The sequence below is a fragment of the Hoskinsella mucinilytica genome (assembly GCF_045223415.1).
Taxonomy (GTDB): Bacteria; Bacillota_I; Bacilli_A; order Erysipelotrichales; family Erysipelotrichaceae; genus Hoskinsella; species Hoskinsella mucinilytica.
This window is the reverse complement of the sequence record NZ_JBEQZJ010000028.1, coordinates 1-52,884: the sequence shown is the minus strand read 5'-3', so window position 1 is coordinate 52,884 and position 52,884 is coordinate 1. Positions and strand designations below refer to the sequence as shown.

General features: G+C 36.0%; 44 protein-coding genes, 1 tRNA gene and 1 riboswitch. Of the genes, 11 read left to right on the top strand and 34 right to left on the bottom strand.

The features are described from left to right. The first annotated feature begins 185 nt into the window (after positions 1 to 185). Positions 186 to 581 carry a hypothetical protein gene (locus UGRO018_RS11390; RefSeq protein WP_416326610.1) on the top strand — a complete coding sequence of 132 codons (396 nt, stop codon included), beginning with the start codon at positions 186 to 188 and terminating at the stop codon, positions 579 to 581. A gap of 36 nt (positions 582 to 617) precedes the next feature. On the opposite strand, the gene UGRO018_RS11385 is transcribed toward UGRO018_RS11390, so the two are convergent. The 3 genes from UGRO018_RS11385 to UGRO018_RS11375 are packed head-to-tail and all read right to left on the bottom strand — an operon-like array spanning position 618 to position 4,141. After that, positions 618 to 1,628, bottom strand: a complete 1,011-nt coding sequence (locus UGRO018_RS11385; RefSeq protein WP_416326609.1) for an aspartate-semialdehyde dehydrogenase — start codon at positions 1,626 to 1,628, stop codon at positions 618 to 620. A 24-nt stretch (positions 1,629 to 1,652) separates the two neighbouring features. Beyond that, on the bottom strand, positions 1,653 to 2,969 hold the full coding sequence (locus UGRO018_RS11380; RefSeq protein WP_416326608.1) for an aspartate kinase: 1,317 nt from the start codon (positions 2,967 to 2,969) through the stop codon (positions 1,653 to 1,655). Then, positions 2,966 to 4,141: a homoserine dehydrogenase gene (locus tag UGRO018_RS11375; RefSeq protein WP_416326607.1), complete on the bottom strand. Its 1,176-nt coding sequence runs from the start codon at positions 4,139 to 4,141 to the stop codon at positions 2,966 to 2,968. Before UGRO018_RS11375 ends, UGRO018_RS11380 begins: the two co-directional genes overlap by 4 nt. 117 nt (positions 4,142 to 4,258) lie before the next feature. On the opposite strand from UGRO018_RS11375, the gene thrC reads away from it, so the two are divergent. From thrC to UGRO018_RS11345, 6 genes are all read left to right on the top strand, one after another. Further along, a complete protein-coding gene (thrC, locus tag UGRO018_RS11370) occupies positions 4,259 to 5,752 on the top strand; it encodes a threonine synthase (RefSeq protein WP_416326606.1) in 1,494 nt (497 codons plus the stop codon). Next, positions 5,745 to 6,626, top strand: a complete 882-nt coding sequence (gene thrB, locus UGRO018_RS11365) for a homoserine kinase (RefSeq protein WP_416326605.1) — start codon at positions 5,745 to 5,747, stop codon at positions 6,624 to 6,626. The genes thrC and thrB overlap by 8 nt, the downstream gene beginning before the upstream one ends. After that, on the top strand, positions 6,626 to 7,060 hold the full coding sequence (locus tag UGRO018_RS11360; protein ID WP_416326604.1) for an ACT domain-containing protein: 435 nt from the start codon (positions 6,626 to 6,628) through the stop codon (positions 7,058 to 7,060). The genes thrB and UGRO018_RS11360 overlap by 1 nt, the downstream gene beginning before the upstream one ends. Before the next feature lie 95 nt (positions 7,061 to 7,155). Continuing rightward, on the top strand, positions 7,156 to 7,887 hold the full coding sequence (locus UGRO018_RS11355; RefSeq protein WP_416326603.1) for a TIGR01906 family membrane protein: 732 nt from the start codon (positions 7,156 to 7,158) through the stop codon (positions 7,885 to 7,887). Beyond that, positions 7,874 to 8,434, top strand: coding sequence for a Maf family protein (locus tag UGRO018_RS11350; protein WP_416326602.1), 561 nt, complete (start codon positions 7,874 to 7,876; stop codon positions 8,432 to 8,434). Before UGRO018_RS11355 ends, UGRO018_RS11350 begins: the two co-directional genes overlap by 14 nt. A gap of 79 nt (positions 8,435 to 8,513) precedes the next feature. Further along, a tRNA-Thr gene (locus UGRO018_RS11345) sits at positions 8,514 to 8,587 on the top strand. 138 nt (positions 8,588 to 8,725) lie between these two features. Here the strand turns inward: UGRO018_RS11345 and amrS are convergent. From amrS to UGRO018_RS11295, 10 genes are all read right to left on the bottom strand, one after another. Next, positions 8,726 to 9,538, bottom strand: coding sequence for an AmmeMemoRadiSam system radical SAM enzyme (gene amrS, locus UGRO018_RS11340; RefSeq protein WP_416326601.1), 813 nt, complete (start codon positions 9,536 to 9,538; stop codon positions 8,726 to 8,728). Beyond that, positions 9,528 to 10,832, bottom strand: coding sequence for an AmmeMemoRadiSam system protein A (gene amrA / locus UGRO018_RS11335; RefSeq protein ID WP_416326600.1), 1,305 nt, complete (start codon positions 10,830 to 10,832; stop codon positions 9,528 to 9,530). The genes amrS and amrA overlap by 11 nt, the downstream gene beginning before the upstream one ends. 329 nt (positions 10,833 to 11,161) lie before the next feature. Next, positions 11,162 to 12,133 (bottom strand): rod shape-determining protein, encoded by a 972-nt coding sequence (gene mreB, locus UGRO018_RS11330; protein ID WP_416326599.1) that lies wholly within the window; start codon positions 12,131 to 12,133, stop codon positions 11,162 to 11,164. 113 nt (positions 12,134 to 12,246) lie between these two features. Continuing rightward, positions 12,247 to 12,558: a YbjQ family protein gene (locus tag UGRO018_RS11325; protein ID WP_416326598.1), complete on the bottom strand. Its 312-nt coding sequence runs from the start codon at positions 12,556 to 12,558 to the stop codon at positions 12,247 to 12,249. After that, entirely contained in the window at positions 12,539 to 12,757 is a 219-nt protein-coding gene (locus UGRO018_RS11320) for a hypothetical protein (RefSeq protein WP_416326597.1), read from the bottom strand. The genes UGRO018_RS11325 and UGRO018_RS11320 overlap by 20 nt, the downstream gene beginning before the upstream one ends. Before the next feature lie 141 nt (positions 12,758 to 12,898). Beyond that, complete coding sequence (locus UGRO018_RS11315; RefSeq protein ID WP_416326596.1) at positions 12,899 to 13,900, bottom strand: GGGtGRT protein; 1,002 nt, start codon at positions 13,898 to 13,900, stop codon at positions 12,899 to 12,901. Positions 13,901 to 13,911: 11 nt separating this feature from the next. Continuing rightward, positions 13,912 to 14,604 (bottom strand): iron-sulfur cluster assembly scaffold protein, encoded by a 693-nt coding sequence (locus UGRO018_RS11310; RefSeq protein ID WP_416326595.1) that lies wholly within the window; start codon positions 14,602 to 14,604, stop codon positions 13,912 to 13,914. Positions 14,605 to 14,847: 243 nt separating this feature from the next. Further along, positions 14,848 to 15,405 carry a histidine phosphatase family protein gene (locus tag UGRO018_RS11305; RefSeq protein ID WP_416326594.1) on the bottom strand — a complete coding sequence of 186 codons (558 nt, stop codon included), beginning with the start codon at positions 15,403 to 15,405 and terminating at the stop codon, positions 14,848 to 14,850. Continuing rightward, positions 15,402 to 16,175, bottom strand: a complete 774-nt coding sequence (locus UGRO018_RS11300; protein ID WP_416326593.1) for a histidinol-phosphatase HisJ family protein — start codon at positions 16,173 to 16,175, stop codon at positions 15,402 to 15,404. The genes UGRO018_RS11305 and UGRO018_RS11300 overlap by 4 nt, the downstream gene beginning before the upstream one ends. A gap of 95 nt (positions 16,176 to 16,270) precedes the next feature. Continuing rightward, on the bottom strand, positions 16,271 to 16,639 hold the full coding sequence (locus UGRO018_RS11295; protein WP_416326592.1) for a hypothetical protein: 369 nt from the start codon (positions 16,637 to 16,639) through the stop codon (positions 16,271 to 16,273). A gap of 336 nt (positions 16,640 to 16,975) precedes the next feature. Between UGRO018_RS11295 and UGRO018_RS11290 the strand changes: the two genes are divergently transcribed. Genes UGRO018_RS11290 through UGRO018_RS11275 form a run of 4 tightly spaced genes read left to right on the top strand, consistent with a single transcriptional unit; the run spans position 16,976 to position 21,687 of the window. After that, on the top strand, positions 16,976 to 18,139 hold the full coding sequence (locus tag UGRO018_RS11290) for a galactokinase (protein ID WP_416326591.1): 1,164 nt from the start codon (positions 16,976 to 16,978) through the stop codon (positions 18,137 to 18,139). Positions 18,140 to 18,168: 29 nt separating this feature from the next. Further along, entirely contained in the window at positions 18,169 to 19,662 is a 1,494-nt protein-coding gene (gene galT, locus UGRO018_RS11285; protein ID WP_416326590.1) for a UDP-glucose--hexose-1-phosphate uridylyltransferase, read from the top strand. Then, positions 19,652 to 20,674, top strand: coding sequence for an aldose epimerase family protein (locus UGRO018_RS11280; protein WP_416326589.1), 1,023 nt, complete (start codon positions 19,652 to 19,654; stop codon positions 20,672 to 20,674). Before galT ends, UGRO018_RS11280 begins: the two co-directional genes overlap by 11 nt. A gap of 11 nt (positions 20,675 to 20,685) precedes the next feature. Further along, the gene (locus tag UGRO018_RS11275; RefSeq protein WP_416326588.1) at positions 20,686 to 21,687 is read left to right on the top strand and encodes a LacI family DNA-binding transcriptional regulator; all 1,002 of its coding nucleotides are present in this window, start codon (positions 20,686 to 20,688) and stop codon (positions 21,685 to 21,687) included. A gap of 28 nt (positions 21,688 to 21,715) precedes the next feature. On the opposite strand, the gene UGRO018_RS11270 is transcribed toward UGRO018_RS11275, so the two are convergent. The 21 genes from UGRO018_RS11270 to UGRO018_RS11170 all read right to left on the bottom strand — a co-directional run bounded on the left by UGRO018_RS11270 (position 21,716) and on the right by UGRO018_RS11170 (position 52,822). Beyond that, positions 21,716 to 22,177, bottom strand: a complete 462-nt coding sequence (locus UGRO018_RS11270; protein ID WP_416326587.1) for a thioredoxin domain-containing protein — start codon at positions 22,175 to 22,177, stop codon at positions 21,716 to 21,718. Between the two features lie 74 nt (positions 22,178 to 22,251). After that, positions 22,252 to 22,662 (bottom strand): C-GCAxxG-C-C family protein, encoded by a 411-nt coding sequence (locus tag UGRO018_RS11265; protein ID WP_416326586.1) that lies wholly within the window; start codon positions 22,660 to 22,662, stop codon positions 22,252 to 22,254. Further along, the gene (locus tag UGRO018_RS11260) at positions 22,659 to 23,309 is read right to left on the bottom strand and encodes an SGNH/GDSL hydrolase family protein (RefSeq protein ID WP_416326585.1); all 651 of its coding nucleotides are present in this window, start codon (positions 23,307 to 23,309) and stop codon (positions 22,659 to 22,661) included. Before UGRO018_RS11260 ends, UGRO018_RS11265 begins: the two co-directional genes overlap by 4 nt. 68 nt (positions 23,310 to 23,377) lie before the next feature. Beyond that, complete coding sequence (locus UGRO018_RS11255) at positions 23,378 to 24,808, bottom strand: aspartate ammonia-lyase (RefSeq protein WP_416326584.1); 1,431 nt, start codon at positions 24,806 to 24,808, stop codon at positions 23,378 to 23,380. Positions 24,809 to 25,675: 867 nt separating this feature from the next. Continuing rightward, positions 25,676 to 27,070, bottom strand: coding sequence for an ATP-binding protein (locus tag UGRO018_RS11250; RefSeq protein WP_416326583.1), 1,395 nt, complete (start codon positions 27,068 to 27,070; stop codon positions 25,676 to 25,678). 426 nt (positions 27,071 to 27,496) lie between these two features. Next, positions 27,497 to 29,167 (bottom strand): hypothetical protein, encoded by a 1,671-nt coding sequence (locus UGRO018_RS11245; protein ID WP_416326582.1) that lies wholly within the window; start codon positions 29,165 to 29,167, stop codon positions 27,497 to 27,499. A gap of 90 nt (positions 29,168 to 29,257) precedes the next feature. After that, entirely contained in the window at positions 29,258 to 29,695 is a 438-nt protein-coding gene (locus UGRO018_RS11240) for a hypothetical protein (protein WP_416326581.1), read from the bottom strand. Positions 29,696 to 29,699: 4 nt separating this feature from the next. Next, positions 29,700 to 30,905: a BTAD domain-containing putative transcriptional regulator gene (locus UGRO018_RS11235; protein ID WP_416326580.1), complete on the bottom strand. Its 1,206-nt coding sequence runs from the start codon at positions 30,903 to 30,905 to the stop codon at positions 29,700 to 29,702. A 231-nt stretch (positions 30,906 to 31,136) separates the two neighbouring features. Beyond that, positions 31,137 to 31,634 carry a signal peptidase I gene (locus UGRO018_RS11230; RefSeq protein WP_416326579.1) on the bottom strand — a complete coding sequence of 166 codons (498 nt, stop codon included), beginning with the start codon at positions 31,632 to 31,634 and terminating at the stop codon, positions 31,137 to 31,139. Beyond that, positions 31,621 to 31,800 (bottom strand): hypothetical protein, encoded by a 180-nt coding sequence (locus UGRO018_RS11225; RefSeq protein WP_416326578.1) that lies wholly within the window; start codon positions 31,798 to 31,800, stop codon positions 31,621 to 31,623. Before UGRO018_RS11225 ends, UGRO018_RS11230 begins: the two co-directional genes overlap by 14 nt. 117 nt (positions 31,801 to 31,917) lie before the next feature. Continuing rightward, entirely contained in the window at positions 31,918 to 32,553 is a 636-nt protein-coding gene (locus tag UGRO018_RS11220; protein WP_416326577.1) for a SipW-dependent-type signal peptide-containing protein, read from the bottom strand. Positions 32,554 to 32,889: 336 nt separating this feature from the next. Continuing rightward, positions 32,890 to 33,486 carry a signal peptide protein gene (locus UGRO018_RS11215; protein WP_416326576.1) on the bottom strand — a complete coding sequence of 199 codons (597 nt, stop codon included), beginning with the start codon at positions 33,484 to 33,486 and terminating at the stop codon, positions 32,890 to 32,892. A 1-nt stretch (position 33,487) separates the two neighbouring features. After that, a complete protein-coding gene (locus UGRO018_RS11210; RefSeq protein ID WP_416326575.1) occupies positions 33,488 to 36,742 on the bottom strand; it encodes a DUF7601 domain-containing protein in 3,255 nt (1,084 codons plus the stop codon). Positions 36,743 to 36,937: 195 nt separating this feature from the next. Beyond that, on the bottom strand, positions 36,938 to 37,573 hold the full coding sequence (locus UGRO018_RS11205; RefSeq protein WP_416326574.1) for a TasA family protein: 636 nt from the start codon (positions 37,571 to 37,573) through the stop codon (positions 36,938 to 36,940). A 161-nt stretch (positions 37,574 to 37,734) separates the two neighbouring features. After that, positions 37,735 to 38,226, bottom strand: a complete 492-nt coding sequence (locus UGRO018_RS11200; protein ID WP_416326573.1) for a signal peptidase I — start codon at positions 38,224 to 38,226, stop codon at positions 37,735 to 37,737. A 139-nt stretch (positions 38,227 to 38,365) separates the two neighbouring features. Next, positions 38,366 to 39,217, bottom strand: a complete 852-nt coding sequence (locus UGRO018_RS11195; protein ID WP_416326572.1) for a MucBP domain-containing protein — start codon at positions 39,215 to 39,217, stop codon at positions 38,366 to 38,368. Then, positions 39,201 to 39,914: a hypothetical protein gene (locus UGRO018_RS11190; protein ID WP_416326571.1), complete on the bottom strand. Its 714-nt coding sequence runs from the start codon at positions 39,912 to 39,914 to the stop codon at positions 39,201 to 39,203. The genes UGRO018_RS11195 and UGRO018_RS11190 overlap by 17 nt, the downstream gene beginning before the upstream one ends. Positions 39,915 to 39,938: 24 nt before the next feature. Then, positions 39,939 to 40,577 carry a hypothetical protein gene (locus UGRO018_RS11185; RefSeq protein ID WP_416326570.1) on the bottom strand — a complete coding sequence of 213 codons (639 nt, stop codon included), beginning with the start codon at positions 40,575 to 40,577 and terminating at the stop codon, positions 39,939 to 39,941. Positions 40,578 to 40,698: 121 nt separating this feature from the next. After that, on the bottom strand, positions 40,699 to 42,012 hold the full coding sequence (thiC, locus tag UGRO018_RS11180) for a phosphomethylpyrimidine synthase ThiC (protein WP_416326569.1): 1,314 nt from the start codon (positions 42,010 to 42,012) through the stop codon (positions 40,699 to 40,701). Between the two features lie 87 nt (positions 42,013 to 42,099). Then, a riboswitch (TPP riboswitch) is annotated at positions 42,100 to 42,206 on the bottom strand. Positions 42,207 to 42,237: 31 nt separating this feature from the next. Further along, entirely contained in the window at positions 42,238 to 47,226 is a 4,989-nt protein-coding gene (locus UGRO018_RS11175) for a diguanylate cyclase domain-containing protein (protein ID WP_416326568.1), read from the bottom strand. A gap of 157 nt (positions 47,227 to 47,383) precedes the next feature. Beyond that, positions 47,384 to 52,822, bottom strand: coding sequence for an MBG domain-containing protein (locus tag UGRO018_RS11170; RefSeq protein WP_416326567.1), 5,439 nt, complete (start codon positions 52,820 to 52,822; stop codon positions 47,384 to 47,386). Positions 52,823 to 52,884 lie beyond the last annotated feature (62 nt).

The window sequence follows — 52,884 nt, the reverse complement described above, 5'->3', positions numbered from 1 at the left end:
AGCGTGTCTGCCATTCCACCACGACTGCATCTTGATATTGCCTTATTATCATACAATATTTTTCTGAAATAAGCTAGCTTTTTATAGCTTCTTATAAAGAAAATTCGTTAATTTTTCACACACAACCCATCTTCATCACATATTTATAGTAGATAATATTGCCCGTACACAGAAAGGTTGGAACTATGAAAAACAAAAAAACATCAAATATTTCAAAGGCGAGCATTCTTTTTTACGTCATGGCTGTCTTATTCTTGTTTGCCGCATTATTCTTTGCCTATTTAACATATCAATCTATTGCGGAATATAAACAGAGCGCAGAACCATCTTTATCAGAGGTCTTTAGTGTTTATATCTCTAATTGCGGTTCTTATATTGCTTATTCCTTTATTTTATATGGAATCGGCGTTATCTTAAACAAATTTTCAGTAATGACAAATACGATTGCTGATTGTATGGTTGAGGCAGTGGAAGATCATGAAGAAGAAGAAGATTCATTAGATGAATTTCTAAATGATTTATCACAAAACAAAGCCAATCATGATATTGACGCAAAAGAAGCAAACGACACAACTAACTAATACGTAAAACCTCATCCAAATCGGATGAGGTTTTTATTACATATCTTTGATTACTAATTCTGCAATTTGAACTGCATTGGTTGCAGCACCTTTACGAACTTGATCTCCACAGCACCAAAAGCTTAAGGCGTTTTCATGACCACTGATATCCTTACGAATTCGTCCGACAAATACAAGATCCTGATCGGTTGTATCTAATGGCATTGGATAGACCTTATTTACTGGATCATCAACCAGTTTTACACCTGGTGCATCTTTCAATAATTCCTTTGCTTTTTCAACATCAATGGCTTTGTCAAATTCTACCATGATAGATTCTGAATGTGAACGGAACACTGGAACACGAATACAAGTACAATTGACACATAATTCCGGATTGCTTTGAATCTTTCTACCTTCAAATTGCATTTTCATTTCTTCACTGGAGTATCCTTCATCATTGAAGTTTCCGATTTGTGGAATTAAGTTATATGCAATCTGATATTGGAAGTTATTGATATCCACAGGTTTGTTATTGGCAATAGCATCTACCTGTTGTTTTAATTCACGAATACCACCAACACCGGCTCCACTTACTGCCTGATAGGTACTGACTACCATACGCTTTGCATGGGCATATGCATGTAATGGCTGTAATGCCACCAATGCAATAATGGTAGCACAGTTTGGATTGGCAATAATACCCTTATGTTTCTTTACATCCTGAGGATTTACTTCAGGAACTACAAGTGGCACATTTTCATCCAAACGATATGCACTGGAGTTATCGACAACCACAGCCCCTTTTTCTACTGCAATCGGTAAATATTTTTGTGCAATATCATTTTCTGCGGCTCCTAATACGATATCCATACCATCAAAGCTCTGTTCTGTTGTTTCCTCTATGGTATATTCTTTTTCATTGATCCACATCTTTTTCCCAGCACTTCTAGCGCTTGCTAGCAAATGCAATTCCTTAATCGGAAACTTTCTTTCCATCAAAATTTTGATCATTTCCTGACCAACTGCTCCTGTTGCGCCAAGAATTGCTACGTTATATGTTTTCATACGTTTCTACCCTTTCCTTCCATCTTATTCATTTGATACAAAACTGTGATAGATTGCATCGATCGTTTTTTCAAAATCCTTATCCTCTACACCTACAACGATATTGATTTCATCACTACCTTGTGCAATCATACGAATATTGATATCATTTTCTCCAAGTACAGAGAAAATCTTACCACTCATACCTGGCTTATACATCATCTTACGTCCTACTGTCGCAATCAATGCGATATGATCGATGACCTTAATGCTATCCGGATTACATGCACGCTTGATATCCGTTACGATATCATAGATAACATCCTTAACTTCATCTCCACTTACAACAATACTAAAGGAATCGATTCCACTTGGTATATGTTCAATGTTAACACGATAATTTTCAAACACTTCTAAGGCACGGCGAATGATACCGACTTCATCACTCATATGGTTTTTATAAATCGCCACAACAGTAAAATTCTTCTTACCTGCAATACCCGTAATGGTTTCTCCACTCATACCGTCATCCTCTTCTACGATGATGGTTCCGCCTTCTTCTGGATGATTGGTATTTAAAATATTGATAGGAATGTTCTTTTCCTTTACAGGAAAGATCGCCTCTTCATGTAGCACGCTGGCACCCATATAGGATAGCTCTCGCAATTCACTATATGTAATCTTATCGATTCTTTTTGGATGTTTGACGATTCTTGGATCTGCCATTAGAATACCGGATACATCTGTCCAGTTTTCATACATATCCGCATTTAGGATACGAGCAAGAATAGAACCGGTGATATCACTTCCACCTCGTGACATTGTTTTGATGGTTCCATCAGGAAGTGCACCATAGAAACCAGGCATTACAAAACGATCATGATCCTTCATAAAGCCATCTAATCGATATTTTGTCGCATCAAAGTCAATTTTTCCATCATAGCGGAAAGTGATGATATCCTTCGCATCGACAAATGGGAAACCTAGATATTCAGCCATCAACTTCGCTGTTAAATATTCTCCACGAGATACCAAGTAATCAGTAGACATCGATTTATTTAATTGGGATTTTAATTCATTTAAATCATCTTCAATTGGATAAGTTAGATTCAAATCTGCCTTAATGGATAAAAATCTTTCTTCAATCAAAGAATATAAAGGAAGATAATCCACACTATATTTTAAATGAGCTTCAATTAAATAAAGTAAATCAGTTACCTTATTATCATCTTTATGCTCTCTTCCACTTGCACTGACCACGACAAATTTTCTTGCTTGATCCGCATCTATAATATTTTTTACCTTAGTAAACTGCTGTGCATTGGCTACGCTTGAGCCACCGAATTTTGTTATCTTGATCATACGTTCTCCCTCTCATAGATACTTGCCATAAATGCAGTAGGATCTACTTCTAACACTTTCTTCATCAATTCATGCATTTTCATTACTTCAATATCCTTGATCAACATATATTTATCAAAGGTACTTGTTTCATATTTGATACCCTTGAAATATACACGACAAGTTTTATCTGCACGTAATACATAATCACGTTTGCACAATGTCGTATCATATACCATATCTTCTTGATAGGCACGTTCCATATGTTCCTTGCCTTCTAAAATATCCAATACATCCTGTACGACTGCATTGGCAGTTGCCAACTTTCCGGCACCTTGACCATAGAATTTCAAATCACCGATGGTTTTTCCATGCATGCTGATCAAATTGTAATTATCCTGTGTATTTGCTTCTAATTCCGTTTCGTTAAATAAGATCGGTTCCACAACACAGCTATAGCGATTAGCGTTTCGCTTTGTCTTTGCGATGAATCGAACCACCTTGTTCATGCTTTTGAAATACATGACATCTTCTTTGGTGATATTTCTGATTCCAAAGATTGGAAAATTGTCAGGTACATGGAAATCATATGCAATACTAGCAGAAATTCTTACCTTATTACAAATATCATATCCATCGATATCCGCACTAGGATCTGCCTCAGCATATCCCAAACGCTGTGCTTCTTTCAGCACCTCATCAAAACTAGTCCCAAAACGTTGCATATGATCCAAAATAAAATTACTGGTACCATTGAAAATACCATGAATTTCATCTACGGCATCAATACGTAAGGCCTTTTCTAGCCCGGCGATACAAGGAATACCTCCTCCGGTACTTGCCTCATAATAAAATTTTACATTGTTTTCTTTTGCACATTCATTGAAATCTTTTAGGTATGCCGCAACTACTGCCTTATTGGCGGTAACGACATGTTTCCCATGTTCCAATGCCTGTACGATATACGTATGTGCAGGTTCAATGCCTCCCATTGTTTCAACAACAAGATCCACTGCAGGATCATTTACGATGTCTTCTATATCATCACACATATAAGGAAGTGTTTTTTCTTTTCCCTTACGAATCAGAATGCGTGTCACATGTAGCTGTTTTGTCAAAAGAGTTGCGCCCTCTTCTACAATCTGATGTACACCGCTTCCAATCGTTCCATATCCTAATATCGCAATATTCATATATTTCCTCCTTTTCATAAAAAATGTGTCTTTTCACCAAAAACACTTGTTTTTAGATTGCGAACATTGTATCATAGTATACAACGAATTGCAAGATAGAAAAAAGGAGAAAGTAAAATGAACGAAATATATACAAGTACAAGAGATTCAAAACAAGCATTTACAGCAAAACAGGCGATTCTAAAAGGAATTGCTGAGGATGGAGGACTTTATGTCTATGATGGATTAGATCAGTTAAGACTTCCGTTAAAAGACATGATGGAAATGGATTACATGGAAATGGCTGAAACGGTATTATCCATGCTTCTTCCTGATTTTACACAAGAGGAGGTCAAACGTTGTGTCAATGATGCCTATGCGAATAAATTCCGTAACGAGGCAATTACTCCCCTACATTTTGTAGACGATGAAGCTATATTAGAGCTATTCCATGGTCCAACTTGTGCCTTTAAGGATATTGGTCTACGTATGTTACCACAGTTGATGAGAGTATCTTTGGAAACACACCAAGATGAAAATGTCATGATATTAACAGCAACATCCGGAGACACCGGAAAAGCCGCATTGGAAGGTTTCAAGGATGTTCCACGTACAGGAATCACTGTTTTCTATCCTGATAATGGTGTATCAAATATTCAAAAACTACAAATGGTAACCACAACTGGTGATAACACTACAGTTTGTGCAATTAAGGGAAACTTCGATGATGCCCAATCCAATGTGAAGAAAATCTTCAATAACAGAGAACTAGCTGAGGAGCTTGCAAAAGATCATGTGACCCTATCCAGTGCCAATTCTATCAATATCGGTCGATTGATTCCACAGGTGGTTTATTATATCTATGCTTATAAAGAAATGGTTCAACAGAAAAAAATCTCATTCGGTGATGAAATCAACTTCTGTGTACCAACCGGTAATTATGGAAATGTTTTGGCCGGCTATTATGCGAAATGCATGGGACTTCCGGTTCATCGTTTTATCGTTGCCAGCAATTCTAACAATGTACTATTTGATTTCTTAAAAGATGGTGTATATGATCGTAACCGTCCGTTCTATAAAACGATCTCTCCAAGCATGGATATCTTGATCAGTAGTAATTTAGAACGTCTATTGTATTATAAGAGTGGAAAAGATGCCGATTATATCGCTTCTTTGATGAAAGATCTGGAAAGTAAGGGGTCTTATAAAGTAAGACAAGACATTTATGAAAGTGTCAAAAAAGATTTTACCGGTGGTTATTGTGATGATGAAGCTTGCGCTCAGGCTATCAAAGATATGTATGAGCAACATGGTTATGTTATGGATCCACATACAGCAGTAGCATATAAAGTGATGAAGGATTACGAAAAGGAAGATGCTGCTCATCCTTGTGTATTATTATCCACAGCTTCTCCATATAAATTTGCTCCCGCTGTATATGAAGCTATCTTCGGTAAAGGTGAGGATGATGAATTTGCTTGTATGAACCAGTTAGAGGCAAACACAGGTGCTATGATTCCGGCACCATTAAAAGAATTATCTACGATGGAAGTTCGTCATCATGCCCTGGTAGATAAAGATGATATGGAACAATTTGTAAAAACAACAGTTAAGGAGAAATTCCATGATTAAGGTCAGTGTACCGGCGACCAGTGCAAATCTTGGTCCCGGTTATGACTGCTTAGGAATCGCATTGGATGAATTTTGTACCGTTACCTTTGAAAGTATAGATCAAGGTCTTGAAATCACAGGTTGTGAAGAAGCCTATTGTACAGAAGATAATCTTATTTATCAGGCATTTTTAAAAGGACTACAATATATGAATCGATCCATTCGTGGATTGCGTATGCATGTAGAGACCAATATTCCTTATGCCCGTGGTATGGGAAGCAGTGCTACCTGTATCGTTGCCGGTTTATGTGGTGCGAATGCAATGTTTCAACACCCGATGAATAAATATGAAATCTTTGATTTGGCAACACAAATGGAAGGACATCCCGATAATGTTGCTCCGGCCATCTTCGGCGCATTATGTGTTTCCTTTATGGATGAAGGAAAACCATCCATGATCCGCTATGGTGTGAAAAAAGATTTGATCTTTGTGACCATGATTCCCGATTTTGAAGTTAGTACCAAAGCTGCAAGAGAAGTTCTTCCAACACAGATGAGCTATCCACAAGCAGTGTATCAAATGGGACGTACCGCAGCACTTGCGAAAGCAATGGAAATCGGTAATGCTTTGATTTTGAAAAAGGCATGCAAAGATCAAATGCAAGAGCCTTATCGAAAACAACTGATTCCTGCCTATGATAATGTCAGAAGCATTTGTGATGAATCAGGTGCTATTACCATGTTTATTTCAGGTAGTGGGTCAACCATGATGGCATTGACACAAAGTGAAGAAATAGCGGAAACGATCGTTACTGAATTATCACACACTTATCCATCTTGGGATTTCAGGCTCCTTCATGCAACTTATGAAGGTTGTAAAGATGAGGTGATTTAATGGAAAAATATTACATTGTAGACAGTACCATCCTACCTGATGTTTTAGATAAGGTCATAGAAGCAAGATCTTTATTACAAAATGGTGAAGTAAAACAGGTCAGTGAAGCAGTAAAAAAAGTTGGTATTTCTCGAGGCACTTACTATAAGTACAAAGATTATGTTTTCCTGCCAGCTCAAGGTATGAGTGCCAGAAAAGCAGTGATATCCCTCATGCTACATCATGACAAAGGAATTTTGAGTGAAGTATTGAATACGATGTCAAAAGTAAACGCAAATATCCTTACCATCAACCAAAACATTCCCATTCATGATTGGGCAAGTGTTGTCATTTCCTTTGATTTATGCGAAATGATGGTTTCTATTGATGAATTAATGGAACAATTGAATACTTGCCGAGGAGTCAGCAATCTTCATTTGATAGCCGTGGAATAAAACTGCTATTAAATGAAAGATTTCTGAAAGAACATTTCTTTTTTCTTCAATTTATGATACGATATACAATGCCTTTAAAAAAAAGGAGTAATTGTATGAAACAAATAATAGAAAAAATCAACATAATTGCGGCATATGCAGTTGCAGTTAGCGCAATATTGATCGTATTGATTACCAGTATTGATCAAAATTGCTTTGACAAGGGATTCTATGCGAAAGAATATAGTGCATTGAATACTGCGCAATCACTTGGTATGACGGAGGAAGATCTAAATCGTTCTACCAACACATTATTGGATTATTTAAAAGATAAACGTGATGATATCCAAGTAGAAATTCAACTCAAAGGAACCAAGGTATTGGCATTTAACGATAGAGAAGCAAGTCATATGGTTGATGTCAAGAACTTGTATCAATTTGCTTTGATCCTTCGCTATGTATGTATTGGTGTTCTGCTTATTTCGATTCTTTATCTTATTTTTCAATATCATAGCGGTATCTATACGCATATCAGTATTGCCTATATGAAAACAGCGATTTTATTTACCGTATTTTTTGTGATGTTAGGTATTTGGGCTTATGCGGATTTTAATGCTTTCTGGACTGCCTTTCATCGACTTGCCTTCCGTAATGACCTATGGTTATTAGATCCATCTACAGATTTGATGATCAATTTATTTCCAAGTGAATTCTTCTATAAATTAGTGTTCAGAATTGTTGGATGGTTTGCTGCCGGATTCGGTTCTTTATTTGTCGTAAGCTACATTTATCTAAGACACCAGTTACATAAGGTTCATAAGGAGTTGATGAATCATGAGCATTCCTAGTATCATTCTCGCAAGCAATTCACCAAGACGAAAAGAATTGATGCATGATTGCGGTATTCCCTTTACCGTGGAAAGTGTAGAAACAAAGGAAGTTCTTGATACAAATCTACCAATTGAAAAAGCAATCGAACAAATTGCATATCAAAAAGCAAAGGCCGTTTTTGATATACATCCCAAAGCGTGGGTACTTGGCTGTGATACTATGGTTATTTATCAAGATCAACCCCTAGGAAAACCTAAAAACAGAGCAGACGCAAAGCGAATGCTTGAATTACTTTGTGGGCATACACATCAGGTCATTAGTGGTGTCGCCATCCTTGGAGAAAACAAGCAACTATTATTTCATGAGATCACAGAGGTTACCTTCCATAACATAGATGATGAATTTCTGAAAGCTTATCTAGATAGCGAAGAACCCTATGATAAAGCCGGCGCTTATGGCATACAAGGAAAAGGTAAGCTTCTGGTTGAAAAAATCAATGGTGATTACTACAATGTGATGGGATTACCCATTGCCAAAGTGTATCAGGAATTAAAAAAGTTATAAAAAAATCAACAAACTGCAGGAAAGCTGTTGAAAAATTATAAAAATATATTATAATATAATAGCTTTCAAGCAGTATCAAGCCGACATAGTATAGTGGTAATACAGAGCAATGGTAATGCTCAGCGCGCAGTTCAATTCTGCGTGTCGGCACCATGTAACATTGAAGCCTTTGTCAAAAGGCTTTTTTTGTGTCTTCTCAAAACCATATCCGGTAATCTTATAATCCTGTTCAATAAAAAAAATCCCACTTTCAACGAATAAATGAAAGTGAGAACATGATCATGGGTTGATTTAACAATTTCCTAAATACACAAAATTCAAATACTTTCTAGCAACGCCATACAGCTCTTTCAAGATATCAACATTGGTAGGTGCTATCTTACATTGGTATGCCGGGAAATATCTTGTAAGATGCAAAGGAATATCAGGATCAATTGAAGCAATCCATGCGGCTTCTTCTTCCATATCACGTATAGAATCATTTCTTCCCGGTATGATCAAGGTCGTAAGCTCTACATGCGTATAGGCACTACTAATCACGATTGTCTGTTTGACCTGTTCTAAATTTCCTTGAATATCCTGATAGAATTTAGGTTGTATAGATTTTAGATCAATATTCATCGCATCAATATAAGGTAATAGATCCAACAGATAGTTGGAGGAAATCGCTCCATTGGTCACAACAACATTTTTCAACTGATGATCATGTGCAAGTCTTGCACAATCATAAACAAACTCGTAGCTGATCAATGGTTCATTATACGTATATGCAATTCCTATATTACCTTGTTGTTTCATATCTTCTCCAAGAAATACGATATCTTCCGGTGTAACTCTTTCAAATTCAGGTTCCGGTTTTTGACTGATGGTGTAATTCTGACAAAAATCACAATGAAAATTACATCCACTACTTCCAATAGATAAGATCTTGCTTCCGGGATGAAAGTGTGCAAAAGGCTTTTTTTCTATAGCATCCAAAGCAATCGATGTCACTTTTCCATACTGCAAAGGAACAATGCTTCCGTTTACACAACCTCTGGCCTTACAGAAACCGTCTTTCCCTTCCGCTATTTCACAATGATGAAAACATAGATCACATTTCATAATGTCGTACCACCTCAAATCTTTGAAGATAAAACGGGTCATTTCCATCCATTCCGGCCTTTGTCAGCGCAATTCTCACTTGATCCTCAACTGTGTCCACGCCAACCAAATCGGGCAAAAGAAGGCCTCTATGGTGATCATCTCCTACGATGATGCCATAACGCTTCACATCCAGTTCATTTAATGAATCAATATCCTCAGGTTCACTCAAGACATCTACACTATATTCCAAAAGAGGTAGTTCTTCATAGGTGATACAATGAAATCTTGGATCTCTTGTACCTGCGGCAATGGCATTTGCGATGATCTCCTCACCTGCGCTATCTTTTGTAGGCAAGATCGTACCGATACAACCTCTTAATTCCCCATGTTTTTTCAGGGAAACAAATACCGCTGCCGGTTGATATAATTCTTTTGGAATACAGGATGCAGGTAGCACGCTATGATATTTTATGTAATACTCTAATGCCATTTTAGCCAAAGCCACATAAAGATCTTGTTCAATTGATATGGAGGCAATAAGATAGCCTACACCAAAGACCCCTTCATAAGATAATACATTTGTTTGATGAGAAAATCGTGATAATACACCTGCCAGCATTAAGAAAGTAGGAAAACCACATTGTGCACTTTCTTCTACAATGGTTTCATCCATTCGTAACAATGCATCAAAATCATTGCTTTTAAAGATGGAAAGTATCTTTTGATCAAATATCGGACCTTCCTTACTGAATCCATATGGACCATCTGATTTTAACTTATGAGAAAGATCACCACTTGCTATCACGATAACTCGCTTTTTACTTTCTCTTAATACATGAGCGATACATTGACCGAATTGATATTGAATTTCCCTATCTAAATCACTTACTGCGATTCTCACGATTTGAAAATCCTCTAGCTCTTGTTCGATAAAATACAGCGGCACCATAGTGCCATGGTCTAATTGTGCTGAATGATCACCTAATAATCCTGCTGGTAGATTGGCTTTTTGGGCTTCCTCTTGTATCTGTAATGCCAGTTCAGTATCATAAACCTCATAAAATTTGACATCTGAGGCATGAAAGTTTGCAAAATCACCATATGCTTCCTTCCCTGAAGAGATCGATATATAATCATAATATGCCGGTGCATGCGATGAGAAGAAAAGAATGGTATCCGGTTGTAGATGGGCGATTTCTTTCGCAATCTTATGGTAAGCTACTTGTGTCTTTGCGATTTTTTCTTCTTCTCCTTTTCCGATCTCTGATAAGATGATCGGAGGATGAGGAACTGTGTATGCTGATAATAACATCTTCATCACCTCTTATGGTTTCATTATAGCACGATTAAGTGAAACAGGACGATTGTTTTAGGTACTTCATATTGCTTTGTCATAAGAATGGGAGTATCTTTGAATAGGAGGCAATCGACCTGTTTCGCCTATAAGAGTAACATAAATTTTTCCAAAAGTTACAAAAATGAAAAATTCTTATATTTTTTGTGCAAATTATTAAAATTTCCTTTCATTTTTTGAAAAAATGTTGCTTTAACAACCTAAAGATCATGAAGTTATGATCTACCAAAAAAAAGAGAAAAAACTAGAACAAGGGGTCCTAAAAAAAACAGATCAAATCGATCTGTTTATAAATTTTCAAGCATGATCTGGCAACCATCTACAACACATTTCAATGCATTTTCTGCTACATATACCGGTATTTTTAACTCATCTTTCATTAACTGATCAAGGTTCTTTAATAAAGCTCCTCCACCGGTCAATACCAATCCATGTTGAACGATATCTGAAGCAAGTTCCGGAGGTGTTACTTCAAGAATGGTCTTTGTCGCATGAACGATTTCACGAAGGCTTTGATGGATCCAAGTTTCTACTTCATTTGCATTTATTTCAATTGCATGAGGTAATCCGGTTTCTACATCTCTACCACTGATACTGATGGTTTCTGGATCATTACTTGGAATAGCATTCGCAATCTTCACTTTGATTTCATCTGCAGTTTGTTCCCCAATGTACATTTTTTTCTGTACACGTACATTCTCAATGATATCTTGTGTAATACGATTACCAGCGGTTTTAATTGAAGTCGAGCAAACGATGTCACCTAATGACAATACTGCAATATCACTGGTTCCACCACCGATATCCAATACCATGTTTCCACTGGCTTTTCCGATATCAAGACCGGCACCCAATGCCGCAATCTTTGGTTCCTCTTCTAAATAAACCTTCTTTGCCCCTGCACGATATGCACAATCTCTGATTGCATTTTTCTCTACACTGGTTATTTTCGTAGGATGACAAATCAGAATGACATTTTTCTGAAACATCCCTTTCAAATCACATTTTTTTAAAAAATAATTTAACATCATATCTGTTGCTTCGAAATCCGCAACAACGCCATCTTTCAAAGGGCGGATACATATCATATTTTTAGGTGTACGTCCCAACATATCTCTTGCATCTAATCCTGCTGCGATACATTTTTTAGATTGCGCATCTACAGTGATAATAGAGGGCTCATCCACAACAACACCTTTATTGTCGACACAGATCAATAAATTGGTCGTACCCAAATCGATTCCTATCTTTCTAGCCATACTTTTCCTTCTTTCCAACTTTTTGTAAAATACCAATAATAATATACCACAGAAATGATGATAAAACTATTACAATTTCCATTTTTTTCAAAAGAAAAGAACCTCAAAAGGTTCTATTGAAATCGCACCGCAGTACCATAAGCGATGACCTCTGCAGCACCACCCATGATGGCACTAGAAGCATAACGTATATTCACAATGGCATCGGCTCCCATACCTTCCGCTTCTTCCACCATACGTTTTGTCGCAAGTGCTCTGGCTTCATTCATCATATCATTATAAGCCTTTAATTCTCCACCAACCAATGTTTTAAATCCTTGAGAAATGTCTTTTCCGATATTTTTGGTTTGGATGGTACTTCCTTTCACTAAACCAAGCATTTCTAACTCTTTTCCTGTAATGTAATCAGTATTGACTAAGATCATCTTCTTCACCACTCCTTATCTCATCAATGCGCTCTTTTACTACATGAATCCAAAGAAACAAAAGAGCAGTCATGGGTATTCCCAACATGATCATTAGAAAGCCATTTCTATCTGACCATAAGATCAACGCTATCCATAATAGAAAGTACCCTGTTACTAAGATACCGATAAGGATCGGCGCAACCATTTTTTTGTTCATCACAGCTCCTCCTTCTTTTCTTTATGATATAGCCATTTTAATAAAACTGCAAGACATTTCCATGATTGTTATGTTTTTCTAATCAAATATAGAAAAAGATGATTTCAAAGGAAATCATCTTACTTTTTCATAGAATATGAATTATTTGTTCATTGCCTCAGCGATTGCTACTGCAACAGCAACACTAGCTCCAACCATTGGGTTATTACCCATACCGATCAGACCCATCATCTCAACGTGAGCAGGAACTGAAGAAGAACCGGCGAACTGTGCATCTGAGTGCATACGTCCCATAGTATCAGTCATACCATAAGAAGCAGGACCAGCAGCCATGTTATCTGGGTGAAGGGTACGTCCTGTACCACCACCTGAAGCTACAGAGAAGTATTTCTTACCCTGTTCGATACATTCTTTTTTGTATGTACCTGCAACTGGGTGCTGGAAACGAGTTGGGTTTGTAGAGTTACCAGTAATGGATACGTCTACACCTTCGTGATGCATAACAGCAACACCTTCACGTACATCATCTACACCGTAGCAGTTAACAGCAGCTCTTTCTCCATTAGAGTAAGAAGTTCTGCTTACTTCACTTAATTCACCTGTGAAATAATCGAATTTAGTTTCTACATAAGTAAATCCATTGATACGAGAAATGATTTTTGCAGCGTCTTTTCCTAAACCGTTTAGGATAACACGAAGTGGTTCTTTACGTGCTTTGTTAGCGTTACGAGCGATACCGATTGCACCTTCAGCAGCAGCGAAAGATTCGTGTCCTGCAAGGAATGCGAAACATTTTGTATCATCGTTCAATAACATAGCAGCTAGGTTACCATGACCTAAACCAACTTTACGATCATCAGCAACAGATCCTGGAATACAGAAAGCCTGAAGACCTTCACCTAAAGATTTTGCTACATCATAAGCTGTTTTATCACCTTTTTTGATTGCGATAGCAGCACCTACGATGTAAGCCCAGCTAGCGTTTTCAAAACAAATTGGCTGAATTTCTTTTACAAGGTTGTAAACATCTACACCTTTATCATCACATAGTTTTTTTGCTTCTTCGACGGAAGAAATACCATATGAGTTTAATACTTCATTGATTTTATCAATACGTCTTTCGTATCCTTCAAATAATGCCATGATTTTTCCTCCTATTCGTGTCTTGGGTCGATATATTTAACAGCATCTGCATAACGACCGTAAGTTTTCTTAGCGTTGTTCAATGCTTCTTCAGCATTTACACCTTTTTTAACAGCATCCATGAAAACACCCATGTTTACATATTCGTAACCAATGATTTCACTGTTTTCATCTAATCCCATTTTCAGGATGTAGCCTTCAGCAAGATCCAAGTAACGAGGACCCTTTACTTTGGTAGAATAAATCGTACCTACCTGAGAACGAGTTCCTTTACCTAAGTCTTCCAAACCAGCACCTACAGGAAGTCCGTTTTCAGAGAATGCAGACTGAGTACGTCCGTAGATGATCTGTAAGAACAATTCACGCATAGCAGTATTGATTGCATCACATACAAGGTCAGTGTTTACTGCTTCCAGTAAAGTCTTTCCTACGATTGCCTCACTTGCCATCGCAGCGGAGTGAGTCATACCTGAACAACCAATCGTTTCGATCAATGCTTCTTCGATGATACCTTCCTTTACGTTTAACGTTAATTTGCAGGCACCCTGTTGTGGAGCACACCATCCGATACCGTGTGTTAAACCAGAGATGTCTTTGATTTCTTTTGAGTAAACCCATTTTCCTTCTTCAGGAATAGGAGCACATCCGTGACTAGCGCCGCATGTTACTGGGCACATGTTTTCAACTTCTTTTGAATAAATCATGTCATTTCTCCTTTCTCGTGTCATCCATGATTTTACCAATGTATGCTACTTTCTATGAAAAAGTTGTAGCCTTGGTTTATCGCATATTTCTACCCTCTATCATAGAAATATATGTTTGGGAACTTTTTCACAAGTATTGTGAAAGTCGTTTTCCCACTCTTTAATTTTAAATCTTTTCCCATGTCCTGTCAATGCTAAAGGCGCCTTTTATTCTTACATAGCCCCGAAAAAAAAAGGGATTTTTCATCCCTTTTCACACATCTGCTTCTTCTTACTTTCTCTTTGTGCGACTTCACAGTTTTTCAAGATCAAAGAAGTCAGCTCTTTCTTTTTGTATTCCTCATTGAAATAGCATTGAAATGGAATGCTCACACCCCCATGTGCTACCAATAAAATATTGTGATCGATGGCTTCTTCTTGTATCATATCCAAGAAACGATATACTCGCTCAAATAGATCCTCTACTGATTCCATCCCATATTTCGCCTGTGTATCCAATACCCAGAAGCTTTGAAAATCCCATTCGCTTTTATGACTTCCTTCCAATTCTCCAAAATGGCGTTCCAAAAGTCGTTCATCTTCTGAAACGGCCAACCCTCTATCGGCAATGATCCAATTTGCGGTTTCTCTGGTACGCTTTAATGGGGAACAATACACCTTATCGATAGGTATCTCTTTTAACCATTCCCCTACCTGCTTTGCCTGAGCGATCCCTTCCTCATTTAATGGAATATCACTTTGTCCTTGTAGAAGACCTTGTTTATTCCAATCCGTTTGTCCATGTCGTACAAAATAGATCATTTTGTTATCTCCTGTATGAATTTCCCTACATCTTGAGGCTGATGTGCATCACTTGCGGTCATGATCTTTACACCATGATTCTTTAAGATTGCAAGAAACACAGGATTGGTCCCGATATCTTCATGACCATAACGATAATGGATCCCGGTATTGTTTTCCATATAAACATCATGTTCTTTCGCAAGCTTAGCGAGTTTTTCGTAGGTTGGAACTAAATCATAATTCGGCACATCATGAAACAGCTTTAACTGATCCGGATGTCCGATCTGAGTAAACAAATCGCTACCAATCATATCTTCCATGATTTCATAATAACGTCGATAAATCTCATCGGTATCAAATCGATCCCACAAAATTTCCCTGGAAAAGCTTTTCATATCGTATAATCTACCATCAATAGAATGAATGCTACCAATCACAAAATCATAAGGATATCTAGATAACACATCCTGAATCAAAGCTTTATCCTGAGGTGCATAGCACACCTCTAAGCCAAAGCGTACCTCGATCGGTAATGCTTTAGAGCGAACCTCTTCTATCAATTCGTGATATACACGAAGCGGTTCTAATTTTTTCTTATCAAACCACGCCTTTTGTTGAGGGGCTGTTTCTTTTAACACTTCATACATTGGCGCAAATTCCTCAAATCGATGAGTATGATCCAATATTTGTATCGTATCCATTCCTGCCTTTACTCCGGCATTTACAAATTCCATAACATAGTCCACACTTAATGGGCCATTTTCCAAATGCATATGTCCATCAATCATTTGATTCGCCTCCCTTTTTTTATTTATTATACACGTTAAACGCAAAAAACGCCAAAATTTCACAAGTAAAACAAAAAAATAGCAGTGATTACCTGCTATTGTGCCATAAATCCTTCTGGTTTTCTCGGAAAAGATATCAATGGATTTTCCATAAGCTCTATCTCATCTAATGCTTCTTCCTTTTCTAAATCAACGGATGCACTTTCTGCGATCAAGCCGGCATCGATCATAGACCCGATCATTTCCGTATATTCTAAGATATCTTTATAAGATGTGCGTATTCTTCCTTCTTTATCCTGTAGTAAAGAAATACGGATCTTATTTTCAAATTGTCCGTTTGCGATCGTCACGATCATATTTCCTATTGTTTTATGATAACGAATAAATCCTTCCCCCGTATGTTCACAACAGCGAAACCCAAAACTGCGTAAAAAAGATAAAGCATCATCATTTTTGATCTTCATTCGTATGTCCTCCATTATTTTGTTTTTATAAGATATGCATGAATGATCTTGTTGGTTTAAAAAAAACCAATCAGAAATAGAATTTACCTTCTATATGCTTATTATACATGAAGATTACGCCTTTTCCAATGTTTTTTCATGGAATTCAACAAAACCATCGAAAATCATTCTTTATCTCTTTAAAAGTATAAATTTCTGATTTGAGATGATTGCTATCTTTTTCACTTTTAGTAAACTTTTTACCAGTTTTACCAACTTATTTTACTAAATTTATTGACATTTAGTAAACCGTTGCTTATAGTGATGATAGAGCTTACAAGCAAAGGAGAGATCACTATGAAAGCAGAACTTATCAACCAGTTTCAAGAACGCTACAAACATGCAGGAGAGCTGTTCTTTTCTCCAGGACGTGTCAATCTCATCGGAGAACATACAGATTATAATGGAGGAATGGTATTTCCTTGTGCCATTACCTATGGTACTTATGCAGTTGCGGCATTGCGTAAGGATCAGGAAGTCCATTTTTATTCCAATAATTTTGCGAAGAAAGGTGAAATCGTCTGTGACATTACCTCATTACATTATGATGAAAAAGATGATTGGGCAAATTATGCCAAAGGTGTCATCTATTATGTTCAGGAAAAAGGCTATCGATTATCCACCGGTTTTGATATCTTAATTGAAGGCAACATTCCCAATGGAGCAGGCTTAAGCAGTTCCGCATCGTTAGAAGTACTGATTGGAACCATTCTTAAAGACTTATATGACTTTGATATAGATCCTATCGATATCGTTAAGATTGCTCAAGAAGCAGAAAATAAGTTTGTCGGTATGAATTGTGGGATCATGGATCAATTCATCATCGGTATGGGAAAAAAGGATCATGCCATCGCTTTAAATACCGCTACGCTTGCGTATACGTATGCTCCTGTGAAGTTAAAAGATGCTAGCATCGTTATCATGAATACATGCAAACAAAGAGGTCTTATGGATTCTAAATATAATGAGCGTAGAAAAGAATGTGAAACAGCCTTAAAAGAATTGCAAACCAAAGCTGATATTCAAAACCTTTGTGATTTAAGCGTTTTAGAATTCGATCAGATCAAGGATACCATCCAAAGTGAGGAACGTATGCGTCGAGCAAAGCATGCCATTCATGAAAACGAACGTGTAAAACTTGCAATCAATGCGTTATCAAAGGATGACCTTACTACCTTTGGTCAATTGATGAATGCTTCTCATATTTCTTTACGTGATGATTATGAAGTGACAGGGATCGAATTAGATACCTTAGTAGAAGCCGCATGGAAACAACCCGGTACCATAGGAGCCAGAATGACCGGTGCCGGTTTCGGTGGATGTGCCATTGCCATCGTATCCAATCCTATGATCGAAGCATTTCAAGAAAAGGTAAGAAAGGAATACTTAGATAAGATCGGTTATGCTTGTGATTTCTATATCGCATCGATTGGTGATGGCGCACGAAAAGTGGTAGAATAAAAGAAAGAAAAGAAAGCAGGAGAATAATCATGAATAAAACGATCAAACGCCTTGTAAATTACGGCTTGGCACACCATCTTTTAAAAGAAGAGGATGTCATCTATGTAACCAATCAGCTTTTGGATGTCTTACACCTTCAAGACTATGAAGATGTAGCAATGGAAGAAGAGTCACTCTCTTCCCCTCAGGAAATTCTCGATGAAATGCTTCATTATGCCATTGAAAAAGGAATCATTGAAGATACTACGGTATCTAAAGAGCTATTGGATACTCGCATCATGAATTGTCTGATGCCAAGACCCAGTGAAGTCATTCAAACATTCAAAGAACATTATGCACACAGTCCGAAGGAAGCAACAGATTATTATTATGAATTGAGTCGTGCCAGCAATTATATGCGCACCGATCGCATTGCGAAGGATTTACATTGGGTTACCGAAACCAAGTATGGTCCCATCGATATCACCATCAACCTCAGTAAGCCGGAAAAAGATCCTAAAGATATCGCCAAAGCAAAATTATTACCACCTAGCAAATATCCAAAATGTTTATTGTGTAAAGAAAATGAAGGCTATGCCGGAACACTATCACATCCCGCTAGAAACAATCATCGTATCATTCCTTTGGATTTAAATCAAAAACGTTACTATCTGCAATACTCCCCTTATTCCTATTACAATGAACATTGTATCGTATTCAATGCAGAGCACATTCCGATGGTAATCAATGAAAATAATTTTCGTTGTTTATTAGCGTTTGTGAAGACCTTTCCACATTACTTCCTTGGTTCCAATGCAGATTTACCGATCGTAGGTGGAAGTATTTTGACACATGATCACTTCCAGGGAGGAAACTATACCTTTGCCATGGAAAGAGCCGCCATGAAAGAGGAAATCAAGAGTGAAAAATTCCCTGAAGTAAGCTATGGTCGTGTAATTTGGCCACTTAGCGTTTTGCGTCTTCGTTCATTAAGCATCGAACCATTGATTGCCTGTGCTATGGATGTATTACATCTTTGGCAACATTATGATGATGAACAAGTAGATATCCTATCACATAGTGGCGATACACCACATAATACCATTACACCGATTGCAAGAAAGAAAAACGGATATTATGAATTGGATCTTACCTTGAGAAATAATCGTACCACAAAAGAATATCCTATGGGCATCTTTCATCCGCATGCACAATTACATCATATCAAAAAGGAAAACATCGGATTGATCGAAGTCATGGGATTAGCCGTATTACCAAGTCGCTTAAAAAAGGAACTTGCGCAAATCGAGGAATGTTTATCAAAGAATGAAGCATTAAGTGAAGACTTAGCCATTCACAAAGACTGGTATGAGCATTTGAAAACCATCTCCAAAGATACACCAAAGGAAGAACTTCATACGCTGATTCAAGATGAAGTTGGTCATATCTTTGAACAGGTCTTAGAGGATGCAGGCATCTTCAAACAGGATGAAAAAGGACAAGCTGCCTTCTTACGTTTTGTGAAGCAGTTGAATGGAAATTAATATGAAACAAGTCGCAATATATCAAAAAGAGCCAGTATATGAATATACGATTGAAAATGAGGTACTGAAAGTTACCGTTTTAAATTATGGTGGTACCATCAGTGGTATCTATTATAAAGAGCATGGAAGCATGACCAATATGGTTGCCAGCTTTCTAAATCCACAGGACTATATCGATCAAGGCGGCCCTTACCTGAATGCCCTTGTCGGACCGTTTGCAGGTAGAATTGCTTATGGGCGTTATGAGGATCAAGGAACACATCAACTCAGCATCAACAATGGGGCACATCATCTTCATGGAGGAAATCATGGAATCAGTAGACAATTGTTTACGATCTCACAACCAAACAGCACGAGCCTAAAACTTCATTTAGAAACCGATCATGAAGCAGATGGTTATCCACAAGGTACCTATCTCTATGATATCTTATATGAAATCCATCAGGATACCTTTACGATATCCTATCATGCCACCCCACCTGCTCGCTCTCTTCTTAATATGACAAGCCATCTTTATTTTAATCTAAATGGCATGAAAGAGAGTATCCGCCATCATCAATTAAAACTTTGTTCCACAAGGAAATGTAAAATAGAGAAAGAATGTCATCCAAGTGAACTATATTCTATCAAAAAGAACGGTGCTTATGATTTTTCCACACTTCGTGACATACAGTCCAATTTAGATAAAAAAGATCCGGAATTTCTAAACACCTTATATTATGATACTCCTTTTTTACTGGATGAAGGTGTGATCACGCTATATGATCCAAGTTCTCAACATCGTCTTGATATCACCACAGATGAATCAAGCGTCGTAGTGTATACAGCCAATTGGTTTGATGAAAGCTTAATTTTTGAAAACGGAATGACCGGTGCTCCTTTATGTTGCATCGCTTTAGAAACACAAGATGTACCAAATGGAATTAATTTGGTTGGTTATCCACATCATCAAATAGCGGATCCTACTCATCCATATACGCAAACCACACACTATCGTTTTACGAAATCATAGGAGGTACTTTCATGGCAACCATCAAAGACATCGCAGAAAAGGCAAAGGTATCAAGTGCAACCGTATCACGCATATTGAATGAAGACACCTCATTGAATGTCCCTGAATCAACCAGAAGTCGTGTCTTTCAGATTGCCAATGAACTGCATTATGTCAAAAAAGGAAAAAACAAAAAGAATGAAAAGGCATTGACCTTTGCTATTGTCCAATGGTATTCTTTAAAACAAGAATTAGAAGACAATTATTATTTCACTATTCGTATGGGAGTGGAAAATTATTGCAGTGCACATGGGATCGCTTTAAAAAGAATATTTAAAGATGATATGGATATTGAGGAAAATTTAAATGATGTAGATGGTATCGTTTGTATCGGTAAGTTTTCCACATCGCAAATCAAAAAGTTTGCGAAACATCAAGAGAATATCTTATTTGTGGATATGGAAGTAAAGGATCATAGTGAACATTGCATCGTGTTAGATTTTGCGCAAGCCATTCATGATTTGATCGAACATATCCATCAATGCGGTCATCATCAAGTGGCTTATCTAAGTGGAAAAGAACATACCCAAGATGGTAGCTTATATGAAGACCCCAGAAAAATAGCATTTCTACGTTATGCGAAAGAATATGCGTTAGATGCCATTATTCTAGAGGAACAATTTTCTATGGAAAGCGGTTATGAAATGGCATCCACACTTTTGACACAACATCCTGATATCACCGCAATCATTTGTGCAAGTGATCCTATCGCATTAGGAGCAATGCGCTCCTTACAAGAACATGGTATCCAGATTCCCCAACAAATCAGCATTACCGGATTCAATGATATCAATGCTTCCAGCTATTGTACCCCTCCCCTCACTACCATTCATGCGCCAAGTGAAACCATGGGAGCATATGCCGCTGAATTCCTACATCATCAAGCAGGAAAAATCAAACGATTGCCTGTCAAAGTGGTACTACCTTGTACCCTCATACAGCGTGCCAGTACCAGAAGCATAAAGGAACCATAAAAAAAAGAATTCATGAGAATTCTTTTTTTTACTTCTCTGTTTCTTTTGTATAATCAATATCTTTATTTAACTGATGTTTATCTACCCAATCATTAAAGTTCTTTTCTTCACCGAGATCCACAGCATCTGCGTCAAAATGATCTTCGATCTTTCCATCTTTTACATAATACAGATCCGGAGTTCCATTCATTTCAGGGAAGTAGACTCTGATATCTTCCAACATCGCATTAAATTCATCCTCAGACATGACATCACGGTTTAAGGAAACCTCATACAAGGTAACATCATGCTCTGGCAAATACGTATCCAACATCTTCTTAAATTTATTACAGTATCCACAATTTGGTTGTGTAAATACGATCGCAAAGCTTTCCTTTTGATCCATCTTTTCCTTCATCTGTTCCACAGTAGTATCTTTTATTCGTTTAGCAGAACAACCCGTGATCAGAAAACATAATGCACACAAACCAATACATAGAAATTTCTTCATAGTACTACCTCCATATTACTGAATTAGTATACGGCATTTTCTGTCAAATTACAAATCATTTATCTGTAACAGCTTTATAAAGTCTCATCCAAAATCTGACATGCCAATTCCACACAAGTACGACAACATGCCTTTTTCCCATCTATCAACGTTTGATCATGAGTTCTTAAGATCTCATGGCAGTTAAGACTACCTATGTTATCTTGAAATTGTTGAAGCTTTGGTTGTAAATGTGCATACGTCATAAGTTTTCCATCAGGCATATGTGACATATCCTCACATACACGATAACTTTCTACCATCGTAAGACCACTGATCACACCACACGTATGTCCCATATGCGCTACTCCTCCTCCAAAGCCTTCCATCAAACGAAATATCATTTCTTCCTTAAGTCCCAATTCTTCTGCATAACTACAGGCAACTGCCTGGGCACAATTATACCCTTCCACAAATCTCTTGATCGCCGCTTCTTTATGATTCATTTCGTCCTCCTCTTTATTTTCATTTCTTCTAATTTACAAGCCATTGCCTGAGCCAATTGCTCATGTTGATCGATATCCATATGCATACCATCAACTTTACTTGCCTTTGCATATCGTGCAGCATCTAAGAAAGCACAATCATATGTTTCTGCGACTTCTTCTAGATACTTTGCTAATTGCGTACTGTTTTCATACTCTTCTTTACCATAATCCAACATAGAACCATCCATCTTCCAAATATCCTCATGAAGATGAATCGGTGAAACCAATAAGATATCCGGTATCGGATATTTTTCATTCGCATACGGATCCTTGATCATACGAATCAGCGTTTTCGCTCCTCTTGCGATCATCTCACTACACAAATGAAATTGACGCTTCAAATCATTGGTACCAAGCATGATAACCACGATATCTAATGGCATATGAGATTTCAATAAATAAGGCAATACGTCCTTCCCATTGGCAAGATCACAATAAGGATCATGTAACACAAAGGTACGCCCATTCGATCCCTCTTCTATGATGTCATCCTCTTTCATAAGCTCTTGTAAAATACCGGTATAACGTTGATGCTTTTCATAACGAAGTCCGTTTGTAGGATCATAGCCCCATGTATTGGAATCGCCGAAACATAAAATTCTCATATCATCACATCCCTATTTAGTATAGCGAAACCAACACATAAAATCAATCATCGCAAAAAGAAAACGGCTTATCTGCCGCTTCCCTTTTTATGCATTCCCGGAATACCGGCTCTTGTCATCTCATTGATATCCAATACCTCATCCAGTTTTTCTTTTGTCATTAAATTATGCTCTAAGATCAATTCTCTTAATTTACGATTTTCTTTCAATGCTTGTTTCGCAATCTTACTTGCATTTGCATAACCGATATGTGGTGCCAAGGCAGTTGCCGTACCTAATGAATTTTCCATGACCTCACGACAATGTTCCTTATTGGCAATGATGCCGACAATACAATTATCACGTAATGTATAACAAGCATGTGTCAATAAATCAATGGATTGAAATAGGTTAAAGAATAACACCGGTTCAAATACATTCAATTCCATCTGTCCTGCTTCTGCGGCTTTTGTAATGGTCAGATCATTTCCAAACACTTGGAAGCATACCTGGTTACAAACCTCTGGAATGACAGGATTGACCTTACCCGGCATAATAGAACTTCCCGGTTGACGTGCAGGTAATAAGATCTCGGATAATCCCGTCTTTGGTCCTGATGCCATCAAACGAAGGTCATTACACATCTTAGATAAATTAACACAGAACGTCTTTAACGAACTATGCGCAAACACAAATGGATCTACATTTCTTGTACCATCAATTAAGTCTTTAGCGCTGGTTAATTCTACTTGTGAGATTTCAGATAGATAACGTACTGCGATCTTTTTATAACGTTCATCGGTATTGATTCCCGTACCTACTGCTGTCGCACCTATGTTGATGCTCTTCAAGCTATAAAACGCTGTACGAATTCTTCGGATATCACGTACCAATGCTGTCGCAAACGCATGAAATTCCTGTCCCATACGAATCGGTACAGCATCTTGAAGATGGGTTCTACCAAGTTTGATGACATCTTGAAATTCCAAGCTCTTATCTAACAAGGATTCCTCTAACAGTTGAATTTCTTCTAACAATCCATTCACCAAAAACAGACAAGCTAATTTTCCCGCAGTAGGAAAAACATCATTGGTAGACTGTCCGAAGTTTACATTGTCATTTGGATGAATATAATCATAAACACCCAATGGTTTTCCTGCAAGCTGTGCTGCACGATTGGCAATGACCTCATTGGCATTCATATTGGTACTTGTTCCCGCACCACCTTGAATCACATCCGTAATAAACCATTGATCCAATTTACCTGAAATTACCTCATCACATGCTTGTGTGATATATCCGCATTTCTCATCATCTAAATGTCCGCATTCATTATTTGCTAAGGCGCAGGCCTTCTTCACCATACCCAAAGCTTTTACCATCATCGGATGGGTTTTTTGATATGTTATTGGGAAGTTTCTTGTAGCACGTACCGTCTGTACACCATATAAGGCATCAATCGGTACTTCTACCTCTCCCAAAGAATCTCTCTCTATTCGATATTGTTGTGTTGGCTCCATTATTCATTCCTCCTCGATACTATCTTACACCTTATCGATGGCGAAACATAGAAATCTCTTTCCTAATAGAACGTAAGTTTTTACTGTTTTTTTCCTAAGTATTAGGAACTGACACAGATGTAATCTTTTCATCAAGAAAAAGCATATTTTTTACATATACAAAGATTTATTTCCATCCTATTTCAATGTATGAATACTGTGTTTGAGTATATATATTCTTATTTCGAAGCATTATTTACAACTGGAGAATATTGATTTATATATTAAGGCAAGACAATGAACTTTAACTTGAATGAACGAAAAAAGATTAGCTGCACATAGAGTATCATTTATATGCATCTCATTCCTTTTTATATTTTTTAGCTTTATAATTCTAAATTTTATTTGTTGAACGATTGCTTGAATTCTAACCTCATCCATAAGCGGATTCTTTTTAACTATGTCTTCTACTTCTTGTTCAAAACCTCAAATTTTGTAATATCTAACCAAGATAAGTCATTTACTAATGCTTATTGCGCTTCAACGGAAGATTTAAAAAGGTTCTTAATTATTAAAACTATTTCCACCCTTCATAAGATAATGTTGCCTATGATCGACTTCTCTTTCAATAAACATAACAACATCTCCATTTTATTAAATCGTGATTTACTAAATCATGATTTACTAAAATATAAACCTTGTGAACAAAATATTCAAGTTTCTCATTCCTTAAAACATGATTGTATATCGCTCTTTATAATGAGGCAAGACAATGAACTTTAACTTGAATGAACGAAAAAGGATTAGTTGCACATAGAGTATCATTTATATGCATCTCATTCCTTTTTATGAATGATTTCCATATCTTCGCTGAAATCATGATTCCACTCAATGGTAAGCGTTAAATAAATCATCAATTGTTAATAAAATTGCTCCATCTATTCTTGATTGTCGTTTTACGGGTTCTGTATATCCTGATTTACTTACAAAATACAAATACTTTTCTTCAAGATCAGGAAATGCTTTTGTTGCATTTACAAGATCGATATATTCTTCATAAGGCATGGGAACTGATGTGAATTTACATTCCATAAAGATTGCTTTTTTGCCACTTTGATCAATTGCCAAAACATCAACATCATCTTGTGCCTTGATACTTGGATTGTTACCCCACCATTTTCCTATAGAAAAAGGGATAAATGGAAGTTTTCTTTTCTTTGCTTGATGGATCAAATATTCTTTGCATACTCCTTCAAACACTTCTCCCATAAGATTTGAAATATCCTTCATAATTTCTTCAGCTGCATCCTTTACTCCTAACATTGTATAATATACATTGTTCGTAAATTCATATCGAAACCAGAATCTTAAGAAGTTATCTTTTATTACATAAATCGATTTCTTAGCTTTTTCACTCTCACCACATGGAACTCTTTTTTCAACCAAGCGCAATGTTTGAAGCGTTATTATATATTTGGAAACTTTTGTTCGATCTTCATGTATATAATCTGCGATATCTATGATTCTATTTCTTCCATTCGCAATTGCAGAAAGTATGGAATTATAGGTATTTGTTTCTCGTAATTTTGCCTTCAATAAATTTTCAGGTTCTTCATATAAATAAGAACCATTTCGAATGATTTTAGAAGCTATATTTTCCTCAATTGATTTATTCGCATCAAAAGCTTCTAAATATCTCGGGATACCACCTAAAATACCATAAGCAATCAGCTTATCTTCATTGCTATAGTTAGGGAAGAAGTTACTACTTTCTAAATAATCAAATGGTATTATTTCTAGGGTTGCTGTTTGTCTATCATGCAATGGACTTTTGCTTCCCATGATTTCATTTTCCATGACACTAACAGAAGAACCACAAAGAATTAAAAAGATATTTTTATTTTTCCAATGATGATCAATCACATGTTGTAGAAGAGATTTTACTGAAGGATTTTCTTCAATGATATATGGGAATTCATCAATAATAAGTACTGTTCTATCTTGTACTTTATTACCTATATAAGAAAATGCGTCTTCCCAACTTTTAAATGATGAAATGAATTGTTGATCAAAATGAAGTTGAATTATTTTTGAGAAATCTCCTAAATTTAATGCATCATTTTTTTCACGTGCAGGAAAAAAAATAGCGTTTACGTGTTTTGAAAATTCTTGTAGAAGTGTTGTTTTTCCTACTCTTCTTCGTCCATACATTACAAGAAATTCGAATCGTTCACTTTCATATAATTCATTCAAATAGTTTAATTCTTCTATTCTTCCTAACATAGCATGCCTCCGTTCATATTTGTATACTCATAAGTATTATAATCTAAAGTATACAATCAATCAATTACTCTAAAATCATTTCATTCTAACTCTAATTGATTGATTTGTTTCATGAAGATTCCTTTATAAAATTATGAATAACCATCTTTATCTAAAGCTTAATGAACACTTTTCAAAGAAAACATTTGACCCACTATTTTTTCTATTTCTTTCATAATCGTGATACGCTATGTTTCAAATCTTTCATCAAAGAACGAATGGTTTAAGTGGAGATAGAATCTATGGTTGTGTAACTTGGACAAGCATAGTGAATGAAGTCGTAGGTATAAGAAAAACTCCAATTATAATTGATACATAAAAAGAAACGTGAGTCACTTATAAACTCACGTTCTTACATTGCATTCATTGCTAGTATACCAGCACTCACTATTTAATATCTTTGATCAACTTGATTCCATCACCATCGACATAGCTGATATCCAATTGATCACCACTCTTCAAAAACACCAGTTTATCTTCATATTTCGTGTGAAACGTCATTTTAAATATCTCGTCCTTATCACTTTGAATATAATAAATGGTATTTCCTTCCACATTAATCATTTGAACGTTTTTCACCTTAATGCGTTGTTCTTGTAAGCTTTCTTCACTGATATCATCGCTGCTTCCAAGCATCGTAATGGTCTTTTTCAATAAATCATTTAATGTTTCATCACTTGATACTGTCGCAACCTTTTGATAATCAATAGCGGAAACCATCGCATACATTTTGATCAAGCCATTATCTTTCAATGAAGTCAAATACACAGGATTGCCTTTGACATTGATCAAAAGTGGGAACGTTGCCTGATAGCCATAGTTTTTCACTTGTGATTCCGCAGAAGACATCGCACTTGTTTCATTGGCTCCGGCAGTCGCAATCTTCATTGCTTCATGTGTTCTCATATTGACCAATACAAATCCAAGATTGGATGCATCCGCATTTACACTGGTAATACCACTATACAACCAAATGTCACCATTCTTCTCCAAATAGTTATAACCTTCACTGGTTACGGTAACACCCTTCTGTGAAAGCTTACTATTCCAATATCCATCCTTTAAGCTTCCATTATCATCCAATTCTTCGATCAACAAACTCTCAGGAAAAATACGATCTGCCCAAGAAGGGATATCACCGATTTTATACTTTGTGGAATCTCCGCTAATCGGATCCAAGAAAACAGCTCCGGTAACCTTTTTCTTTGTACCTACACCTTGATAAGTATACGTTGTACAAATATACCAAGGATGACCATCCTCATCGATTTCAAAACTTGGAGAACCAAAAATTTCCGTAGGATAAGAAAAACGTAAATGGCGCATCAAATTCTTATTCAAATACGCACTAGGAACATATTTCATTCCTTCTAAGCCTAGATCTTTTAGTTTCACCAACTCGGTCTTACCTGAAGTACTATCCACTGTGATATAAGCAGGAATACCTTCTGACATATTCTTTACATACTTGATCACACCATTATAAGTCAACGGTGTTACTCGATAGACACTATCTTTATATGAAATCTGCGTATATTCGTCACTGACATTAAACTGAGAAACCCATTCTGTCATATTTCCCATGACCTTATCTCCCAAACGTTGAGAACTATCACGATCAATGATCGGTGTCTTCGTAAAATCTACTTCGGGAATCTCAGAGAAAGATACATCTTGTACATCAATACGTTTTGCATAGCTTTTCGCATGGAACACTCGACTGGTCACAAACATGGTAACGCTTGGAAAAACAATGATGACAACCAACAACAAAATGCTATACTTACAAATGCTTCCCCACTTTTTCTGACGTGGCGTCATCGTTGTATTTTCATAAACATTTTGTGTTTTCTGGAACCATTTCATCCCTTTGAATGCCTGTATCTTTTCCTTAGAGAAAGAATAGATGATCAACAACACTAAAATAGGACCCATTACCAATACCAGAAATTCCCAGAACTCCGGTGCATGCCAATTCATTGGTGGCAACATCACATAATATACCACACCTACGATCAATGCGTAGGGTATCGCTAAAAACGGTAAACTTTTCTTCATTTCATCACCTCAAAATCAAAACCTGTGATAACTATAACACACTTTCGTAAAATAAAAAAGCAGAAAGGAAAAGCGTACACCTTCCATCTGCTATTTGTTATTTTGAATCATTTGCGTCAATACTTTCATCAATTCCACAACACCGTAAAAATCGGCGATTTTTTTAAATTGATCATCCATAACACTTCCTTGCCAATTCGAAAACTGTCTGGTCGATACTAAGATTACACCGGTAAATAAAGAACCCTTCCATTTGATATCTTCTTCTTTCACCTCTTTCATGTGTGCTCTGGCAGTAAGAAAATCCTCTTTTTTAGGTTCTTGACGAAACGAACGTTTCGATTGAAAAGATTGTGGAAAGTCTATCCTATCAAACAAGGCATCTGCCTGTAGGATCAATTGATCAAAATCATAAAACTCATGTATCTGATGATCCGCATGAGAATAAAATCGACCGGATAATGTGACATCATCCCCTTGATCAATACAGATCCACAACATATTCATTGCCAATCTTCTTTTTTCCATATACTTACACCAAATCCATTTCCTTTAGATCCCATAACAATTTCGCATGATATCTAGTTGCGATACGATAGAAGTTTTCTTCAATTCGCTCCAAAGCTATCAATCCTCCCTCATAATCACAGGTTGGTAATAAGATAACATATTGTGTTGCACTATATCTAGCCGCAACATCTCCTGCCCTCAAAGATGAGGTGATCACTGCTTTTAAAGTATCCATGGCCATATCACGAAAGCGACGATATGCGTTGCTTTGTAAAGGTAGATCTAAAGCGGATTCTATCGTCAACAAACCACAATATACCGCAATACCAAGACGTTTTGCCTGTCTTTGTTGTAAAGAATAGATTTCCTTAAACACCCCATATTCACAAAAATATGCCCCATGCATCTGTTCCTTGGTATGTTCTAGATCCTCTTGTATCTTCAAAAGATCATATTGTTCATTTTTTTCTTCCTTCAACATTTCTTGATACAAATCTTGCATCTCTTGTGATGGCTTTGTCCCAAGTTGAGAATACAATAAATTGCTCGCAATCTTATATTGATCCTCTGCTTTCTGTCGTTTTCCCGACAACATATAAGCCCTCATCAATCCGATATGAATTTGTTCATCTAATTCCTCATGCTTCAAGGCAGAGATACACAATAACTCCATCTTTTCATATTCTTGCACTTCTTCATATAGCTTTATCAGCATTTTGACACAAGAAATATATAAGGAATGATAATAAGTCGTTTGTTGTAAGATCCAATGCTCACTTGCAAATTTCGGTAAAAAATCCCCGGTATATAATGCCAATGCCTCTTCCAAAACGTTTATTTTTTCCAAGGTATCTTCCATCTGTTTTGCACAGTTATATTTTTCTTCGAATACTTCCGCATCTATAATAACTTTTTTCTCTGAATTCCACGCATAAGCACCTCTCAACGTTTTGATAAAATCCGTTTCACCTAACGTGTTTTTCAGGATCGTCCTTAATCGATAACACAAATTTTTCAATGCACCAACAGGATTGTCACTTTCTCCATCTTTCCATAATACATCACATAAATCGCTTGCGTTGATGACGTTTTTACGATTACACAATATATATGTTAATAGCTTTACTAACATGTTTGAACGGATGGTCTCATCACTTAGAACTTTTCCATTGATCTCCATTTCAAAATTAGAAAATAATTTGACATGTATCTCTTCTTCATGTTCCATCTTTTTTTCAACCCTTTCCACCGTAATCCTTATTATAGTATCACAAAAAAAGTTAAAATAAAAATGTTATCCATTCTTTTACTTTCTATATTTTGACTCATTTTAAACAAATCTCTTATGAAATTTGTAAAAAAATCTTATCCTTTCCTTTTTTTTGCTTTTTTTCTTGAAATTTCCAATTTTCGTAAAATATAAAAAAAGACATTCTACGTTCAAAAATGCCTCTTCATATTACCTTTTTACGTCCTTTTTCCATTTCCATACAAAATACCATAACACCATGATCATGATCAATGTAAACGTACATACTGCCATACCTAATGCAGACACGATCCATAAATAAAGTGTTCCAAGAAACGGTATGCTTACCATTACTTTACCAAGCAAACGTTCATAGCTGACCGGTATCGCATCAGCTTCTTCATTATGATCGCCTTTTGTCACAAAGGATGCATTATTTTGATCATTCAACACTACTCGATGGGTTGCGACAGCATTATTTTGTACACTTGTTTTAAAGGTAATCACATCTCCTGTTTCAACCTCTGATGGTTGACATGACTTTACATACACAACACTACCAGTTTTGATATGAGGTTCCATACTATCACTTAAGATACCATATGGCTCATAACCAAACACTTTAGGAACAATGAAGGGTGAAATACAAAGAATCAATAAAAGAAACATCACATAGGCAAGAATATTACAATACTTAATTTTCTTCATCATCACTCACCACAGAATCGATCATTTTGATCATTTCTAAAGCACTACGAAAATGCTTTGTTTCTTTTTGATCTACCCATGTTAGCTTTCCTTGCCAGCTATGATTTACTTGACTTTTTATTTCTACGATAAACGTAGCACCATCATTCTTCTTCATTTCCTTCATTGTACCATCCCTTTTTCATATCTATTCTATAGAAGCACAGTCACATCAAAGTAACATCACCTAAATTATTACAAAAAAAGCGATATCGTTGCGATACCACTTTCAAATCATTATAGATTATTTCAACAATGCCAAACCTGCTTTTTGTACATCAGTACTATAGCTTAATGCACCATCTACTTTTTCAGCCTGTACTGCAGAAGCTTTGATCACGATATCATCAGCACTTAAGTCTGCTAATTCAGTTACATCGCTTACTTTTACCTTTGTAAATAAAGCAGTTAATGTCTGATCTTTATCAGATTTTGTTACTAACGTTGGATCTCCTCCGTTTTTAGCATATACATAATATGTTGTGTTACCTTCTTTACTAACTACTTTCCAGTCTTTACTTAAATCTACAATTTCAACATTGCTTTTTGCTGCATCAATAGAAGCAAATACATAGCAATCTACAGAATTAGCTGTTACATCGATTGTTGGATTCTTTGTCAATACTTCATTAGCTACAACATTGTTATAACTGTTTCCTGCATTTGTGCCAGCAACCACTTTGTCAGTTTTGCTTGGAATATGTGTATCTGAATCAACTTTTGTTTCCCATAAATTAATATCGATACCCTTTTCAACGAATGTAAATGTATTTGTCAAGACATCTGTAGTGTCACTTAAATAAGCCAATGTAGCTCCTGTGCCGATAGCACCAACCAAACCTAATGATAATAATAATGTCGCAATTCTCTTGTTTTTCATATTTGTATCCTCCGCTTTTTCTTTCTTTTTGTTTGTTTGTTTTTACTCTTTATGAAAGAGGGTCCTTCCTCACCTGGGATTGACGTCTGATCTCTAAGCATTTTAGATACCATCTCTCATAACTAGTAGAAGTTTTATTCAGGATGAAGGTCTTATTACCCTTCCTTCATCTTACACTTAAAGTATATAACCTTTTGGTCACACAAAAGTAATATCAACTTCATTTAAACTTTCTTCTTATATGACCATTTCTTATCATGTGACAAATAAATGACATCACATATAAAAAAAGTGAAGCAATTGATTCTTACATCAAAAGCTTCACTTCTTAACTCCTTAATTTCCTTTATACAACGCCCATATTTTATTCGCTTTATTTTGATTATAAAGATTGTTGTTACCCAATGCTGATAATGTTTCTCCATCTTCATTCCATACAGTTGCTTGTACTGCCTCCTGATATAGCGTGATTTGGAAATCCTTCACATCTTTGAATTCCTCAATGATCTTTCCATCTTTGATTAGACCTTTGACCTCTGTGAACAATGATGTAGTACTCTTGCCCGGTTTTACAACTCCTTGATAATACCAGAAGCCATCTGCTTTATTATAAACCCAAGTTTTACTATCATAATTGATAGAGTTATTTTTCACTAAAAATTCTTCGATCTTACTAGGAGAAATGGTCACTCTCATTCGAATGATGCTATCATTTTTCCCTGTGTTTTTAACACTTGGATTTTTATGAATTGTTGTATCAATGGAAGGATCTTCTTCAATTACCGTTGTAATTTCACCTACCGTAAAGGTGTTTCTTAAATTTGAAGTATTCGCCTTTAAATATGCATACGTCAAACCAACCGTCGCTAGTGCTAATACTAGGAAAAGAGGTAAGATAATTTTAATTTTTGCATGTGTTTTTGATAACTTCATCTTACTCTACCCCCTTTAATACGCTAGATAGCAACATTTTTCCTCTTAATACCATTTCAGGAAGTGACTCTGTGAAATTAAACTTAACATCTTTTTTCTCTTCAGTTACTGATGCATTTTTTGTTAATTTTTTTTCAATTGTCACACTACCATCTTCATTCACGGTGAAGAAGTTTTCTACAACATCGGTATGAGAGAAATCATCATCATTCGTTAATTTATTTGTATATTTAACTTCTGCACCTTCTGGATATACAACTTTTACAGATTGTTTCACTTCAGATGTACAAGTATATCTGATGGTATCCAATTCTTCAACAGTTGCTGTTCCTAATGGAAGATCTTCAATCACGGTTTCCTTAGTATATCCATCGCCTTCTTCAAATCGAAGGGTACGATAATATACATTTCCATGACTATCAGTGATCTTAAATGTGAAGATCGGACCACCAAGTGGATAATCTGCATTATCAATGGATTTGATGATCTTCAAAGAACCTAGCTGCTGTTTATTGGTTATCGTCACAACTTGATCCTTTATCTCTCCAACAGTAACAACATAGCCATTTCCAGCATCATCAACAACAATTTTATCTCCGATTTTAGTTTCTTTTACAGAATATTGATTGACAATATAGTTTCCATCTTTTAGACCGTAATAGTCTAAATTTTCAAAGGTATGCGTCCAGTTACCATTTTTATCAGCTTTTATCGTTGCTGTTTCACCGGTTTCTACACCGTTTTTCAAAAGCTCAACGGTAATAGAATCTGGTCTGGTTTCTTCATTATCTCCAACCCATGCTTTCTCTACTGTTAGAGATGTCTTTTTGTCAGTATCCAGTGTATTGACCATCTGAACATCAATGTTTCGAGCATAAGTCATAACTGAGAAACTTTCCCAAGCTGAACCAGAGAAGGATAATGTTCCTTGTGCATCATCTGGTGTATATTCAACACCATTTGATCCATATACGAAATTTACTTTATTTGTTGTTAATTTGCTAGTTAAATTCAATTTGTTGATTTCATTGATAACTGCTTGTTTCTGGCTATTGTTTAAGTTTAAATCTACAGCTGTCCAAATAACGTATTTGTTATTGGATTTTGCTAATACTAAGTTATTTTCTCCAATACGATATTTCAATGATTTTTGAACACCAACGTCTTTAGAAACCACTTTAATATCTTTTACACTATTACTTTGTGTTACACTAACTTGCTGATAGCCATCCGGATATTTCTCTTCCACTACATATTGCTTGTTACCATCAAGCCCATTCCATGTTTTATTCCAGTTATTTTCTGCATTCAATACATCTTTATCTATGGCTTTATCTGTAGTATCCACCTTACCATTCTGATCAATATCTTCATATAAAGTCACTTCAATACTTTCTGGTAAATCGTATTTTTCAGAATTTTTCCAAGTCTTTGTAACACTAACACTTGTTTTATCATCTTTGATATCTATTTTCTTATTGGTAACGGTCACAGAACTATCACCTGCAATTTTACCATATGCGAATTCTGTTTCAGCATAGTCACCTGATATTTTATCATATGAATCACCGCTTACGTCATAAGAAGGAAGATATGTTCCATCTAATACCTCTTGTACTTCAAAGCTTGCGCCATAAGGTAAGCCTGAAATAGATGCGGTTTGATTTGCTTTTAATTTGATAATACCGTTTTTTGCCTGTATATATTTAGATTCTCCTATATTATAGGTACCGTCATAAAGTTCGCCATTTAACTTTAACTGAATCAAGAATTCTTTATCTGTATCTGTTTCACCTTCTGCTAATTGCTTTTTGATATCTAATTCTGCAGTTTCTTTTACAATATTCTTGAATGTCAAAGAAGATTCTTCATCAACAGATACCACACCTGATGATGCAGCTTTTTTATAACCGACAAGCTCACCTTGACTATCTTTTATTTCAACTTTCGTTTCATTTACTGTTACTTTATAGCCTTCCAGAGAAGCACCGATTTCCGTTACTTCATAATACTCATTTGCATAAAAGCCTTCAAACACTGCACTTTGTCCATGTCTTAATGTAAAATTACCATTACCATCTGTTGTTCCTTTTCCAATGGTAGTACCGTTTGCTTCAATCGTATAATCTGTATTTACAAGATTTTCACCTTGTTTTTTGATATTGAATTCAAAATCAATATTTTGGCCATAATTTACACTTTGACCTTTTTCTGTTTCTATCTCCTTTGTGACGATAACAGAATTCTTAGGAATGGTAGGAAGATTAAACTTTAATTCACAATTTGAAGCATAATTTCCTCTTTCTAAATAAAAGAAATCAATGGTATGCTGGCTATAATCCCCAAAATCTTCCTTATTCAATTGTTTATCTTTTTGCTCGTTACCATTTACCCTAACTACTCCAGTTTTGAAGTTAATGGATCCGCTTGTTGCATCATGAATACCACCTAAATCCAATACTAGCTTTCCATCAATAAATACCCAAACATCATCATCTCCGGAAAATTCAAATATCATATCCTTACCATCAATCTGCCCTTCTTTAGGTTGATAGAAGGTAGCTGACATTGTTAAACCAAAATAATGATTGGCATTATCAGCACTTAAATAACGATATCCTGTATTTGTAGTACCCAAACTTTTTTTCAATATTTCTGTATATTTATCAAAAGGATAGAAAACTTTTAAGCCTGTGTTTTCATAAACATTAAATGTTTTTTGAGCAGTATTTGCTTCTGCATAACTTTTATTACTATCAAAGATATAATAACCATCTTTATCTTTCGTAAACAGATGATCCATATCACTATACGTTTGTTTTCCCTCTGCTTGCTCAGTTGTATCAAACAGATATGATAAAGATTCACCGTTTTTATTTAATCTTGGATAACCTTTTTCATCTAACTCATTACTAACAATGTTTTGTCTTGGACTTTTACTTCCTGTATAATCATTCATTGGTAGACGTACATCCGTACTTGAATTCATAAAATTTCTGAATTTCATGATATGATCTTTATTGATACCAACATTATTCAAATCACCTACATTTTCTGTATTTCCTGTTGAATAGTCAAAAAGATTCAACGTGATATTATCTTTTTTATTACTAACCGTATCTAATTGACCACCTGTAGCATACGTTGTAGCCTCATCTTCTTGTGCATATAACAGATTGCTATTCATAGTTGTAAATACCATGAGTAAGCAAATCATTGAGATGACATATTTATAAATTTTTTTGGTATTTTCCATGATGTTCTCCTTTCAGAGTACCTTTTTCACTCATTCATTCTAACAAGGTATCTGTTGTTTTACTATTTTTACATGTATATGATAACATCAAACAGTCACGCACTGGTCACAACCATTTCTTTTTTTATTACAATAGAACAAAAAATAACCGAAACATAGAAAAAGAGACGATTTCTCGCCTCTTCATAAGTTGTTTTACTTGTTATAAGTTTCAGGTGTGATGCTTGTTCCGTTTTCAAACCATCCATAAACACCATTGTTTGTGCTAGGCTCGAAGTTCGCAGCCTGGATTGCTTCTGCACTTACCAAGATACTAAAGCTCTTATCCGCCATTTCATTGCCCCAACCTAATCCAGGAATCGTAACAGTAGTAAATAACTCAACAGATTGTCCGGCTTTTAAAACGCCATCTTTTCCATTACCTGCATCGCCTACATAATAGAAATATCCATCAGATTCTAACCAATCATTGGTATTGATATTTAAATAGACATAGCTTCCATCCTCATTTTTCGCAAGTAATAAATTTGCATGTTCCTCATCAAGACCTTCAACTGTAATTTTTGCTCTTACATAAGAATTTTCAGATCCCTGTTGTACTGTGATGGTAGGGTCTTTTACAATTTCATCGCCTGGTTTTACATTTTCAATTTTTCCTTCTGTATCATTACCTGGATAATTAGGTTCTGTTAAATCAATATCTACATGTCCCATTGTAATGATATTGGTTGCTGAATCCTGATCAGTAAAATAAGCAAGGGATGCTCCTACACCAATCAATCCAACTAATGCCAAACTTGTTACCATAACTGTTAATTTTTTCTTATTCATCTTCATCTTCTCCTTTAAAAATTTTATCGTTTCTTTCTTTTTACAATACCAGTTTATAACGAAATGGTAACAACATGGTCATACCAACTCTATTTTTGATTTACATAATAAAAGAGCATTCCCATAAGTGAATGACACTTTCATGGAAATGCTCACAATGTTTATTCCTTCTTTTTATCCTTTTCCACAACTTCTGGAAGAAAATTCAAGATCAATAATACAAAGACAACACCACAAGCAACTGCGATACCGATTGGTGTTTTGATATAAACACTTAAATAACCTAAGAATGGAATAGACAAAGCGACTTTTCCTATCACATTCTGATAGCTAACAGGATCTCCATCCTCTACATTATTTGCATCTCCCTTAGTAGTGAAGGATTGATGCTCCTTATCTATTCCTTGAATACGATGCGTTACTTTGGTATTACCTGATACAGTGAAACTAATGATATCACCTGTTTTTAAATCATCAAAAGGAACTTCTTTTGCATATACGATCGATCCTACAGGGATACCCGGTTCCATACTACCACTGATGACCGCAAAGCTTTGATAACCGAATAGTCCCGGTAACAACAAAGCTGAAGCAATGATCAACAGGCATACAATGATGACACCAATGAACGCATTGCATATTTTCTTTAACATAACATTACCTCCACGTATATTTCTGTTTCTATTTTCTCACACAACGCTTTCATAATCAAGGAAAGCCTTGTGATACCTATCCTTTTATGAAAGAAACACAGCTATCAAGTTTTATTTGACAGCTGTGTTGTTTGATTTCTTATTCTTCTGCTGCTTGTTCTTTATTTTTCTTAACGAAATAGAAGAACACCAAACCACCAAGAAGGATGGCTAATCCACCAATACTTGCAATGGTAGCATAACTTGGTCCTCTACCATCAGATTGTGGTTGCTCGTTGTCAGGAATATCTACTTCATCCTCATCACCTGGTTCATCTTGTCCATCATCTTGTGGCTGATCATTATCGGGAATATTTATTTCCGTTTGATCGCCTTCAGGATTTGGCGTTACAACCGGCGTATTATTTGGGGTTTGTTGATTTTGAACCTGGTTGATTATTTCTTCTTCGGTTATCGTTTCATAACGAATGACTTCGTTAGGATTGGTTAAAGTATAAACAAACTGAATTTCCATTTCATTGGTTAAGGTAAAGGTCTGTTCGCTTTGTTGATACGTATATCCGGCTACTGTTTTCGCACGTTCCGTAATACTACTGCCTTGTTCTCCAAGCATTGTTTTCGGAGTTGCGATATCTGTTTTATTTTCATCTACATAGCGTACGGTATAAGTAACACCATTGATCACAACACCATATTTCGCAACATAAACTGTTTTTCCACTTACTTTTGATCCGACATCAGGAAGTTCTTTGTTCCATCCTTTGAATACATAGCCTTCTTGTGCAGTAACAACCGGCTCATCCGGGAAAACATCATTTGTTGATAAACGATAGGAAACTTCTTTTTGACCATTGACCGTGCCATGAGCACCGGCCTTAAACACGATTTCATATTCAGCAGCTTGAATCTTTGTTATGGTGACAGGAAAGAGGAACATACATGCCATCAATAATCCTGTGAAAGCTTTTATTATGTTATGATACTTTTTCATGCTCCTCATCCTTTCTTTTTCTTAATTTTGAAACTACCAATAGAATCAATACAACGATACTTGCTGTAAATAAGCCAAGGATCATACCGATGGTCGTCGTATCACCTGTATTGACACCGGGAATCTGATTGATTACCGGAATTTTCTTTACAACGGTTACGACCTTTTCAATCGGTGTATTTTCTTCATATTCCACTGAGAATATTAAATTCAACATACCTTGTGTATTTTGATAAGTATTATCCATAGAATCTCCATCGACTTTGATCTTCATCATCACAGTTGTGGATTCTCCTTGTTTTAATGTCTTTAATAAATAATTGTTTTCAAGAGATTCCATATTGCTCTTGTTCATACCACCGATTTTACCTGTATAGAAGGTTTCTCCATTATTTGAAAATTCGATATCATATGCGATTTCTTCATTTGCGATTCCTTCACCTAGTGGTTTGGTATATTCGCTTCTTACATAAAACTTCATTTCTCTGTAATCTTCATTTGTCAGTTTGATTTCCTGTAATCGTTCTTCACCGGGAGCCATATTTTCATATGCACTGTTTTGTTCATACGTAATGAATTTCTCACTGTCTCCCTCAAAGGTCAAGCCCATGTTTCCATCAGATTCCTCAGCGTGAATCGGTGTTAGAAACATCGCCATGGCTAGGAAAGCTACAAGGAAGTATTTATTCTTTTTCATTCTCGTTCCTCCTTTATCAAATCATCAATCATCTACGGATAAGATGTTTCCATCTGCATCCAATTCGATATCAGCTCCCCATTCAGATAAGACAGCGTCTGTTCCGGAAATACTTTGTACTGCATCGACTTCTAAGGTTAACGCAATGCGATAATCATGATAGGTTTCATCACTCAGTTTTGAACTGATCTTAATTGCGTCCATCAGGTTCGTAGAGATTTCATTTGCTTTGATCGGTAAACGATAATAGAAATACACATTCTCTGAATTAGAGTTTTCAGCATCATCTTTGATGATCCAATTCTTTGTATCCTTGGTATTTAATGTAATCAAGGAAGCATCCGCATCGGGTAATTTAGTACCAATAGCATCTTCCCAATATTTCGTTGCGGTTACTCTGACATAAAGGGTGTGATCCTTTACGTTTTTGATATATGCACTGCTATCGATTTCATCACCTGGCATCACAGATGCAATCTGTATACCATCTTCGGTTTTCACAGCTTTTTCATCTTGACTATCTTGCACTAGCTCAATACCTAAGCTTCCCGCACTGATATTAGCGCCAACTTGCGTTTCCGCATGGAAGAATGCCATGGAGCCTTGATAAACCAGAAATAGAAGCAGAAAAGCTGCTGTTGTAACCATTACTATTTTCTTCATAGGATCATTTCCTCTCATTCATTTAAAGTTTCTTATCAATTCTATTCTTAGTATAAAGTATCACAGTAACAAAATAGTCACACGAAATTCATATTTTTCTCATGCATGAAAAAAAGAAGCACTAGGCTTCTTCCTCCATGATCGTTACATTTTCTCCATTTAGTATCTTATTCATATTACGAATCGCACACATTTTTCCACACATCGTACAAGTATCTTCTCTTTCCGGTGTGCTGTCTTTACGATATCGTCTTGCTTTTTCCGGATCAATGGCAGTATCAAACATAGCTTCCCAATCAAGATTTCTTCTAGCTAAGGCCATCTTATGATCCCAATCGATTGCCCCTTTGACACCTTTGGCAACATCTGCCGCATGTGCCGCAATCTTAGATGCAATGATTCCCTCTTTCACATCATCTACATTCGGTAAACGTAAATGTTCTGCAGGAGTTACATAGCATAAAAAGCTAGCACCATAGGTTGCCGCAATTGCTCCGCCAATGGCCGCAGTGATATGATCATAACCCGGTGCGATATCGGTAACGATCGGTCCAAGCACATAAAACGGTGCTCCTTGACAAATGGTATTTTGAATTTCCATATTAGCCTGAATCTGATTCAATGGCATATGACCAGGTCCTTCAATGATGACCTGTACATTCTTTTCCCATGCACGCTTTGTCAATTCACCAAGGGTAACCAATTCTTCAATTTGTGATATATCACTTCCATCCTCAATACAGCCCGGGCGACATGCATCCCCAAGACTTAAGGTAACATCATATGCTTGGCATATTTCCAACACTTCCTCATATCGCTCATAAAACGGATTTTCGTTTCCGGTAAGTTCCATCCAAGCAAAGATGATAGAACCACCACGAGATACAATATTGGTGATCCTTTTATTTTCTTTAAATCTTTGCGCAGTTCGTTTGTTGATACCACAATGAATCGTCATAAAATCTACACCATCTTGTGCATGCATACGAAAGACATCGATCCACTCCTGTGTCGTGATATCCTTTAATGCCTTATGGTAATAAACTACCGCATCATAAATCGGTACGGTTCCTATGATTGCAGGACATTCTTGTGTCAATTTCTTACGAAACGCTCTTGTATCTCCAAAAGAGCTTAGATCCATGATTGCTTCTGCGCCCATATCGATCGCATGATGAACCTTTTCCATTTCCATATCAAGATCCAAACAATCCTTGCTTGTTCCAAGATTTACATTGATTTTCGTTTTCAACATTCGTCCGATTCCATAAGGTTTTAAACAAGTATGGCGCTTATTCGCAGGTATGACGATTTGTCCTTTCGCTACATAAGTTAAAACATCTTGTATATCCATTTGTTCATAAGCAGCTACAGCTTCCATTTCTTTTGTGATGATATGCTTTCTAGCGGCATCCATCTGTGTTGTGTAATTCATCTTCATCCTCCTCGTATATGCAAAAAAAGCTGTACGCCTGCTACGGTGTTCAGCTTTTTTTAAGTTCTCTATCGTGGTTGTATCTATCCTAAGTCACAATAAAATCCCTTCGTCGGCATTATCCGTATCAGGTTCATTGGGTCAGGATCGTAAAGATCCAATCTCAGCCATCATCGGCACCCCATTTTTTGTACGTGTTTATTAGACCACAAAACAAGGAATAAGTCAATCTTTATCAAAAGATTGCTCATAGATACAGGATTGATGTTTTCCTTTTGTTTTTGCTTCATATAAAGCTTTGTCCGCATGTCGATACAGGTCATAAAAATCAGAACCATGTTGAGGTGCTAAAGCGATTCCGATCGATAATGCTATCCTTTGATCGCCATGTCCGTTTTCTTTGATACTTGTTTGAATATCATTGATCAATTCATGTAAAGCATCTAAATCATTGGTATGGGTAAAGATCAAAAACTCATCTCCACCTAATCTACAGAATACATCCTCTTCCATCTTTATGACCTTTTGGATACAGGATGCGACCATTTTCAATACATGATCGCCTATGATATGACCATAACGATCGTTGATATGTTTAAAATCATCTAAATCAATCATCAACAAAGCCCAATGTTGCTCTTGCTTTTGAGCCAATGCATTTTGAATCAAGATTTCGCCCATTCTTCGATTATAAATACCGGTCAACGAATCAAATTGGGCATATTTCTTTTCCTCTAACGCAAGCTCTTCTTTTTCCATTTGCTCACTCACATCTTGAAAATAACCGATGGATTTCACAAACTGTCCCTCATCATCATAAATCCTTTCACAAGTCATCTTGAGCCAAAGCTTTTTTTCATCATATACAGAAAGATCCACAATGGTCTCGCTCACATCTTCTTGTTGTAGATTTTCCTGCAACAAAGATAAGAGATGATATGTCTTAGGTAAAAACCGCTCTTTATGCTCCATCTGTTCCATAAAATGATCCAATAGATAATTGCCATGAACTTCTACCATCGTAGGTGGTATGACCTCACTGATTTGACGCAATGCTTCTTTGCTCATGGATAAGCGATCTTTTTTTACATCATATTCCCAAACATCAATTGCGGCTTGATGAATGATACTATCAAACATTTGTTGAGAAATTTTCAATTCTTGATCTTTTAATATCGTTGCTGTTGCATCGATCATAATACCATAATAAAGAGCACCATATGAGCTCATTCCACAATAGGTTGCTTTCATATGAATGTATCTTGTGGAATGATCTTTCGCAAGTGATCGAAATACGATATCCAAATCTCTTTGTTCTTTTATAGCATGTGCCACCGCATCTTTGACCATCTTACGATCTCTTGGATCTGTAAAATAACTACCCTTGGTTCCTATGATCAGTTGTTTATACTCTTCATTTTCATATCCCATCACTTTTGCCAGGTTATAGCTATGATAAGTAAATTTCATACCCTCAAAGCTAAACACATCTCCTGGAGTATTCGCTACGATTGCTTCGATCTTTTCCTGCATATGAATCAGATCATCTATATCTTCAATGATTCCGGCATAGTAGCTTTCCTGTTGATGTTGGATCAATCTGGTCTGATCTCTGACCCACATCGTTCCATTGTTTGTATAAATACGATATTCCGCAACAAATAAATCATCACTTTGATTTTTTATATCATCCACCTTCGTGAGCTTCTCACGATCCTCAGGTACGACCATATATAAGTACTTCATTTGAAAGCGGGTTTGTAAATCTTCTCTGCTAAAACCCAGCATGGATAAAAAGCGATCCGATACCGTTCTCAAATCAAATTCCGGTGTCTGATAACATTGATGATATCCTCCGGGCACAAGAGAATTCAATAAAGTAACATCCTCTCTTGCCTCTTGTAACATCATTTGAGTATTGGTCGTTTCTGTAATATCGATACAACAAGATATGATGGCAAGTCTTCCATCCTCTGCCTGCACCACTCTTCCTTTATCAATGACCCAAAGCCAACTGCCATCTTTACAAAGCATTCGATAACGTGTCGTATATTCCAATCCTTCATAAAAGGATCCTCCGATATCTTTCGCAACACTTGCCCTATCATCCGGATGTATCGTATGTTCCACAAGTCCGTCAATATGATCATACATATCTTGATAGGAATCATAACCCATCAACTTAATGATTTCATCATTTGCAAAATATAAAGGGAAACCCGCTTCACAATATCCGCCGATCATACCTCCAGGTACAGATTGTGCAAATAAATAAGCTGCATTTTCTTTATTCTCTTTCGCCATCATCTTCGATGTCGTGCTAGGTGCCACAATTCCCAAAATATTCTGTAATACTGTTTGTGATTCTTTCAATGCTTCCTCTTGTTGTTTCAAACGTGTAATATCTGTCCACAACTGATTATAAACCTTAATTCCATCTTCTTCTCCGATATCATTGATATGCTGTTCGATCCATACCACGGTTCCATTAGGCGCAATGGTTTGCAATTCCATATTGCCTTCCTTAGCCCAACGTTTCGGTGATTGCATTAGTTCGATCACATGATCCTTTTCCTTCCAAGGTAAGATAGATATCGCATCTTTACTCTCTAAAAAGGCTTTATAAGCATCTTTATCCATTCCATACTGTTCATATAGACCACCACAAACAACACGCCTGGAAATGACCTTATCATCCTTCACTCTTAACTCTACGATATTACCTGGGATAGAATTGATCAAAGCTAACATATCTTTTTGAAGCTTCATCATTTCGGTATCATCTCTTACAGCCCCATAAAACAGTTTCTTATTCCCTTGTTTTCTAAGATAGAAGGCACGAAGATGCATCCACATCATTTCACCATTCAAACGATAGCGTCGAAATACACCACTTGCCTCTTGGGTAGGTGATTGCTGCGCCCGTTGAAAAATTCCCCATACGATATCCACATCATCAGGATGTACTTGTTTGATGATTTGATCTTGACGTTCAGCCAGATCCACAGAATTACATCCCGTCAATCGATAATAAGAATCATTGACCATTTGTATAGATAAATGATGGTCATCTCTGATTTCATATAAAGCAATGCCACCTAAGATATTACTGAGCATTGCCTCACTTGTAATATCTCTATGAAACAAATCATGCAATCCGATCGTCGGCAATCGTTTTGCCAAGATTCCTCTGGTATCAATTAACAATTCCTTCGCAAGCAATGCTTGAAATTCAACTTTCGGCATAGGTTTATAAAAATAATACCCTTGCATATATTCACAATCCAGATGCAATAGATTATCCATCTGTTCCTTTGTTTCCACACCCTCCGCAATCAATCTTAAGCCAAGCCATTTCCCTATTTGAATAATGGATTCTAAAATACCGTTGCTTTTTAATGCACTGTATTCCGTAACTTCCAGAAATTTCATATCGATCTTCAAGACATCTATCTCAATATCTTTCAACATATTCAAAGAAGAATATCCACTACCGAAATCATCCATCAAGACCGTAAAGCCAAGTGTCCTTAATTCAGATACCGCATCTAATAAACGCTGATAATCTTCTGTATACACACTTTCCGTAATTTCAATTTCAATCATCTTAGGATGTAATCCATAGGTCGCAATCAATTCGGAAAAAACCTGATCGATGCGATACTGATAAATATCCATACGAGAAACATTGACTGAAATCGGTACGATTGCCAAATTCCGTTTCATACGATCTTGTTGAAAACGACACACTTCTTCCCAAACATAATAATCCAACTTAGAAATAAATCCACTGCTTTCTAAGATCGGGATAAATTCACTTGGTGGAAGAATCCCTTTGCTCGGATGATTCCATCGTACCAATGCTTCCGCACCGATGATACGCTTGGTTCTGGCACTACATTGCGGTTGATAATAAATTTCAAATTCGTGGTTTTCTAGTCCACGTTTTACCCCAAACAATATCTCTTGATTATTAGCCAGCTTTTGCGTCATTGTCGTATGATACGTCGCTACTCTTTGTGCATAATTACCTTTTACACTATCCAAAGCAAGCATCGCACGATCACACATCAAGGTTACAGACATTGTCTGATCTTTGATCAAATAAATACCGGCAGCAGGTAAGAATTTCACATCCTTATCATAGTTCTGCATCCAAGTAATGATCTCTGATTCCAATAAGGAACCCACACATTGAGATCGTGGTAATAACATCACAAAATCATCCCCACCAAAACGAGCCGCAATGCCCCCACAATGATGTACTTTATGTCTGATCTGATTGGCGATATAAATCAATAACTTATCCCCTTCTTTGGTACCATACCAATCATTAAACAACTTAAAATGTTCAATATCGATACATACCATCCCAAAGCTTTCATCACTATGCTGAGCTAAGTATTGTTTTACCTGTTTTTGAAAAGCCAAGGTATTATACAACCCTGTCAAAGGATCCAATATTTGAAACAATTGATCCTCCATTTGTTTATGACCGATCAAATATTTCCTATCAGAATTAACAATAAAGCATAAATACACATTTTCTTTCAACCTCTTTTGTCCGGGATTGATATAAAAGGAAAACCAATGATACTCTTGATCCTTACCTAATAGACGAAATTCTTCTGACAGATAACCAAGCTTACTTACCTTTAATCCCATTACAGATACATTCCAAAAATCAAGAAACGCTTTTTGATCCTCCGGATAAACCTGATGAAAACAAATTTGTTCTATCAGTTGTTGTAACTTTCCTTTGGTTTTATATGTAGTCTTATGTTCATCATGATATAAAATTTCATACGTATCATAAGATGTATCAAATTCCATCAACCCATCATATCTCACATTTTCATTCAAATGGATAAACATCTGACGCTTAGGATTAAGCAATCGATGAACATATAGAAGCATACATTCCCCTTCGTTCGGCCATTGAATTGGAAGACTGGTACACTCTACCCAACATTGCCATTTTTCATGATAGATCAACTTCCGTATTCCACCGACGTTCTCTTTTATTTTCACAGGACATGTAGGACAAGGCTCTTTTCTTCCATGAATTTCCTGATAGCACAAAGAACGTTCTATCTGTTCATCCATCACCGTTTCACATCCTATATCCGCATATACGATTTGATGATGCTTATTGATGATATAACTTCCATCTTGTTTTACTTCCGCACTACCTTTGATCGTTTCATCCATCATCGATCACACCTCCTGTATGAAATATTCTCACACACCCAATATGTTAGCGTTTACACCTTTTATATAAGTATAACATACTCTCACTTGAATTGACGATTTTTTGCATACATTAACAGAAAGCTCAACCTGTCATCCAACAAGTTGAGCCCTCATGATGTTATTCATCCTTATGTTTCTTCCCTTTCCACATTGTAGCGATTCCAGCTAACATAGCCATCAGGATTGCCCTAAATCCATTTACTGCTATTCCTCCTGTATCTTTGATTACTCCTTCATCACTTCTTTGTTTGGTATAAGTCTTTATGATCGTTCCCGTATAATTCCCTTTCATCGTGATGATAACGGTTGTCTTATCCCCATCAATCTCTGTTGTGATATCATAATCGATTCCTTCTACCAATACCTTTTCCCCATCTGTCAATCTTATATCTTCTAAGTCTTTATCTGTATCGATCGCTGGTACCTTTACTTCACTCTTTGGTTCGATCACAAAGGATACCACTTCACTTTCTATTCCTTCATAATCTTCACTATCTTCCACAACTGCCTTCACATACCATGTTCCTGCATTTGTTGGTAATACATCTGTATACTCTCCATCCATACGATCACTATACAAATATCGAGGTGTTCCAAATAAGAATCCAACTTGAGCTTTCGATGGTGTTTCTCCATATACCCAATCCTTCATTGACAAAGGTACGATTAGTTTATTATCAGCCTTAGTTACATTCAGATTTACTTTGATTCCGGTTACTACCTTATAATTCGTATCCTGTGGTGTATAAGTTATGATAACTTCATGACTTCCTACACTTCCTACCATTTCATCTGGTTCTACCCAAGTAAATCCTGTTGGTAATTCCACATCTTTTAGACTTTCTCCAAAGGTTGCCTGTAACCCGGTTGGTATCGTATAGGTTGGTTCTGCTTGTAATATCTTAAAGCTAACGATCGTATCCAATCCTGTATATTCTTTTGAAGCGATGATCGTTGCTTTCATATACCATGTTCCTGCAGTTGTAGGAACCTCTGTCGTATATACACCATTTGGATCATTACTATACGTATAAACGACATCCCCATATTCTGCTTTTGCACTTGGCTTACTAGCATCTTCCTGATAGGTCCAATCCTTGATAGATGGTTCTTTTACCCAACGATTTTCTGCCTTTGATAACGTCACAGACAAACTACATTCTACATAATGTCCATCCTTATGATAACCTGATACCTTACTATAATCATAATTCTCATCATCTACTTTCACATATGCTTGATAACTTGTGCTAGCATCTGTCAATTCCTGTGTGCCATCTGCCCATTTCCAACCTTCCGGTAATTTCACACTAGATAATTCCTTATGATATACACCACTTAAATTCTGAGGTAACACGATCGCAGGTGCTTCAGCTTTTTCGATTTGGAATGCTTTCACTTCTTCTAAACCTTTGTAATTATCTGTTTCTGATACGCTTGCTTTCACATACCATGTTCCGGCATTTTCAGGTACATCGCTTTTAAATACACCTGTTTTACTATCACTATACGTAAAGCTAACAGTTCCATATTTCGATGTTGCACTTGGCTTAACAGGACTCTTTCCATATGTCCAATCTTTGATATCTAGTTCTTTTGTCCAACTATTTTCTGCTTGTGATATTGTAAATTCTTTAGCGATTGAGCTAGCCTTCTTGTAATTATCATCAGAAGCCACTGTAGCAGTTACACGATAAGTTCCTGCATCTGTTGGTGCTTCATTGATACTTTCCCATTTAGAATCACTCATTTTCTTTTCCCAAGTATAGGTTACTGCACCTGAACTTCCCTTTGTAGTAACTGTTGGTGTTTTACTTACAGCAGTACCATTATAAACCTTATCTAAAGATTCAGTCACAACGATAGAACTTTCTGCTTTTGATATCGTAAATTCTTTAGTTGAGCTAGCCTTCTTGTAATTATCATCTGAAGCTACAGTAGCAGTTACACGATAAGTACCTGCATCTATTGGCGCTTCATTGATACTTTCCCAATTAGAATCACTTGTTTGCTTTTCCCAAGTATAGGTTACTTCACCTAAACTTCCTATTACACTAACAGAAGGCTTCTTATTTACATTAGATCCATCATATGTTTTATCTAATATTTCTATAATAGAAATCGTACTTTCTGCCTTTGAAATCGTAAATTCTTTAGCTGTTGAACTAGCCTTCTTGTAATTATCATCAGAAGCTACTGTAGCAGTAACACGATAAGTTCCTGCATTCATTGGTGCTTCCTTTATACTTTCCCATTTAGAATCACTTATTTTCTTTTCCCAAATATAGGTTACTGCACCTGTACTTCCTGATGTAGTAACTTCAGGTGTTTCATTAACAGGTTTTTCATCATATGTTTTATCTAAATTTTCCTTAATCTCAATACTACTATCTTTCTTAAACGTGATATTTAACGTAACTGTTAATTTCCGATTCACACTATCTGCTGTACCACAATCATATTCATAAACAATTGGGGTTTCTGCATTATAATCACTAACAATCCCTGTTTCTGAATCATAAGTTGCGCCACTTATGATGGTAATTTTGTTTAAATCAATTCCAGCAAAATTATCACCGATATTAAATGTGTCATCTACTTTGTTCAAGTCTATTGTTACGGATGTTGGTATGGATAAAGTGATTAATCCTGGATTTGCCCCTAAATTCAAATAAGCTAGAGGAGTGTTGTGGCAATCCAAATCTTTTAAATTAGTATTATTGCTGACATCTAAACTAGTGATATTAGTATCAAAGCAATACAACATACTTAGATTAGTAGCTCCACTTACATTTAGATTTTTCAAGTTTTTATTGTTAGCGCAAACCAATTTTTCCAATTTCTCATTACTACTAACGTCTAAACTTTCAATACTAGTATTATCGCAACACATGAAAGTCATATTAGTAAATTTCGCAATACCAGTTAAGTTAGTAATATCTTTTTTACCTGCAACATCAATCATCTTTACATTAGCTATTTCTGTAGCTGATAACATATCATCACCATTAGGATTGATTGTTTTATCTTCTTTTAAATATTTTCTAAATGCTTCATCTGGAAAATTAGTTTCATTAATTTCTAAGCTAGTTGAATAACCACTTAGGTACAAAGTTACTGTTAAAGTTTGTTTTTCACCTTTTACCATACCACAATCATATTCATACACAATTGGTATTCCATATTCATATCCACTAACGATTCCTGTTGCTGAATCTAAAGTTGCTCCACTTTGAATAGTGATCTTGCTCTTATCAATACCTTTTATTTTATCTTCAATTTTAAACGTATTTTCTGTGACATCTAAATCCAACATCACGTTTGATGTGAAATATAGTAGTGTGTTCATGTTTGTGCCTAGATTTAGATAAGCAAGAGGAGCATTCATACAATTTAAAGCTATTAAATTATTATTATTACTAACATCTAAACTAATGATACTTGTATTAGAACACTCCATTGTGTCTAGAGCAACTGCACCACTTACATATAAAGTTTTCAAGTTTTTATTATTTTTGCAATACAAGGTTTCTAAATTGGTATTATTATTGACATCTAAATTACTAATGCTTGTGCTTGAGCAATCCAAGTATGCTAAAGCAGAAGCACCATTGATTTCCAAAGCTTTCAATTCTCTATTGTTACTGCAGTCTAAATTTCCTAACTTAGCATTGTTGCTGACATCCAAACTGGTTATGCTCGTACCATCGCAATACAAGTTATCTAAATTAGAAAAATACTCAATACCAGTCAAACTTTTAATGTTTTTGTTATTAGATACATCAATCATATTTACTTTAGCTATTTCTATAGCTGATAATATATCATCACCATTAGGATTAATTGTCTTATTTTCTTTTAAATATTTTCTAAATGCTTCATCTGGAAAATTAGTTTCATTAATTTCTAAGCTAGTTGAATAACCACTTAGGTACAATGTTACTGTTAAAGTTTGTTTTTCACCTTTTACCATACCACAATCATATTCATATACAATTGGTCTTTCTGCAGTATAACCACTAACAATCCCTGTTTCTGAATTTAAGCTTGCTCCACTTTGAATTGTGATCTTGCTCTTATCGATACCTTTTATTTTATCTTCAATATGAAACGTATTTTCTGTGACATCTAAACCCAATATTACATTTGCTGGAATTTGTAATGTTGTTAAACTTGCACTTGTTCCTAAATTTAGATAGGCAAGAGGAGTATTGATGCAAAATAAGTATTTTAAATTGTCATTGTTACTGACATCCAGACTAGTGATTGCTGTACTGTAGCAATACAAGGTTGTTAAAGCAGAAGCACCATTTACTTTCAAAGTTTCCAGTTTTGGATTGTTGTTGCAAAACAAAGTTTCTAACTTAGTATTGTTGCTAACATCTAGACTTGTAATTGCCGTCATGTCACAATTCAAAGATGTTAAAGCAGAAGCACCATTGATTTCCAAAGCTTTCAATTCTCTATTGTTACTGCAGTCTAAATTTCCTAACTTAGCATTGTTGCTGACATCTAGACTTTCGATTCTCATGTTGCCGCAATACAAGGTTTCTAACTTAGCATTATTGCTGACATCTAGACTTTCGATTTCCGTGTTATTGCAATACAACCATGTTAGATTAGAAAAATATCCAATGCCAGCCAAATTTTTAATATCTTTGTTTTCAGAAACATCAATTTTCTTTATATTTGCTATCTCTTCTTGTGTAATGAAACCATCTGTTCCATAATCTTGTTTCTTTAACCAATCTCTGAATCCTTCATCTGGAAAATTTTGTTCATTGATTTCTATACCAACCTTAACGTTCAATGTAACCGTTAACGTTATTTCTTTATCCTCCACTATACCACACTTATATTCATAGACAATAGGTGTTCCTTCGGTATAGTTACTTACGATACCAGTTTCTGAATCATAATCTGCTCCACTTATAATGGTAATCTTACTCTTATCAATACCATCAAATTTATCTTCAATATGAAACGAATTATCTGCAACTGCCAAATCTTTTGTTACAGATGTAAGCATATTTAAATCAGTAAATCCTATATTTATCCCTAGATCCAAATAGGCAAAACTTATATCCGTACAATACAAGAATACTAATTCTTTATTTTCACTGACATTCAGACCACTAATGCCAGTATCAGAACAATTCAACAATTGCAAAGCAGAAGCTTCCTTTACATTTAATGTTTTCAGATTTTCATTATTACTGCAAATCAAGGCACTTAAAGCAGTATTGCTACTGACATCCAGATTACTAATACTCGTATTAGAACAATCCAACGCTTCTAAAGCAGAAGCCCCCTTTACATTTAATGTTTTCAGATTTTCATTATCATTGCAATACAAGGTTATTAAAGCAGTATTGCTACTGACATCCAGATTACTAATACTGGTACTAGAACAATCCAAATATACCAAAACAGAAGCTCCCTTTACATTTAATGTTTTTAAATTTTTATTATTATCGCAACCTAACTCTTTTAAATTAGTATTGCTACTGACATCCAGATTACTAATACTGGTACCAGAACAACGCAAATATAGCAAAGCAGAAACCCCTTCTACATTTAATGTTTTCAGATTTTCATTATTATTGCAATATAATTCTA

Bases quoted from the DNA above. Each gene is read 5' to 3' on its own strand.
- UGRO018_RS11390 (WP_416326610.1), top strand. From the start codon at position 186: ATGAAAAACAAAAAAACATCAAATATTTCAAAGGCGAGCATTCTTTTT.
- UGRO018_RS11385 (WP_416326609.1), bottom strand. From the start codon at position 1,628: ATGAAAACATATAACGTAGCAATTCTTGGCGCAACAGGAGCAGTTGGT.
- UGRO018_RS11380 (WP_416326608.1), bottom strand. From the start codon at position 2,969: ATGATCAAGATAACAAAATTCGGTGGCTCAAGCGTAGCCAATGCACAG.
- UGRO018_RS11375 (WP_416326607.1), bottom strand. From the start codon at position 4,141: ATGAATATTGCGATATTAGGATATGGAACGATTGGAAGCGGTGTACAT.
- thrC (WP_416326606.1), top strand. From the start codon at position 4,259: ATGAACGAAATATATACAAGTACAAGAGATTCAAAACAAGCATTTACA.
- thrB (WP_416326605.1), top strand. From the start codon at position 5,745: ATGATTAAGGTCAGTGTACCGGCGACCAGTGCAAATCTTGGTCCCGGT.
- UGRO018_RS11360 (WP_416326604.1), top strand. From the start codon at position 6,626: ATGGAAAAATATTACATTGTAGACAGTACCATCCTACCTGATGTTTTA.
- UGRO018_RS11355 (WP_416326603.1), top strand. From the start codon at position 7,156: ATGAAACAAATAATAGAAAAAATCAACATAATTGCGGCATATGCAGTT.
- UGRO018_RS11350 (WP_416326602.1), top strand. From the start codon at position 7,874: ATGAGCATTCCTAGTATCATTCTCGCAAGCAATTCACCAAGACGAAAA.
- amrS (WP_416326601.1), bottom strand. From the start codon at position 9,538: ATGAAATGTGATCTATGTTTTCATCATTGTGAAATAGCGGAAGGGAAA.
- amrA (WP_416326600.1), bottom strand. From the start codon at position 10,832: ATGTTATTATCAGCATACACAGTTCCTCATCCTCCGATCATCTTATCA.
- mreB (WP_416326599.1), bottom strand. From the start codon at position 12,133: ATGGCTAGAAAGATAGGAATCGATTTGGGTACGACCAATTTATTGATC.
- UGRO018_RS11325 (WP_416326598.1), bottom strand. From the start codon at position 12,558: ATGATCTTAGTCAATACTGATTACATTACAGGAAAAGAGTTAGAAATG.
- UGRO018_RS11320 (WP_416326597.1), bottom strand. From the start codon at position 12,757: ATGAACAAAAAAATGGTTGCGCCGATCCTTATCGGTATCTTAGTAACA.
- UGRO018_RS11315 (WP_416326596.1), bottom strand. From the start codon at position 13,900: ATGGCATTATTTGAAGGATACGAAAGACGTATTGATAAAATCAATGAA.
- UGRO018_RS11310 (WP_416326595.1), bottom strand. From the start codon at position 14,604: ATGATTTATTCAAAAGAAGTTGAAAACATGTGCCCAGTAACATGCGGC.
- UGRO018_RS11305 (WP_416326594.1), bottom strand. From the start codon at position 15,405: ATGATCTATTTTGTACGACATGGACAAACGGATTGGAATAAACAAGGT.
- UGRO018_RS11300 (WP_416326593.1), bottom strand. From the start codon at position 16,175: ATGATTGATGGACATATGCATTTGGAAAATGGCCCATTAAGTGTGGAC.
- UGRO018_RS11295 (WP_416326592.1), bottom strand. From the start codon at position 16,639: ATGAAGATCAAAAATGATGATGCTTTATCTTTTTTACGCAGTTTTGGG.
- UGRO018_RS11290 (WP_416326591.1), top strand. From the start codon at position 16,976: ATGAAAGCAGAACTTATCAACCAGTTTCAAGAACGCTACAAACATGCA.
- galT (WP_416326590.1), top strand. From the start codon at position 18,169: ATGAATAAAACGATCAAACGCCTTGTAAATTACGGCTTGGCACACCAT.
- UGRO018_RS11280 (WP_416326589.1), top strand. From the start codon at position 19,652: ATGGAAATTAATATGAAACAAGTCGCAATATATCAAAAAGAGCCAGTA.
- UGRO018_RS11275 (WP_416326588.1), top strand. From the start codon at position 20,686: ATGGCAACCATCAAAGACATCGCAGAAAAGGCAAAGGTATCAAGTGCA.
- UGRO018_RS11270 (WP_416326587.1), bottom strand. From the start codon at position 22,177: ATGAAGAAATTTCTATGTATTGGTTTGTGTGCATTATGTTTTCTGATC.
- UGRO018_RS11265 (WP_416326586.1), bottom strand. From the start codon at position 22,662: ATGAATCATAAAGAAGCGGCGATCAAGAGATTTGTGGAAGGGTATAAT.
- UGRO018_RS11260 (WP_416326585.1), bottom strand. From the start codon at position 23,309: ATGAGAATTTTATGTTTCGGCGATTCCAATACATGGGGCTATGATCCT.
- UGRO018_RS11255 (WP_416326584.1), bottom strand. From the start codon at position 24,808: ATGGAGCCAACACAACAATATCGAATAGAGAGAGATTCTTTGGGAGAG.
- UGRO018_RS11250 (WP_416326583.1), bottom strand. From the start codon at position 27,070: ATGTTAGGAAGAATAGAAGAATTAAACTATTTGAATGAATTATATGAA.
- UGRO018_RS11245 (WP_416326582.1), bottom strand. From the start codon at position 29,167: ATGAAGAAAAGTTTACCGTTTTTAGCGATACCCTACGCATTGATCGTA.
- UGRO018_RS11240 (WP_416326581.1), bottom strand. From the start codon at position 29,695: ATGGAAAAAAGAAGATTGGCAATGAATATGTTGTGGATCTGTATTGAT.
- UGRO018_RS11235 (WP_416326580.1), bottom strand. From the start codon at position 30,905: ATGGAACATGAAGAAGAGATACATGTCAAATTATTTTCTAATTTTGAA.
- UGRO018_RS11230 (WP_416326579.1), bottom strand. From the start codon at position 31,634: ATGAAGAAAATTAAGTATTGTAATATTCTTGCCTATGTGATGTTTCTT.
- UGRO018_RS11225 (WP_416326578.1), bottom strand. From the start codon at position 31,800: ATGAAGGAAATGAAGAAGAATGATGGTGCTACGTTTATCGTAGAAATA.
- UGRO018_RS11220 (WP_416326577.1), bottom strand. From the start codon at position 32,553: ATGAAAAACAAGAGAATTGCGACATTATTATTATCATTAGGTTTGGTT.
- UGRO018_RS11215 (WP_416326576.1), bottom strand. From the start codon at position 33,486: ATGAAGTTATCAAAAACACATGCAAAAATTAAAATTATCTTACCTCTT.
- UGRO018_RS11210 (WP_416326575.1), bottom strand. From the start codon at position 36,742: ATGGAAAATACCAAAAAAATTTATAAATATGTCATCTCAATGATTTGC.
- UGRO018_RS11205 (WP_416326574.1), bottom strand. From the start codon at position 37,573: ATGAATAAGAAAAAATTAACAGTTATGGTAACAAGTTTGGCATTAGTT.
- UGRO018_RS11200 (WP_416326573.1), bottom strand. From the start codon at position 38,226: ATGTTAAAGAAAATATGCAATGCGTTCATTGGTGTCATCATTGTATGC.
- UGRO018_RS11195 (WP_416326572.1), bottom strand. From the start codon at position 39,217: ATGAAAAAGTATCATAACATAATAAAAGCTTTCACAGGATTATTGATG.
- UGRO018_RS11190 (WP_416326571.1), bottom strand. From the start codon at position 39,914: ATGAAAAAGAATAAATACTTCCTTGTAGCTTTCCTAGCCATGGCGATG.
- UGRO018_RS11185 (WP_416326570.1), bottom strand. From the start codon at position 40,577: ATGAAGAAAATAGTAATGGTTACAACAGCAGCTTTTCTGCTTCTATTT.
- thiC (WP_416326569.1), bottom strand. From the start codon at position 42,012: ATGAATTACACAACACAGATGGATGCCGCTAGAAAGCATATCATCACA.
- UGRO018_RS11175 (WP_416326568.1), bottom strand. From the start codon at position 47,226: ATGATGGATGAAACGATCAAAGGTAGTGCGGAAGTAAAACAAGATGGA.